Origin of the sequence: Streptomyces sp. NPDC048349 (assembly GCF_040651925.1) — a bacterium.
Classification (GTDB): Bacteria; Actinomycetota; Actinomycetes; order Streptomycetales; family Streptomycetaceae; genus Streptomyces.
This window is the reverse complement of the sequence record NZ_JBEZLA010000012.1, coordinates 88,255-142,412: the sequence shown is the minus strand read 5'-3', so window position 1 is coordinate 142,412 and position 54,158 is coordinate 88,255. Positions and strand designations below refer to the sequence as shown.

The 54,158-nt window shown below is 73.0% G+C and carries 28 protein-coding genes; 16 read left to right on the top strand and 12 right to left on the bottom strand.

The annotated features are described in order from the left end of the window. Positions 1-190 precede the first annotated feature (190 nt). The 3 genes from AB0D44_RS10020 to AB0D44_RS10010 form a co-directional block, all read right to left on the bottom strand. The gene (locus AB0D44_RS10020; protein WP_362587202.1) at positions 191-1,447 is read right to left on the bottom strand and encodes an acyltransferase; all 1,257 of its coding nucleotides are present in this window, start codon (positions 1,445-1,447) and stop codon (positions 191-193) included. A gap of 2 nt (positions 1,448-1,449) precedes the next feature. Continuing rightward, a complete protein-coding gene (locus AB0D44_RS10015) occupies positions 1,450-3,525 on the bottom strand; it encodes a glycosyltransferase (protein WP_362587208.1) in 2,076 nt (691 codons plus the stop codon). 106 nt (positions 3,526-3,631) lie between these two features. Further along, positions 3,632-4,054 carry a hypothetical protein gene (locus AB0D44_RS10010; RefSeq protein WP_362587199.1) on the bottom strand — a complete coding sequence of 141 codons (423 nt, stop codon included), beginning with the start codon at positions 4,052-4,054 and terminating at the stop codon, positions 3,632-3,634. A gap of 465 nt (positions 4,055-4,519) precedes the next feature. Here AB0D44_RS10010 and AB0D44_RS10005 point away from each other — a divergent pair, with 465 nt between their 5' ends. From AB0D44_RS10005 to AB0D44_RS09985, 5 genes are all read left to right on the top strand, one after another. Beyond that, positions 4,520-5,458 carry a glycoside hydrolase family 16 protein gene (locus AB0D44_RS10005; protein ID WP_362587196.1) on the top strand — a complete coding sequence of 313 codons (939 nt, stop codon included), beginning with the start codon at positions 4,520-4,522 and terminating at the stop codon, positions 5,456-5,458. Positions 5,459-5,621: 163 nt separating this feature from the next. Beyond that, positions 5,622-6,839 carry a kelch repeat-containing protein gene (locus AB0D44_RS10000; protein WP_362587193.1) on the top strand — a complete coding sequence of 406 codons (1,218 nt, stop codon included), beginning with the start codon at positions 5,622-5,624 and terminating at the stop codon, positions 6,837-6,839. A gap of 27 nt (positions 6,840-6,866) precedes the next feature. Beyond that, entirely contained in the window at positions 6,867-8,078 is a 1,212-nt protein-coding gene (locus AB0D44_RS09995) for a kelch repeat-containing protein (RefSeq protein WP_362587190.1), read from the top strand. After that, positions 8,075-9,220: a kelch repeat-containing protein gene (locus AB0D44_RS09990; protein WP_362587187.1), complete on the top strand. Its 1,146-nt coding sequence runs from the start codon at positions 8,075-8,077 to the stop codon at positions 9,218-9,220. The genes AB0D44_RS09995 and AB0D44_RS09990 overlap by 4 nt, the downstream gene beginning before the upstream one ends. A gap of 38 nt (positions 9,221-9,258) precedes the next feature. Then, a complete protein-coding gene (locus tag AB0D44_RS09985; protein ID WP_362587184.1) occupies positions 9,259-18,558 on the top strand; it encodes a neuraminidase-like domain-containing protein in 9,300 nt (3,099 codons plus the stop codon). A 58-nt stretch (positions 18,559-18,616) separates the two neighbouring features. Here the strand turns inward: AB0D44_RS09985 and AB0D44_RS09980 are convergent, their stop codons facing one another. The 5 genes from AB0D44_RS09980 to AB0D44_RS09960 all read right to left on the bottom strand — a co-directional run bounded on the left by AB0D44_RS09980 (position 18,617) and on the right by AB0D44_RS09960 (position 31,885). Continuing rightward, positions 18,617-26,281 carry a SpvB/TcaC N-terminal domain-containing protein gene (locus AB0D44_RS09980; RefSeq protein WP_362587181.1) on the bottom strand — a complete coding sequence of 2,555 codons (7,665 nt, stop codon included), beginning with the start codon at positions 26,279-26,281 and terminating at the stop codon, positions 18,617-18,619. Positions 26,282-26,608: 327 nt separating this feature from the next. Next, a complete protein-coding gene (locus AB0D44_RS09975; RefSeq protein WP_362587178.1) occupies positions 26,609-28,363 on the bottom strand; it encodes a tryptophan 7-halogenase in 1,755 nt (584 codons plus the stop codon). Continuing rightward, positions 28,360-30,150: an amino acid adenylation domain-containing protein gene (locus tag AB0D44_RS09970; protein WP_362587175.1), complete on the bottom strand. Its 1,791-nt coding sequence runs from the start codon at positions 30,148-30,150 to the stop codon at positions 28,360-28,362. Before AB0D44_RS09970 ends, AB0D44_RS09975 begins: the two co-directional genes overlap by 4 nt. 199 nt (positions 30,151-30,349) lie before the next feature. Next, a complete protein-coding gene (locus AB0D44_RS09965; RefSeq protein WP_362587172.1) occupies positions 30,350-31,297 on the bottom strand; it encodes a DUF6745 domain-containing protein in 948 nt (315 codons plus the stop codon). Between the two features lie 261 nt (positions 31,298-31,558). Beyond that, positions 31,559-31,885 carry a hypothetical protein gene (locus tag AB0D44_RS09960; RefSeq protein WP_362587169.1) on the bottom strand — a complete coding sequence of 109 codons (327 nt, stop codon included), beginning with the start codon at positions 31,883-31,885 and terminating at the stop codon, positions 31,559-31,561. A gap of 172 nt (positions 31,886-32,057) precedes the next feature. On the opposite strand from AB0D44_RS09960, the gene AB0D44_RS09955 reads away from it, so the two are divergent. From AB0D44_RS09955 to lpdA, 6 genes are read left to right on the top strand one after another with little or no spacing between them, the layout of a single operon-like run. Beyond that, on the top strand, positions 32,058-33,020 hold the full coding sequence (locus AB0D44_RS09955; protein WP_362587166.1) for an STM4015 family protein: 963 nt from the start codon (positions 32,058-32,060) through the stop codon (positions 33,018-33,020). A gap of 10 nt (positions 33,021-33,030) precedes the next feature. Then, positions 33,031-34,212 carry an STM4014 family protein gene (locus AB0D44_RS09950; RefSeq protein ID WP_362587163.1) on the top strand — a complete coding sequence of 394 codons (1,182 nt, stop codon included), beginning with the start codon at positions 33,031-33,033 and terminating at the stop codon, positions 34,210-34,212. A 25-nt stretch (positions 34,213-34,237) separates the two neighbouring features. Continuing rightward, on the top strand, positions 34,238-35,044 hold the full coding sequence (locus AB0D44_RS09945) for an STM4013/SEN3800 family hydrolase (protein WP_362587205.1): 807 nt from the start codon (positions 34,238-34,240) through the stop codon (positions 35,042-35,044). Continuing rightward, complete coding sequence (locus AB0D44_RS09940) at positions 35,041-36,447, top strand: STM4012 family radical SAM protein (RefSeq protein WP_362587159.1); 1,407 nt, start codon at positions 35,041-35,043, stop codon at positions 36,445-36,447. Before AB0D44_RS09945 ends, AB0D44_RS09940 begins: the two co-directional genes overlap by 4 nt. Before the next feature lie 5 nt (positions 36,448-36,452). Further along, entirely contained in the window at positions 36,453-37,412 is a 960-nt protein-coding gene (locus AB0D44_RS09935) for an STM4011 family radical SAM protein (RefSeq protein WP_362587156.1), read from the top strand. Then, positions 37,409-38,812 (top strand): dihydrolipoyl dehydrogenase, encoded by a 1,404-nt coding sequence (lpdA, locus tag AB0D44_RS09930; RefSeq protein WP_362587153.1) that lies wholly within the window; start codon positions 37,409-37,411, stop codon positions 38,810-38,812. The genes AB0D44_RS09935 and lpdA overlap by 4 nt, the downstream gene beginning before the upstream one ends. Positions 38,813-38,838: 26 nt before the next feature. Here the strand turns inward: lpdA and recQ are convergent, their stop codons facing one another. Next, positions 38,839-40,878, bottom strand: a complete 2,040-nt coding sequence (recQ, locus tag AB0D44_RS09925; protein ID WP_362587151.1) for a DNA helicase RecQ — start codon at positions 40,876-40,878, stop codon at positions 38,839-38,841. A 178-nt stretch (positions 40,879-41,056) separates the two neighbouring features. On the opposite strand from recQ, the gene AB0D44_RS09920 reads away from it, so the two are divergent. The 5 genes from AB0D44_RS09920 to AB0D44_RS09900 all read left to right on the top strand — a co-directional run bounded on the left by AB0D44_RS09920 (position 41,057) and on the right by AB0D44_RS09900 (position 51,689). Then, a complete protein-coding gene (locus AB0D44_RS09920; RefSeq protein ID WP_362587148.1) occupies positions 41,057-43,270 on the top strand; it encodes an MMPL family transporter in 2,214 nt (737 codons plus the stop codon). A gap of 78 nt (positions 43,271-43,348) precedes the next feature. Next, on the top strand, positions 43,349-48,082 hold the full coding sequence (locus AB0D44_RS09915) for an aminotransferase class I/II-fold pyridoxal phosphate-dependent enzyme (protein WP_362587145.1): 4,734 nt from the start codon (positions 43,349-43,351) through the stop codon (positions 48,080-48,082). Positions 48,083-48,096: 14 nt separating this feature from the next. Beyond that, entirely contained in the window at positions 48,097-48,807 is a 711-nt protein-coding gene (locus AB0D44_RS09910; RefSeq protein ID WP_362587142.1) for a 4'-phosphopantetheinyl transferase superfamily protein, read from the top strand. Positions 48,808-48,876: 69 nt separating this feature from the next. After that, on the top strand, positions 48,877-51,291 hold the full coding sequence (locus tag AB0D44_RS09905) for a SpoIIE family protein phosphatase (RefSeq protein WP_362587139.1): 2,415 nt from the start codon (positions 48,877-48,879) through the stop codon (positions 51,289-51,291). A gap of 167 nt (positions 51,292-51,458) precedes the next feature. After that, positions 51,459-51,689: a LuxR C-terminal-related transcriptional regulator gene (locus tag AB0D44_RS09900; protein ID WP_362587136.1), complete on the top strand. Its 231-nt coding sequence runs from the start codon at positions 51,459-51,461 to the stop codon at positions 51,687-51,689. Positions 51,690-51,708: 19 nt separating this feature from the next. Here the strand turns inward: AB0D44_RS09900 and AB0D44_RS09895 are convergent, their stop codons facing one another. The 3 genes from AB0D44_RS09895 to AB0D44_RS09885 form a co-directional block, all read right to left on the bottom strand. Next, positions 51,709-52,710 (bottom strand): serine/threonine-protein kinase, encoded by a 1,002-nt coding sequence (locus AB0D44_RS09895; RefSeq protein ID WP_362587133.1) that lies wholly within the window; start codon positions 52,708-52,710, stop codon positions 51,709-51,711. A 127-nt stretch (positions 52,711-52,837) separates the two neighbouring features. Continuing rightward, positions 52,838-53,425 carry a hypothetical protein gene (locus AB0D44_RS09890; protein ID WP_362587130.1) on the bottom strand — a complete coding sequence of 196 codons (588 nt, stop codon included), beginning with the start codon at positions 53,423-53,425 and terminating at the stop codon, positions 52,838-52,840. A 135-nt stretch (positions 53,426-53,560) separates the two neighbouring features. Next, positions 53,561-54,037, bottom strand: a complete 477-nt coding sequence (locus tag AB0D44_RS09885; protein ID WP_362587127.1) for a hypothetical protein — start codon at positions 54,035-54,037, stop codon at positions 53,561-53,563. Positions 54,038-54,158: the final 121 nt, after the last annotated feature.

Below are 54,158 nucleotides of genomic sequence, written 5' to 3'. Positions count from 1 at the left end.
AGTACGTCCAGTACGGGGGCATCCGGCCGGCACGCCGAGAGCACGCACCGGACACCGCTCCTTCACCACGGACCTCCGTCAGACACCCCCTAGCGGCCCCGGCCGTTCCCCCGGGAGTCCGGGCTCGTTCCGGAGGGACGAAGCCGGCGCCTGGAGGGGGTGTTGCTCCCTCCAGGCGGGTGCGCCGCTCTCAATCGGCGGCCCGGCGCCTGCCCCGTCGGCGGCGCGGGTACGGGAAGAGCCGTGGCGAGCGTTTGGCGGCCAGGTCCTCGACCCAGCCGAAGGTCAGCACCAGCAGGCCGAGCAGCGGGATCGCCACCAGGAGCGTGAACCACGGGCTGGCCAGCAGCCACTGGAGGTGCGCGTAGAAGAAGTGGACGCTCCACAGGGGGTCGATCAGCGGGACGGCGACCACCAGCGCGACCTCGTGCCAGAGGTAGACGCTGACGGCGCGTGCGTTGAGCAGGCCGACCAGGCCGTTCCAGCGTTCCAGCGGCCTGGGCCACTGCTCCCAGGACGGGCTGACGTGGAGCAGGAGGGCGACGAAGCCGAGGGACCACAGGGCCTGGGCGATCGGCCAGGACTCGATGTCGGTCGGCTGGGTCGGATCGACCGGCCGGGTCTGCAGGTACCACAGGCCGGCCACCATGATCAGGGGCGCGATGGACGGCAGTACGTACTGCGGGATCTTCTTGAGCAGCCCCTCCCGGTGGGCCATGCCGAGGATCCAGCAGGAGCCGAACACGGCGAAGTCGTTGCCGGTCTCCCAGACCCGGCTGTAGATGAACTCCTGGTCGGCGAAGAACGTGTTCATGACGATCGTCAGGGCGAGGGGCGTGCACAGAGTCGGCACCGGGAACCGTCGCAGTGCCCGCAGCATCAGCGGTGAGAGCAGGACGTACCACAGGTAGGCCCGGAGGTACCAGAGCGGGACCACGATCTGCGCGGCCCAGCTCTGCTCCACGTGCTGGAAGCCGGCCAGCTCGTCCGCGTACGGCGGGGTGCTCAGCGGCAGGATCCAGAAGGCCAGCTTGGACCACCACCAGGTGGGGTGGCCCTCGGAGTCGGGACCCCAGCCGTCGAGGATCTGGAGGGCGATCATGACGGCGCCGAACAGCCACATCGGCGGCAGCAGGCGGCGCAGTCGGCCGCGGATCACGCCGAGGGCGGGACGGCTGAGCGAGCGGGCCATGAGCGAGCCGGCCAGCGCGAACATCACGCCCATCGACGGAAAGACGAGGGGCAGCCAGAACCAGCCGAAGTTGTGGTAGAGCACCACGCGGCCCAGCGCCAGCGCGCGCAGCAGGTCGAAGTAGCGGTCCCGGCCGCCGCTGCGCTTGGCCGGTGCCTCCGGCTCGGGCTCCGGCCCCGGCCCCTGTCGCAGCACGGCGGGGACCCTCAGCTGGACGGTGTCGTGGGTGCGCCCGAGGTCGATGGATGCGGTCACGGTCAGGCCTCCACGGGTACGGCGACCTCGCCGGTGCGCCTGAGCTTCTGCCACCGCAGCCGGCCACCGGTCATCGCCGTGATCGCGGACTGGAGCAGGACGATGTACATCAGCTGCCGGTAGACCAGTTGCTGGATCGGGAGGCTGATCAGATGCCAGGGCTTCTCACGGTCGAGCCGGAAGGCGTACCAGGACAGGGCGGCCTGGAGCAGGATGAAGCCGCCCCAGCTGGTGAGGGTGATCGGGGCGTCCCCGAACAGCACGCCGTACAGCAGGAACAGGTCGACCAGCGGCGCCAGCAGCGGGGCGACCACGCCGAACAGCACGACGAGCGGCAACCCGAGCCGGCCGAAGCGCCCGGCCGGGCCGCGGGAGGTCACCGCGCCGCGGTGCTTCCACATCGCCTGCATGCTGCCGTAGCTCCAGCGGTAGCGCTGGGACCAGAGCTGCTGGAGGCTCGCGGGAGCCTCGGTCCAGGCGCGGGCGTGCTCGGCGTAGACGATCCGCCAGCCGTCGCAGAGCACGGCGATGGTGATGTCGGTGTCCTCGGCGAGGGTGTCGTCGCTCATCCCGCCGACCCGCTGCAGGGCCTCCTTGCGGAAGGCGCCGACCGCGCCGGGGATGGTCGGGATGACGCCCAGCATGTCGTACATCCTGCGGTCCAGGTTGTGGCCGAGGACGTACTCGATGTGCTGCCAGGCGCCGATCAGGCTGTCGCGGTTGCCGACCTTGGCGTTGCCCGCGACCGCGCCGATCGCCGGGTCCGCGAAGGGCTGGACGAGCTCGCGCACGGTGGACGGCTCGAAGACGGTGTCGCCGTCCATCATCACGATGATCTCGTGCGAGGCCGCCGCGATACCGGCGTTGAGCGCGCTGGACTTGCCGCCGTTGGCCTTGCGGATCAGGCGCACGAACGGCAGGGCCATCTCCTCGACGATGTCCGCGGTGCCGTCCGTGGAGCCGTCGTCGATGACGATCACCTCGATCGGATGGTCGCAGGCGGCCAGGGACTCGAGGGTGTTGGCGATGCACTCGCGCTCGTTGTACGCCGGGACCAGTACGGTGACCGGCCCGGTGACGGGCGGCCCCCAGGCGTCCCGCTTCTTGGAGCGGCGGGCGTGGATCGGTGCGAGGACGAGCATCAGCGCGAACCGGCCGAAGTTGAGGAAGCCGACGAGGGCCAGCAGCCCGACCAGTACCGGAAGGGTGAGCACGGCGAACTGGGTGGCCCAGATGTATCCCTTGCCCGCCCACAGCTGGTACCCGTGCACCGGCACGGTGGCGCTGGAGGCGCCGAGCGCGTCGGAGATGGTGGTGAAGCGGTAGCCCTGGGCCTGCAGCTTGTCGATGACCTGCTCGAGCGCGGCGATGGTCTGGGTACGGTCGCCACCCGCGTCGTGCATCAGGATCAGCGCGCCCGCTCCGGGCTTGGACGGCGTCGCCCTCTTGACGATCTCCTCGACTCCGGGACGCTTCCAGTCCTCGGTGTCGCGGTCGATGAACGCGGTGAGGTAGCCGCGCGCGCCGACGTACTTGATCACCGGGTAGTTCCAGTCGTCCATCGCCGTGGCGTCGGAGGAGTACGGCGGGCGGAACAGCGCGCTGTGGATGCCCGCGACTCCGGCCAGCGCGAGCTGCGTCTGCGCCAGCTCCCAGCCGATCCGGCCCCGGGACTGGTACGCCATGTCGGCGTGGGTGAAGGTGTGCACGCCGAGTTCGTGGCCGCCCGCGACGATCTGGCGGATCAGGTCCGGGTGGCGCGTGGTCATGGCGCCGGTCACGAAGAAGTCCGCACGGACGTTGCGGGACGCGAGCACTTCCAGGATCTTCGGAGTCCACTCCGGCGAGGGACCGTCGTCGAAGCTCAGGACCACGGTGTGGTCGGGGATGCGATAGCTCACGGGGCGCTCGTTCCTGGCACCCCGGGCATCGATGATCGGACCGCCCTTGAGCAGGTGGTCCGGCACGGTCGTCTTGTCGACCGAGATCGCGATCCGGGAGTCGTGGAACGCCTCGTTCGTGGCGAGGCCCCGCAGGACGAGGAGCGCGAGCAGACAGGCCAGCAGGGACAGCGGCATGAAGAAGCGCAGCGGCGGCGCGGCCAGTCGGCGCGGCCTGAGCAGGGACTGCCGGCGGCGCTGGTGGCGGGACAATGACACTCCTGGAGATGAGTGGTGCGGGTGATCAGGGGTGCTTGGCCGGTGGGCCCGAAGGCTTTGCCCCGCGCGACGTGGTGGTCGTCGGCTTCGACGTGGTGGCCGCGGGTTTCGATGTGGTGGCCGCGGGTTTCGAGGGTGTGGCCGAGGACTTCGTCCGGGGTGTGGCCGACCGGCCGGCCGTCCCGGGCGAGGACGACGAGGACGCCGCGGGCGACGGGGTGGGCGACAGCGACGGCACGGGCGAGGGCGGCCGCGATGGCTGGGCGGGTATGCCCATCGCCGGGGCGTCCGCCTGCACGCCGATCAGGCTGCTGCCCATGGCGACGGCCAGGACCGCGCCGACCACCGAGACCGGCCAGCCGAGGCCCCGCAGCAGACGGCCGCGCAGACCCGACTGGTCGACGAACACCGGGGCGGGGGCAGGCTCCTCAAAACTTGACTCATACATGTCAGGCTCTGCAGGGAGCGCCGGCCTGTGGTCGGGAGGAGTAATGGTTCGGCGCACCGTGCGAGGCCTTTCAGTGCAGGGCACTAGACCCCGGGAGAGCAGGGCGAACGCTAGTGCACCGGCCTGAATCGAATACGGCTTGATGTATGCATTTGGCTTGATCTGCTCAGGTGTTGTAATCGGATCGAAATGCCAATGGGATGTACCGGCGAGTAAACGAGGCGTGCATCGCGGTCACCTATCGATCACGCGCGCGATACCCTCCGAGTCGGCGGCCCCGGGCTCGATTGCGCCGGAATCGCGACCGCGCACGCGGCGGTGAGAACCGCACGCTCGTTTCGCTAGGATCCCCACTCGTGCGATCAGTCATCTGATCTTCACGCAGTCATCTGATCCCCATGCAGTCATCTGATCCCGTGCACAGGGCGTGTCCAGGTGCCGCCTCTACGCCCCCAAGGAGCCCGTGTGAGCCAGCCCCACCGCACCTCACGTCGCCGCGCGTGGACCGTGCTCACGCTGCCCGCCCTCCTGTGCCTCCTCGCCGCGTGCTCCGGCGGCCCCGGTGACGACGCCGCCGCGCCCGCGCCCACCGCCTCGCCCACCCCCTCCGGGCCGCCGGGAACCCTGTTCGACGACTTCCACTACAGCGGCCCCGACGACCCCTCGCTCACCGCCAACGGCTGGGAGGTCCGCAACGGCGCGGGCAGCCCGGGGATCAAGGACACCTGGTCCAGCACCGGCGCCGGCTTCCCCTCGGACCCGACCGCCCAGGGGGGCAGGGTCCTGCACCTGCAGGCCTCCACCGACGGCACCAAGCAGGGCACCAGGCAGGTCGAGGTGCAGAGCACCGGCGCCGACCTGTTCACGGGGACCTACGCCGCCCGGGTCTACTTCAGCAGCAAGCCCACGAGCGGTCGCAACGGCGACCACGTCGTCCAGACCTTCTTCCCGATCTCACCCTCCGACTCCTCGGCGAACTACAGCGAACTCGACCACGAGTACCTGCCGAACGGGGGCTGGGGTTCGGTGGGTCCGCGACTCGACTCCGTCAGCTGGTACAAGGCCGATCCGCCGGACCGCGTCAGCCACACGCTCAAGGAGCGCCTCGAGGGCTGGCACACCATGATGATCACCGCGATGGACGGAAAGGTCACCTATTCCCTGGACGGAAAGGAGTTGTTCACCAGCTCCGGCAAGTACGTCCCGCGCGAGAAGATGGACATCCATTTCAGCAACTGGTTCATCGACCTCCCCTTCACCGGCGGCCCGCGCACCTGGGACATGAAGGTCAACTGGTTCTATTACAAGGCCGATGAGGCCGTTTCCCCGGCGGACGTACAGAAGACGGTGGACGGCTTCTACAGCGCCGGCACTCACCACGTCAACACCGTGCCCACGTCCTGACTTCGGTCCGGCATTGCGCCGTTGACCCGTCTGCCGGAATCCGAGTCGCGGACGAAAGCCGTGGGGCGGGGTGATCGTTTCTGCCTACTCCGCACGGATGACGTCATGTGTCCGCGCCCAACTCGCCGGGGAGTAACGCCCCGACGAGATGAGGTGCGGCATCGTGAGGGAACGGATGCGCCCGTCGCGGGTCCGCGGATACCCGCCGGGGGCGGGGCGCGCCGCAGCGGCGGGGGGTGCTCCCGGCGTGTGGCGGCCGGCGTCGGACGTGCCGTACGCGGGGTTCTGGGCGCAGCCGGCCGAGGCGGCGGCCGTGCTCGAGAACCACGACGTGGTGATCGCGGGCGGCGAGGACGGGCGGCGGATGCCGACCGCCCGCGCCGCGGTCCTCACCCCCTCGACCGGCGTGTGGAAGTCCATGCCGTCGCTCGCCCAGGCCCGTCGGCTGCACACCGTGACGCGTCTTTCGAACGGGCAGGTGCTGGTGGTCGGCGGCCTCGGGGCAGGACCTGGAGCGCCCCCGGCCGGGCTGGCCTCCGCCGAGCTGTACGACCCGGGCAGTGGGGGCTGGATCCCTGTCGGCGGGCTCGGCGAGGGCAGGTTCTCGCATTCGGCGACGGCCCTGAAGGACGGCCGCGTTCTCGTCGCGGGCGGCTGTACGGCCCGCGACGACCACTCCCTGCGGACGCTGCGCTCCGCCGAGTTGTACGACCCCGACAGCCGGCGGTGGACGCCGGTGCGCGCGCCGATGACGGACGCCCGCTTCGGACACCCCGCGGTGCGGCTCGAGGACGGCAAGGTGCTCCTGGTCGGCGGGGCGCTCGCGGTGGGGCGGGCCAGCTACGCGGCGCTCGGCCACTGCGAGCTGTTCCACCCCTCGGATGCGACATGGACGCCCACCGGCACCCTGGCCAGGGCCCGCAAGGGCCACCAGGCCACCCTGCTCCTCGACGGCGGCGTGCTCGTCACCGGCGGGGACATGCAGGGCTTCCGGGACGATGACTGGACCTACGACCCGTACAGCCAGTGGACCACCGAGCGCTACGACCCGGGTCCGGGCACCTGGAGCGCCGACGCCGACATGCCCTGGGGCCGCAGCCACCACCGGGCGGTGCGGCTGAAGTCGGGCGCCGTGCTCGTGCTCGGGGGCACGGACGACTCCTCGCTCGCCGTCGGCTACCAGAACGCCGTGCTGTACGACCCGGGCGCCCGTGCGTGGTCGGCCGAGTTCCCCATGAACGAGGGCCGCTGGGCTCCGGCCGCGGTGGCCCTGCCCGACGGACGGGTCGTGGTGATGGGCGGTCTCACCCACTCCGGCGCGGCGGCTCCGGTGCCGGGCGAGGACCGGGTCACCGCCACCACGGAGACCTACACGCCCTGACCGGCGCACGGTCCGGAAGGAGTGGAATTGCGCGACCTACTGGCCGGTGGAGCGGGCGCGGTGGCGGATCCGGCACGGCCCGCCACGAGCGTACGGGCCGCCGGCGGCGGGTGGACGGCCTCCGGGGAGCTGCCGATGCCGCTGCTCTACTGGCACGGCCAGTACGAGGGGCCGGTCACCCTCGAGGACGGCCGGGCCCTGGCTGCGGGCGGCGCGGGGCCCCTGCTGCTGTCGCTCGACGGATCCGCCGTCTTCGATCCCGGCCCGGGCACGTGGGCCGCGACGGGCGCCCTGCTCCAGGACCGGCGCATGCACTCCCTCACCGCCCTCCGCGACGGCCGCGCGCTGGCCGCGGGCGGCATTCCGGGACGGCAGGCCTTTCCGCAGCCGACGCTCGACCACGCCGAGGTGTTCGACCCCGGCAGCGGGACCTGGCGGGTCACGGCCGCGATGGCCGAGGCGCGCAACGGGCACTCGGCGACGGTGCTCGGCGACGGGCGGGTGCTCGTGGCGGGCGGTCAGCGTCCCCGTTCGCGCCGGGACATGCTCACCCTCGCCACGGCCGAGGTCTTCGATCCGGTCCATGAGACGTGGGCGGCGACGGGCGCCATGACCGTGGCCCGCTGGGACCATCAGGCGGTCCCACTGCCCGGCGGCCGCGTCCTCGCCGTGGGCGGCATGGTCAGCACCTGGCGGCACGGCGCCTGCCCCGCGCTCGGCCTGTGCGAGGTGTACGACCCGGACAGCGGGACCTGGGAGCCGACCGGCTCGCTGCGCACGGCCCGCGCCGTGCACCAGGCCGTGCCGCTCCCCGACGGCTCCGTGCTCGCGATCGGCGGCGAACCCGGCCGCGCCGCGGACGACGCCCGCTTCCGGCCCTACAGCCTGTCGAGCACGGAGATCTACGACGTCACGACCGGCACGTGGCGCCCGGGTCCTGCCCTGCCCTGGGGCCGCGCCTACCATCGTGCGGTGCCGGCCGGGGACGGAGTGCTGGTGTTCGGCGGTACCGAAAGCGCCTGTCTGGACGTGGGCTTCGCCGGCACTCTGCGCTGGGAGGACGGCGCCCGGCACTGGTCGCCCGCGGGTCCCCTGCTCACCGGCCGCTGGGCGTTCGGGGCGACCGTGCTCGGCGACGGGCGGGTGCTCGCGGCAGGGGGCATCTCCCGTGCGGGCCCGGCCGCTCCCCGGGCCGGCGAGGACGTCCCGGCCGGCGCGGCGGAGGTGTTCACGCCATGAACCGGGGGCAGTGGGCTCATGCCGGCGAGCTGCCGTGGGAGCGGAACCTGTTCGGAGCGGAGAGCTCCGCCGTACGGCTCGCGGACGGCCGCGTCCTGATCGCGGGGGGTGGCGACGACCGGCTCACCGCCCAGGACGGGGCCGCCCTCTTCGACCCGCGCACCGGGGTGTGGACCGGGGCCGCGCCGCTTCGGGAGGCCCGGCGGATGCACTCGACCACGGTCCTCGCCGACGGGCGCGTGCTGGTCGTGGGCGGCTGCGGCGGTCCGGCCCGCCATCCCGTCGTCGCGCTGGACAGCGCCGAGGTGTACGACCCGGTCGGGCGGAGCTGGTCGGACGCGGGGCGGATGGGGCAGGCACGGTGCGGACACTCCGCGACCCTGTTGCGCGACGGCCGGGTGCTCGTGGCCGGAGGCGCCGCGGCCCGCTCCCCCGACAGCGAGCGCGCGCTGGCCTCGGCCGAGGTCTTCGACCCGCAGTCGGGGCGCTGGACCCCGACCGGCCCGATGCTCGACGCCCGTGCCCATCACCCGGCCGCCGCGCTGCCCGACGGCGCGGTGCTCGTCGCGGGCGGCTGGGCTGCGACCCGCCGGGACTGGCGGGGCGGGGCGGGACTCGCGTACTGCGAACGGTACGACCCCGCGACCGGCCGCTGGACGGCCACGGGCGGCTTCGCCGCGGCCCGCACGGGACACCGGCTGACGGCCCTCGCCGACGGCACGGTGCTCGCCACCGGCGGCGGCGACCCCGACGCCGGCACCCAGGGGCGGCCCGACCCGTACAGCCGGGCCACCGCCGAACGCTACGACCCCGCGACCGGCGCCTGGAGCCGGGAGGCGGACATGCCCTGGGGCCGGTCGCTGCACCAGGCCGTGCGCCTGCCGACCGGTGAGGTCCTGGTCGTCGGCGGCACCAACGACACGCTCGGCGAAGCCGGTTACCGCAGCGCCGTCCGCTACGACCCGCGCTTCGGGACCTGGTCGCAGGAACCGGGGACGGAGGTGGGGCGGCTCGACTGCGCCGCGGTCGTCCTCGCCGACGGCCGGGTCCTGGTCGCGGGCGGCACCGTGCGGACCGGACCCGCCACCCCCTCGGGCTCCTACCTCCAACTCACCCGCACCAGTGAGCTGTTCACTGCGTAGTTCCCCCGACCACCTTCACAGCACGGAGGAGTTCCGTCATGACCGAAGCGACCGCCGGACCAACCGGTTCCGCCCCGCCACCCGTGCGGCGCCTGGTCACGGGCACCGTCACCGATGACGGCCGGCCGGCCGCCGCCGGGACCCGCGTCGAGCTCGCCTCACGGCGGCTGCGCTCCGCGAGCGGGCTCGGCGAGACCCGGACGGGGAACGACGGTCGCTACCGGCTGGAGTACGAGCCGCCGGCCGGGCCCGCCGCTCTGGTGGTACGGGTCTCGTCCCCCGACGGCAGGTCGGCCGAGGCCTCCTGCCCGGCGCCCGGCTCCGAGGAGAACCTGGACGTCACCCTGCCCGCCGACCCGCGCAGCGAGTACGCCCGGCTCCTCACGGCGGTGACACCGCTGCTCGACGGGGCCGATCCGGCCGGACTCACCCCCGAGGAGGCGGGGTTCCTCGGTCATGCCGCCGGCTGCGATGCCGCGCACGTCCGCCTCTTCGCCGGGGCCGCCCGGCTCGCGGGCACCACGGGGCAGTCGCCGGAGCTGTTCTACGGCCTGTTGCGCCGAGGGTTTCCGGACGATGTCGGCGAGCTCGCCCTGCGGCGTACGAGTGCCGTACGCGAGGCGCTCGCGGCAGCCGTCGAGCTCCGCCTGATCGACTCGGCGGACGGCGGGGAGGAGTTCCTCGCCGCCCTGCGGGCCCGTCAGCTCGGCTCCGACGGCTGCGACGGTTCCGAGCGCGCGGGGGTCTGCGACGGCACGGACGTCTCCGAGCGTACGGACCTCCCCGAGCGCATCGACGGCTTCGACGGCTCCGCGGACGGGACACCGCCGTCCGCCCTGGCCCGCCTCTTCACCCTCACGATCGCGGACCCGCAGGTGCGCCGGCGGCTGTTCTGCGCCCACCTCGATCACGACGGCCCCCGGCACGCCTCCCACGCATCGCTGCTCGCCGTGGACGCGCCGCCGGACACGACCGCACGGCTGCACCTCGCCCTCGAGTTGAGCCGGGTGGCCGACGGGCACCCCGAGCTGGTGGGCGCGCTCCTGGAGCGCTTCGACAGCGGAGAGCTCACCCATCCGCGCGAGCTCGTCCGGCTCGACGGCCACTGGGAAGGCCTCGTGGCGGAGGCGGGCGGCCCGCCGCACGCCAGTGCCCCGGCGTTCTCCCCCTCCGAGTACGCCGGCGAGCTGCGCTCCCGGGTCGAGCGGACCTACCCGACCGCGTACGTGGCCCATCGGCTCGCCACCGCCCCCGAGCCGGACACCGCTCCCGCCGCCCGCTTCCTCACCGCGAACCCGGACTTCGACCTGCTGAGCACGCCGGTCGACTCCCGCAGCGTCCCCGACGAGGAGGCCCGGCCCGAACTGGCCGCCATCCAGCGGGTGTACCGGGTCGCACCGCGCTTCGAGGCGATGCGGGCGCTGCGGGACCAGGGGTTCTCCTCCTCCTCCGCCATCGCGGGCGTGGCCCGGACCACCTTCGCCGAGCGGATGGCGGGGCACCTCGACGAGGCGGAGGCGCACGCGGTGCACGCGCGGGCGCTGCGGGTGCACGCCGCCGCCGTGAACCTGGTGGCCGACCTGCGCACCGCCGGGCAGTTCGACGTGCCGTGGCTGCCCCCGGTGGAGGCGCACACCGACCTCGTCCCGGACTGGGGGGAGCTGTTCGGCTCCGCCGACCAGTGCTCCTGCAAGGAGTGCCGCACCCTCTACAGTCAGCCCGCCTACCTGGTGGACCTGCTGTACTTCCTCAAGCGGGCACCGAGTGCAGGCTCGATGGGCGAACTGGGCGAGAGTCCGATGGCGGACACGCTGTACGCCCGGCGGCCGGACCTGTGGCACGTGGAACTCAGCTGCGACAACACCAACCTCACGCTTCCGTACATCGACCTCGTCAACGAAGTCCTGGAGAACGCGATCGTCCAGGACCCCGCCACCGCGGACCGGCGGCGGCAGAGCAGCGGCGACCCGGCGCATCTGCGGATCCAGCCGCAGTGGACCAACCACGGCGCCTACAACCGGCTGGCATCCGCCCTGTACCCGTGGTCGCTGCCGTACGACCTCTGGGCCGACCGCGCCCGCAGCTACCTGGGGTTGCTCGGCGTGCGGCGCGAGGAGCTCATGGCCACGCTGCACCCGGCGGGCGCGGACTCCGTCGAGGTGGTCGCGGAGAGCCTGGGCATCACCCTGACCGCCCTGCGGATGATCACGGGCGAGGCCACGGGGCCGGGCCACACCCTGGCCGCGTTCTACGGCAAGCCCTCCGCCCTGCCCCCGGACCAGCTCCTCGATTCCGTCTCGTCCGTGCGGGCCATGCTCGACACGGCCCAACTGGAATATCCGGAGCTGGAGGCGGTGCTCGACACCCGCTTCGTCGATCCGGTCCGCAGCCTGGTGATCGAGCCGACCGACCCCGACCACCCGTGCGACACACGACTGCTGCGGATCAACGGCCTCACCACGGACACCCTCGACCGGCTGCACCGCTTCGAGCGGCTGCGGCGGGTGCTCGGCTGGCCGGCGCACCGGCTCGACCGGGTCATCGCCACGTGCACACCGGGCGAGCTGACCGCCGCGACGCTGTCCTGCGTGGTCGGCGTACGGCGCCTGTCCGAGCGGTTCGGCCTGCCCGTGGAGCGGCTGCTGTGCCTGTTCGGCCCGCTGGACACGCATCCGTACCGCACGGGCGACGACCTTCCGCTGTACGACCGCCTGTTCCTCGACGACACGGTGATCGTCGCTGTTCCGGGCAGCCGCAACCCCTTCACGCTGAACCCGTCCCGCACCGAGGTCGAGAGCGCGGGAGACCTGCGGGCCTATCCGGTGTCGGCGGCCCTGCTCAGTGGCCTGGAGGTCACGGACGCCGAGCTGACCACGCTCGTCACCGGGCCGCGGGCCGTGGTCGCGGACACCCGCCTCACGCTCGCCAACCTGTCCGCCCTGGTGCGGACGGTTACGCTGGCCCGCGCCCTGCGGCTGCCGGTCGCGGACCTGCTGCGGCTCTTCGAGCTGCGCGGCGGCAGTCCGACCCGCCCCGGCGGACGGGCGCCGGACGGCGGCGGGACGGCAGGGGACGGCGAGACGGAGCTGCCGGCCGGCCGGCCCGTACGGCTGCGCCCCTCACCCGTCGAGGACCCCGGCCCCAGGGGGACCTCGGCGGGCGCCGGAGGTGGGCTGGGCGAGCCGCCGGCGGCTGGGGACTCCGCCGCGTCGGTACGCGCCTCGCTCGCGGACACGGCCCGGTTCGCCGACGAGGTGGAGGCGATCGCGGCCGGTGGCCTGGCCGTCGCCGAGGCCGACGCCGTGCTGACCGCGACGACCGGCCCCGAGGGCTCGACCGTGCCGTCCGATGCCGCCCTCGGCTCGACGCTCACCGCTCTGCGCTCGGCCCTGCGGGCCGTGTACGAGCAGACCGCGCAGACCACCGACGACAAGGGCGTGCTGACCGGGCGTCATCTGTCGTTGCTGGGCTGGGACGCCGTCCGGGTGGAGCAGGCGGTGGCGACCTTGCTGGGCACTGTCGTGTACTGCGCCCCGGTCGCCAACGACATCGGCGCCCGGCCGTATCCCCCTGACCTTCCGGTGCGCTTCGAGCCCGGTCCGGACGGACAGGGCATGCTCCGGTTCACCGGCCCGATGACGCTCGCCCAGCGCGACCGGATGTACGACCTCGGCTCCGGCGAGCTGTGGGGGATCATCGTACGGAAGCTGTTCTCGGCCCCCCGGCAGTTCGTGGCCACCCAGATGAACGCCTACCGGATCCCGGTCCACCGGACGCCGCTGACCACCATGCCCGCCGGTCTCGCGCTGCCGCCCGAGCTCGTCGGCAAGGTGTTCCACGACCCGTCGGCCCAGACCTTGTGCTCCCTCGGCCACCGCAGCCAGGACGAGATCGACGCCCTGATCGCGGCGTCGGGCGACGGCGACTTCCAGCGGGCGGTGCACCTGCTGCAGGGCGTGCAGAACGAACCGGTCGGGGGCGACAACGCGTTCCTGGACGCGTCGCACGCCGACACCCTGTTCAACGAGCCGCAGGCACCCGCCGACCGCTTCCGGCACGTCCTGTCGGTCCTCCTGCCGCAGCTGCGCCGACAGCTCAGCGAGACGACGGTGAAGCTCCAGCTCAGCCAGGCGACCGGTCTCGACGCGGCCTGCGCGGACGCCCTGCTCGGGACCTGGCTGCGCGCCCTGTCGGAGCCCGGACCCCTGGTCCTGGACTTCCTCGCGCCCGCGTTCGTCGGCAGCGACCGGGTGGTGGCGGTCACCCGCACGGGCTTCCCCGTGCAGTTCACCGCCCTGTCGCTGCTGTACCGGGTCGCGCTGGCCCTGTCGCGGCTGCGGGTCACGGGCGAGGAGCTGCCGTGGGTGATGGGGTACGCGGCGGGTGCCGGGTGGCTCGATCTCGCAGCGCTTCCGGTGTCCCGCGTCGAGGGCGCGTCGCCGCTGTACCGGCCGTTCGTCCGGCTGCTCGGGCTGCTCGCGCTGCGCGACACCCTCCCGGGCGGCTCGGGCACGCTCGGGGCCGTCCTCGCCGCCGGCCGCGGCCCGGGCGCGTCCGGCGACCGGGTCTTCGACACCCTGAGCGAGCGGACCGGGTGGAACCGGGACGACGTCGAGGTGCTGTGCGCGGCCGGCATGCTGGAGATCACCCTGCCCGGTGAGCTCGGGGACGAGCGGGGCCTCGGCCGGCTGCGCACCGCCGTCTCGCTGCTGCGCCGGCTCGGGGTGTCGGCGGTGCGTGCGGCGGCCTGGATCCCCTCCGAACTGCCGGTGGACATGGTGCAGTCGGTGGTGATGGCCGCGAAGGCACGGTTCTCGCCCGAGGACTGGCTGACCGCCGCCGTCCCGGTGGCCGACGCGCTGCGCGAGCGGCAACGGACCGCACTGGTGTCGTACCTCGTCGCGTACCCGCTGACCACCAGCGTCGGTTTCCCGTTCTGGAAGGACGTCAACGGCCTGTTCGACCACTTCCTGCTCGACGTCGAGATGGGCGGCTGCCGGCTGACCACGCGGATGGCTCAGGCGATCTACACGGTCCAGCTGTTCGTCCAGCGGGTGCTGCTCGGTCTGGAGGTCCGGGTGCAGCCCGGTGACGACGAGACCTGGGAGCAGTGGGAGTGGATGAAGCGCTACCGGCTGTGGGAGGCGAACCAGAAGGTCTTCCTGTACCCGGAGAACTACTTCCAGCCCGATCTGCGGGCCGGCGCGTCCCCGTTCTTCGCCAGTCTGCGCAGCGAGCTGATGCAGAAGGAGGTGGTCGGCGACACCATGGAGGAGGTCTACCGCAATTACGTCGACCGGCTCGACTCGGTGGCCCGGCTCCATCCCTGCGGCATCGTCCACGACCTGTCCTCCGGCGTGGAGGTGGTGCACCTCTTCGCGTGCACCGATTCCGCGCCGCGGATCTTCCACCACCGCCGCTGGATCAAGAACCGGACCACATGGACGCCGTGGGAGAAGATCGAACTCGACCTCGACACCCCGGCCCTCGTACCCTTCGTGTGGAACAAGCGGCTGCACCTGATGTGGCCGACGTTCGTGAAATCGGGTGATCCGCAGGCGATCAAGAGGCTGCCGGACCCGATGGTCAAGGACTCGGCGATCGAGCAGCCGCAGATCTACTGGAAGACGCAGCTCAACTGGACCCAGTACGCGAACGGCGGCTGGCAGCCGAAGCGGATCACCCAGCAGTCGCTCGATACGTTCAGGGGCTGGTGGCCCATGAGTCAGGAAGAGCAGATCGCAGCCGAGGCCGATCCGTTCTTGACCACCGGCCGCTACCGGCTCTACCCGCAGCTCGGGCCGGACGGCGAACTCGTGGTGTGGAGCGTGTACAACCTGCACTCGTCCGTCTTCCCCGACCCGCGCGGAGGAGTGATCTCCGGAGCGTTCCGGTTCGGCCCGCGGCCGGGTTCCGTCACCATCGACCCCACCGTCCTGTGCTACGACGGCACTCCCGAGGCCGCGGCCCGCGGGCAGCTCTTCATCTGGCCGACCGACACGCAGAGCATCAACAACGAGTTCGTCCAGCATCCCGAGCCCCACGCTCCCCCCGGCTACCGGGGCAAGGTCCACCTCCCCGAGCTGTTCCACTTCTACGGCAGTGATCCGGTCCTGGAGAACCCGCTGGGCACCGCACCCTTCCGGCTGCAGCTGCCCGTCTCCTTCGCCTCGCCCCAGGGCTGGCTCTACGACTCGGCGACCTTCACCGACGGGGCACGCAGCTACCACATCGCGCCGGACCTCCACTCCAGTCCCACGCGGCTGCGGTTCACGGCGATGTACCACCCGCACGTCGACCTGTTCCTGGGCCTGCTCAACCGCGACGGCACCCGGGCCCTGCTCGACCGGTCGGTCCAGCTCGAACCGGGCGCGCAGTGGCCGCTGTTCGACTTCCGCTCCTACGCGCCCACACAGCTGGTGTCGCCGGACTACCCGTCCGAGACCGAGGTGGACTTCACACCGGAAGGCACGTACGCCGACTACAACTGGGAGCTGTTCTTCCACATCCCGCTCCTCATGGCGCAGCGGCTGAGTGCCAACCAGCGCTTCGCCGAGGCGCAGCAGTGGTTCCACAAGATCTTCGACCCGACCTCGCGGGCCGGCGGCCGGTCGCCCGCGCGCTACTGGATCACCAAGCCCTTCTACCTGCAGAAGGACTACCAACGGCAGCGGATCGAGGACATCCTCAAGCGCCTCGCAGAGGGTGACGCGGGCGAGCGGCGCCGGGTCGAGGAGTGGCTGGCGGACCCGTTCCAACCGGACGTGGTCGCCAAGTTCCGCACCACCGCCTACCAGAAGGCGGTCGTGATGCGGTACCTCGACAACCTGATCTCCTGGGGCGACCACCTCTTCCGCGAGGGCACCCTGGAATCCCTCAACCTGGCGACCCAGATGTACGTGCTCGCCGCCGAGCTCCTCGGGCCGCGTCCCGTGTCCGTACCCCCGCCGAACGAGCCGGCGCCGCTCAGCTACGCGGAGCTGCGCGCCCGCGACGCGGCAGCGCCGGATCCGGTGACGGCGGCCGAGCACCTGATCCCGGTGGGCGGGACGCAGCCGCCGCCGGCAGGGATCTCGCCCGGTCTGGGCCTCGGCTGGCTGGGCTACTTCCGCATCCCGCCCAACGACAAGCTGCTCGGCTACTGGGACACGGTCGAGGACCGGCTGTACAAGATCCGGCACTGCCAGGACATCGACGGCGTCCGGCGCGCGTTCGAACTGTTCGGCGCCCCGATCGACCCCGCCCTGCTCGTCGGCGCCGTCGCAACGGGGGCCGGCCTGGAATCCGTGGCGGAGGACCTGGGCGGGCCGCTCCCCCACTACCGCTTCACCACCATGGTCGCGAAGGCGAGGGAGTACACCGCCGAGGTCAAGTCCTTCGGCGCGCAGCTGCTCGCGGCGCTGGAGAAGCGGGACGCGGAGGCCCTCGCCCGGCTGCGCTCCAGCCATGAGACCGCGCTGCTCGACGCGGTACGGGACGTGCGGAACGCCCAGGTCACCGAGGCGGCCCACACGCTGGCCGGGCTCCGGCAGGCGCGCGCCGGGGCGAGGAAGAGGCAGGAGTACTACGCGACGCGCGACAAGATGAACGCCGGGGAGAAGACGCACGAGGCCCTCAGCTGGTCGGGCATCGGCACCCAGACCATCGCGGCGGCCGTCGACATGACGGTCAGCGTCATGCGGCTGCTCCCGGAGCTCAAGATCGGCTCGCCGACCACCATCGGCGCGACCTGGGGCGGCACCAACCTCGGCGAGGCACTCAAGGGCCTGTCGGGCTCGCTGTCGCAGATCGCCGGCACCTTCCACTCGGGAGCCTCTCTGGCGGCGACACTCGCCGGCTACGAGCGGCGCTCGGAGGAGTGGGAGTTCCAGAAGGGGCAGGCCGACGGGGAGATCTCGAACTACGACGCCCAGATCGACGCAGCGGTCGTCCGTCACGAGATCGCCCGGCGGGAGCTCGCCAACCACGACCTCCAGGCCGCCCACACCCGGGAGGCGGACCGCTTCCTGCACGACAAGTACACCGGCCAGGAGCTGTACGACTGGATGGTGGGGCAGCTGTCCACCTCCTACTTCCAGGCGTACCAGCTCGCGTACGAGACGGCCAAGCGGGCCGAGCAGGCCATGCGGTACGAGCTGGGCGCCGACGGTCCGCAGCTCGTGCGCTTCGGCCACTGGGACACCCTGCGCAAGGGCCTCCTCGCCGGCGAGCGGCTCGCGAGCGACCTCAACCGGCTCGACGCCGCGTATCTCGCGGCGAACGCCCGGGAGTTCGAGCTGACGAAGGCGGTGTCCCTCGCCCAGCTCGACCCGAACGCCCTGCTGACGCTCAAGGAGACCGGCAGCTGCTACGTATCGCTGCCGGAGGCCCTGTTCGACCTGGACACACCCGGCCACTATCTGCGGCGGATCAAGACGGTGGGCTTCACCGTGCCGTGCGTCGGCGGCCCGTACACCAGCGTGAACCTGACGGCCACCCTCCTGCGGAGCAGTGTGCGCACCGACCCGCGGCTGCCCGGAAACCGCTATGCGAGGCAGACACCGGACGCCCGCTTCCGGGACTACTCCGGGCCGGTCCAGTCGGTCGTGACCAGCACCGGGCAGGACGACAGCGGACTGTTCGAGACGAGTCTGCGCGACGAGCGCTTCCTGCCCTTCGAGGGGGCGGGGGTCATCGGCGAATGGCGGCTCGGTCTGCCGCGGGAGTTCCGGCAGTTCGACTACGAGTCCATCGCCGACGTGGTCATGCACCTGCGGTACACGGCACGGGACGGCGGGGCGGACTTCGCCGACCGGGCCGTGTCCGAGCTCCGCGACGGCCTGAACGGCTGGCTCCACGCGCACGGCGGCAAGGGTCTGCTGCGTGCGTTCAGCGCCCGGCGCGAGCTCGGCGACCAGTGGTACCGGTTCGTGAGCGGGACGAGCCCGGAACTGCGGTTCGCGGTGTCCAAGCGCTGGTTCCCGCGGCTGTTCGGCGACGACGGCATCACGCTCGCCGACCCGCAGATCGTCCTCGTGCTCTCCACGGATCTCGCCGCCGACGGGACCACGCGGTACGTGGACTGCTACGGGGACGGGGCCGGCGACCTGACCGTGACGCTGACCTCCCCCGGCGGCCACTCCGCGCCGGCCCCGCTCACCGCCGACCCGCAGCTGAAGGGCCAGCCGCGGGCGCGCTTCGACGTCGAGGGCCAGGTCGCCGAACACGACGAGGACTGGGTGGTGACCATGCCGCTGCAGGGGCTCGACCCGCGGCTGCGCAAGGACGGGGGGCTGCACCCGGACGCGGTGGTGGACCTGCTGCTGGTGTGGCAGTACGAGGTGACGCGGGTGCCGTGACGGGGCGGTGATGGACGGCGGGCGGGGGCGGCGCCTTTCGGGGCGCCGCCCCCGCGGTCTATTTCCGGGTCACGAGGCGGTTCAGCTCGCTGCCCTTGCGCTGCAGGTCCTTCTTCAGCAGCCGCAACGCCTCGGTGAGCGCCTCCCGGTACTCCGGGGTGCACGAGGCCTTGCCTGCGACGGCGTCCTGGAGCCGCTTGAGCACGGCCTTGTGGTAGTCCTTGCCGTGCGGCCCCTGGTGCCCCTCGACCGCGACGATGTTCTCGGGGCTGTTCAGGGTCAGGTCGGACTGCCCCGGAACGCTCGCGCCGTCGAAGATCTCCTCGAACTGGGGCTTGAACTCCTGGTCCTTGTTCGAGGCGACGTGGTGCTTCTGCGTCTTGTCCTTGATGACCTGGATCTCGCCGCCGGCGTCCAGGTACGTCTGGACGGCGTCGTCATCCAGCTCCTGCCGCTTCTCCTTGTCCCGGCGGCACTGGTCCATCCAGCGGTTCGAAGGCTGGGGAGCCGTTTTGCGCCCTGCGCCGGGACGCTCTGCGGAACCGGGGCCGGTTCGCTTGTCCCCGCCACCGGTCGAGGTCTTGGGCTTCCCCTCCTGCGTGTCCTTCGGGACGGCGGGCACGAACTTCCCGCCCACTTCCCTGCCCTGGATGTACTCGACCTCGGGGTCGGGCTCCGTCCGCGGGGGCCGAACGGCCGGCGTCGCCGGTGGCGGAGCGGGCGGGGGCGGTGGCCCGGGCGGCGTCACGGGTGGCGCGGGCGCCGGGGTGCCGGGCGCGCTGGGCTGCTTCTCACCGAGCATGGACAAGCCGACGCCCAGAGCGACCACCCCGACGAGCAGCGCCGCCAGTACCTTTCCCGGAACGGTCGGGGCCTTCGCGGCAGCGGGCCCGCCCGCCCGGAGTACGGCCGCAGCCGCCCTCGCCGCCGCCGCGAACTTCCCGCCCTCGTCGACCAGCCGCCCGTCCGGATCGTGGTAGCGCACCGGTCCGCACCGCGCGTACGCGTAACGGCACGGGCCGTCCGTCAGGCCTGCGGGGTCGCAGCTCGCCCAACGGCCCAGCCAGGGGGCGTAGTAGCGGGCGCCGAAGTAGGACAGTCCGGTCTCGTCGTCGCGTTCCTTGCCGGTGTGGCGGTAGCGCTTGAGGCCGGTCTCGGCGGCGGTGCGACCGGTCTGGAAGGCGGTCGTCCCGTAGGGGTGGTACTCCTCGTGGCCCACCAGGGCGCCGTTCTCGTCGAGTTCGACGCAGCTGGACTGCTGGTGGTCGGCGAACTCGTAGCGGATGGCGGGCCGGCCGGCGGGGAGCGTGGCCGTCTCGACGAGGGCCACGCGTGCGCCGTCGTCGCCGATGTGCAGCGTCTCGCGGTTCAGGGTCGTGCCGCCCGTGCCGTACTCGCGGTAGAGCTCGAAGCCGCCCAGGTAGCGGCGCTCGTTCTTGAGGGCGCCGGCCGCGGTGACGGTCACCTTGCGGACCCGTTCACCGGCGCAGTCGTAGACGTAGTACGTCGTCTCGGGCGTGCCCTCGTCGACCACCTGCCGGGCGGTGGCGGCCAGTCGGTCGCGGTGGTCCCAGCGCATCAGCGGCAGGTGCGGCATGCGGGTCGTGTTGCCGTGCGCGTCGTGGGCGTACCGGGCTCCGTAGCCGCCCTCCGTCGCGTAGTCGGGCAGACCGCCGGTCTCGCCGGGCAGGCTGGTGGCGAGCAGCCGGTTGCTGTCGAGGGCGTACTGGTGGTGGCGCCGCCACAGGGTGGGGCCCGGGGCCTCGACGTCGGCGCCCTCGTGGTGGGCGAGGTGCATGAGGTTGCCGACCGCGTCGTACCGGTAGCGCTCGACGTAGCCGCGCAGGCCCTGGAGGTCGTTCGGGTGGACGCGGGCGCCGGTGAAGGGGTGGTCCCGGCGGCTGCCGTCGGGCGGGTCGGGCAGGAAGCCGGTCTGGCCGGTGTGCTCGCGGCCGCTCGCGGCGACGAGCCGGTAGAGCGCGTCGTGGGTGTGGTCGCGGGCGGCGGACACGCCGGCGATCGTGGCGAGCGCGGCGTCCTCGATGCGGGTGATGTTGCCGACCGGGTCGTAGGTGTAGCGGAGGTCCTGCACCACGGACGCGTGCGCGAACAGCAGCGAGGCGGTGGTGTCGGGGTCGGCCGGCCGGGTCGTGCGTACTCCGGTGAGGCGGAAGGTGAACGGGTCGTAGGTGTACGCGCTGCGGGCGCCGTTGCCGTAGGCGACGCGGGTGCGCCGGCCGTGGGCGTCGTAGTCGACGTCGGTGACGAACGCGGTGGCCTGCGACGCACCCCGTAGCCGCACCTCCACGCGCTCGGGCAACCCCGCCTCGTTGTAGCCCCACCGCGTGACGCTGCCGTCGGGGGCGGTGGCCTCGACCGGGCGGTCGAGGGCGTCGTACGCGATGCTCGTCGTCAGCTCCGGGCCCGGTTCGAGCCGGGGCTCGGCGGCCTCGGCGATCCGGTCCGGGTCGGTCAGGGAGCCGACCGCGGACCAGTCCGGTGTGCCGGCGTGGTCGCGGGCGAAGCGGCGGGCGGTGGCGAGCGGGTTGCCCTTGAAGTCGTAGCGCTCGCTGGTCGTGACTCCGGCGCCGTCGTAGACGCGGAAGGCCCGGCCGCGCAGGTTCCGGTCCGGGTCGGGGTGCACCTCGCCGTACACCCGGTGCTCGACCAGCACCTCGGGCGCCGCCGGGGACGCGGGGTCGCGCGGGGCTCCGGAGAGGGTCGTGTCACCGGTCGCGGTGACGTACGTGCCGACGGGGCGGCGCAGGGCGTCGTAGGTCGTGCGGGTACGAGATCCCCGGCCGTTCCAGGTGAACAGGGGTCCGTCCGCCGCATCCCGCAGGGCCCAGTGGACTCCGGAGTCCGGGCCGTGCTCGAACAGCGCCCGCCCGGTCAGGTCGTATCCGGGGCTGAACCCGCGCGGCGCCAGGTTCTGCGGGTCGTCTAGGGGGTGCGCGCCGGGCGGCAGGGGCGGGACGGCGTGTTGCAGCACCCGGTTGCCGCGGGGGTCCTGGATCCAGAGGGAATGGCCCTCCACGTCGAGTCGGGTGAAGGTGACGTGCTTCTCGTCGACGCCGTCGGCCCTGTTGTGGGCGATGGTCACGGCGGTATGCCCGAGGCTGTCGAGCAGGGCCAGTCCCGGCGTGCCGGCGTGGGCGGCGGCCTGGCGGGCCGCACGGCGCTCGGCGGGCAGGGCGGAGGTGCTCATCCGCGCGTACCAGCCGTTGCCCGGTTCCAGGACGGTGTCGTTCGGGTCGTGGTCGGTGACGTGCCAGGGCGAGAACTCGACGCGGTGGTGGCTGCCGTCGGGGAAGTCCGTGCGGATCAGCCGCCCGATCGCGTCGTAGAAGTACAGCGGGGTGACGCCGTGCTCGCCCTGCTCCTCGAAGCGGTGGCCGCTCTCGGGCGGACTGAAGTACGGCTCGTAGCGCTTGACCGGGTTCCCCTTGTTGTTGACGACGGTCTTGCCGTCGGCCACCCAGCGCAGCGGGCCGGCCGGCTCCTCGGGTTCGGCCTGGACCTTGGTGACCAGGGCGTTGCCGAGGCCGTCCGCGTAGAGGAAGGCGGCCCGCAGGGGGCTTTCGGCCGACTCGTGGGCGTGTTGTTCGCGGCTCAGCGCGGCCGTGCAGGGCGGGTGCCGGGCCCAGACGGCCTCGCCCTCGTCGAGCTCCTCGCCGAAGTGGAACAGCCACCTCTGGCTCGCGCCGAGGAGCAGCGGGCGGGCGCGCGCCGGGTCGTAGTCGTCGGTGACGAAGAAGGCGGTGAGGGCCGCGGGTTCGGGGTTGAGCGCGGTCGTGTCCAGGCCGGTGAGGTGGTCGCCGGTGCCGTCCTTGCCGCTGCGTGCGATCGCGGCCGGAAGGCCGAGGGCGTCGAAGCGGACCTCGGTGTCGTTGCCGTTGATGTCGCGGATCCTGCGGGGGGCCATGACCCGGTAGTCGTGGGCGAGCACCTCGGTGCGGTTGCCGAGGGGGTCGCTGCTCGCCTTGAGGAAGAGCCCGTACGGGTCGTGTGCGAGGCGGGTGGTGCTGCCGAACGCGTCGGTCCACCGGGCGGGCAGGAAGAACCGCCGCGGTGCGTCGGGGTCGTACTCCGCGCCTCCCGAGCAGCGCCAGTACCGGCCGGCGGCGTCCTCGCCGAGGAGCCGGACGGCGGCCGGTCCCGCGAGGTGGCCGCTGACGGTCCGGTCCGCCGCGGCGGCCTCGACGTCGGGGGCCGCCTTGTCGCCCAGGACCGTCCTCAGCATCGCGTCGGTCCAGGCGAGGGTGTACGTCCCGTACGGCAGGGCGCGGGCGGTCAGGGCGCCCAGGGGCAGCGGCGCGGTGAGCGTCTCGTCGTAGTAGAGCGAGCGGACGAGTTCCAGGAGCCGCTTCTGCGGTGTCGTTCGGTCGGGCAGCCGGTGGTGGTCGAGCTCGGCCACAGGTGTCCCGCCGGTCTGGTACCGCTCGGCGAGCCGGAAGCGGCACAGCCCGGCGAGGGTGATCCATCGCCCGTCGCCGGCCGGTCCGGGGCCGACCCCGGTCAGTTCGTACGTGCGCGTCTCGCAGAGCAGCGGGAGGCGGTGCCGGTCGGGATCGGGCGGGACGGGGCCGGTGGTGCGGCTCTCGGTGTAGACGGCGTGGAGCTCGCCCTGGACGGAGGCGACGAGGGTCTCGGTGCCGGGCGGCAGGAGGGGGTCGGGGAGGGGGGCCGGCCGGCTGCGGGGATAGGCGACGGCGACGGACTGGAGGATGTTTCCGTAGGGGTCGACGGTGACGTTGAGGGTGTGGACGATCCGCGGATCGGGCTCGGGGGCGGATTCCCCTGCACGCAGGTCGAGTTCGTAGTGGTGGGCGACGGTCTCGCTCTCGAAGGTGTGGAAGACGGCGTGCCGCTGGCCGGCGCGGGGCTGGAGGAGGCGGATGCGGTGGGCGTGTGATGTGGCCGCGAGGATGCGGACCGGGGCCCTGGACTGTGCGCCGTCCGCCGCTGCGGTGAGGTCGAGTTCGTACGCCTCCTCGCGCAGGAGGGCTCCGCTGAACGCCCGTACGGCTTCGCGGTGTTCGGCGGGGTCGAGCGGCAAGGCGCCGAGGTCGGGACCCGGCGGCGCGTACTCGTCGGACGCGCGGAAGTATTCCTGCCGGAACGGGTGCAGCAGGTCCCTGCCCTCGACGGGCATCCCGGTGTGGTGCCAGGTGACCGTGCGGACGAGCGGCTGGTGGAGCCGGTGGTCGGCGGTGACGTACGGGCTGTCCGCGTGGGCCGCCGCGAACGTGCCGTAGTCCTCGACGTCGGTCCGCTCCACGCGGGCGAAGCCGCGGAACTCGCGCTCCGTCCCGTCGAAACAGCCGTGGTGATAGCTGTAGCGGCTGGTGAAGGTCGTGCCGCGCCACTTGTCGCGGGCGGTCGTCCGCTCGACGACATGGACGGGGAAGGGCAGTTTCGTCGCCCAGGGCGTGCCCGCCAGCCGGTCGCGCAGGGCGAAGGCGGTGGAGGGCGCGTAGGCGATCTCGGTCTCCGCGCCGAGGTTGTTGCGCACCCGGGTGAGGAGATGGGGCTTCACCCCGCCCATCAGGTCGAGGTAGCGCAGCGGGCGGCGGGTGTCCGCCGGCAGGGGCGACGACCACACCAGGCAGGCCGTGCCGTTGCCCAGCAGGTCGAGGGCGAGGACGTCGGTGAGGGTGTCCGCCGGGGGCAGGGCCGGCAGCGCAACGGGCGGCGCGAAGTCGTTGCCGGACCGGTTGAAGTGGATCCGCGCGCCGTCGGGGTGGAGGTGGAGCAGGTCGGTGGTGCCGGAGCCGTCGACGTCGGCGAGGAGGATGCGCCGCTGGTCGAAGCGGTCGGGGTGGTCGCAGGGGGCGCCGGCCATCACGATCTTCGGACCGAAGCGGCCGTGTCCCAGATTCGGCCAGTAGCAGACCTCGCCGTTGCGGATGCGGACGAGGTCCGCGAGGCCGTCCCCGCTCATGTCGGCCAGGTGGACCGCTTGCCCGGCGTCGGCGAAGACGAGCACGGGGCCGCGCTCCTCGTCCCGGGGGCGGGCCTCGCGCCGCTCGGGCCCGAAGCCGTCCTCGCCCAGCGAGGGGTGCCAGACGAGGGCGTCGTCCTCGGTGACCAGGACGTCGGCGAGTCCGTCGCCGTCGAGGTCGACGAAGCGCAGGTTGGGGTCGTTCCAGTCGCGGACGGGCAGGGAGACGAACGGGGTGAACGGCTCCCACGTCCCGTCGGCGGCCTGCTCCTGGAACCCGGGGTCGGGCCCGGTGAAGCGGACCAGGTCGGGTCGTCCGTCGCCCGCGAGGTCGAGGAACCGGGCCCCGGTGGCGAGGGCGAGCGAGGGGCGGTCCGGGACGGCCTCGGCCGGCGCGAACCGGGCGTGGGGGTACGGGGCTCGGGGGGACGGGGCTCGGGCGGGACGGGTGCCCCGGGTGGCGGCGAGCGGGCTGAGGTTGCGCTTGTAGAACCACCCGCCGCCCTGTTCGGTGAGGATGCCGGGCAGTCCCTCGCCGTCCAGGTCGACCCATTGGTAGTGGTCGCCGTCCAGCCCCGTGGGCAGCCCGTCCAGGCTCTCGTCGTCGAGCTCGCGCAGGGTGTGGTCGACGACCGGCGCCGAGTAGCCGAACTCGACCGGGGGCAGCGAGCGGGAGCGGTAGCCGCCCCTGTCGCGCTGGAAGCCTCGATGGGTGACCGCCGTGAGGGTCGCGTGCACCCCGTACGCGTAGCGGAGGTCCGTCGAACGCACGAGACAGCCGGCGCCGACCTCCGGCTCGTCGGGGAAGTGATGGAACATCAGAAGGCGTCGGCACAGACGGTGGGTCCGCACCTCGAAGCCGGAACGGAAGGACGAGAACGGGTCGGGGCGGGCGGCCCAGGCACCGGCGTCCTGCGGGGTCGGAGCGGCCGGGTCGTGCTCGCCGTAGTCGAGGACGAGCTCGAAGTGCCATGGGCCGGCTCCGGGCAGCGGCCGCAGGCCGGGGGTGGGGGTGGGGTCGGTGCCGGGGGCGGGGTCGGTGCCGGGGGCGAGGGACGACGGCCAGGGTGTCCGGTTGCCGTAGCGGATCCGCTTGAGGTAGCGGTTGGCGGTGCGCTGCCGGTGCCGTTCGTGGCCGGCGGTCGTCTCCACGCCCTCGCCGTCCTCGGCCCGGTATTCGTACGCGATGAGATTGCCCCGGTCGTCGTGGCGCTCGCAGATGAGCCAGCTGAACACGCGCGAGGGGTCGGCCGGGTCGGCGATCCGGGACTCGGGGGTGCGCCCGTACCACGTGGTGACGTCATCGCGGGAGATCGAGCGCCAGAAGACGTCGGTCGGGTCCTGGGTGTGCGTCCAGCGCTCGATGCGGGCGAAGAGGCCCTCGACGCGGGGCCGGTAGCTCCGGACGCGGTAGCGGGCGCCGCCGATGGTGCGGGGCGGCAGCTCGTCGGGCACCCACCGGTCGCCTTCGGGGACCAGGACGGGCACGAGGTCCTCGGCGCCCGACAGGAGGAACACGTCGGAGTCGGCCGCGTCGTCGTACCGGGGCACGCCCTTGTCGGTCTTGCGGGTGACCGCGGGAAGGCCGAGGCCCCAGCCGAGCCCGAAGGGGCCGTTGCCCGCGCCCGAGTCGTAACCGAGCACCAGGTCCGGTCCGAAGCCCGACCGCCCGGGGGTGGCCGCGATCGGCACGGTCATGGCACCGGCGCCGGTCGACGGATGGGCCGCGAACTTCTCGCCGATGCCCTTGATCGCTCCGCCGCCCTTCGGCAGGCTCACGGCGGGCGGGTGATGCGGGGCTGGTGGATGGGCGGGTGCGGCAGGGGTTGCGGCAGCGGGAGCGGGTGCGCTCGTCGTGCCGGGCCCGCCGCCGGCTGCGCTCGTCGCGGATTCGCTGCTGACGGCCACCACAACCCCCACACGATCACCGGCCCAGGTGTACGGAAGCTAATACACCGATCCTTTCTGCCGTATGCGCGACATACACCCCGTTCGAAGCACTCCCCGGTCCCGTGCGCCGAAGTGCGCCGCGCGCGCCCCGCACCACGGTGCGGAGGGCGCAGGGGCATCGCCCCTCCGCCCTCCGCTCTCCGCTTCCTCGGCGTGTTACCGCCCGGCGGCTGCCGAGGGGCGGTAGAGGGCCCGCAGCTCCTCTTCCAGGAGCTTGACCTCGTCCGGCCTCGGGCGGCTCTTGGGCGCGAACAGGCCGTCCTGCTCCCAGCGTTCCGGGTCCAGGCTCAGGGCCGAGACGTTGAGCCAGCCCCGCGAGCGGATCTCCTCGAGGCGCTCGGGAAGGGCGTCCTCGAGGGCGAGGTAGAAGATGACGTGGGCCAGTTCCTCGATGCGCTCCAGACCGTCGCGCACGCTCGTGAGCACCGCGCCGAAGGGGGGTACCTCCTCACCCGGCAGGTTCTGCTCGAAGAGCCGGGCGAGCGTGGGCAGGTCGTCGTAGTAGTCGATGTAGTCGAACGCGAAGACGCCGCGATAGCTGCGCGCCCAGGCCTGGAAGAGGTTCATGACGGTGCCCTGGGTCGCCACCGCGTGCGCGCCGAGCGCGCTGAGCGTGGTGCTCGCCGACTCGTCCAGGAAGGTCTTCCCGTAGAACTGCGGGTCGGAGAAGGCCCATCCGACGTAGTAGTCCCAGATCGTCTTCAGCGACATGATCACGGCGTTGTCGTGGAAGGCGTAGGAGCCCTGGATGTTCATGGTCAGGCCCTCGGCGAGCGAGAGGAACCAGCGGTTGGCGTACCGCACGAAGCCCTCGTCGAAGGACTGCTCCACGTCCCGGCCGACCATCTCGGTCACGAAGCTGTTGGCGTAGCCGATCAGGTTCGACCCCACGGAGTAGTAGGGGTCGGCGAAGACGGCGGCGTCGCCGACGCACGCCCAGCGGTCCTGTGAGAAGACCTGCTGGGAGGAGTGGCTGTAGTTCTTCAGCACGCGGAAGTCGAGGACCGGCAGCTCGCGGATGGCGGGGTCGAAGCCCGGAACGCGCTCCGCGACGAAGTCGACGGCCTTCTCGATCCGGTTGAACTTGGTGACCGGGTGGAGGTCGTCGGACACGACGATGCCGACGCTGGTGTGGTCGGGGGCCAGCGGGATGGCCCACACCCAGCCGCCTTCGAACATGAAGTGGTTGGTGGAGTGCCAGCGCGGTTCGGTGATGCGGTCGTGCCATCCGGAGTGCTCGGCGCCGACCGCCCGGTCGGTGTCCAGCCGGCCTTCGAGCCGGAACCAGACCGAGTTGTGGGGCTTGGGGTACCGCTTGGTGAGGTCGAGCTTGCGCTGCAGCAGCCGGTGCCGGCCCGTGGCATCGACGACCCATCGGCAGGTGACGCCGGTCGTCTGCGCGCCGTCGTCCTCGACGGCCTGGTAGGTCACCCGGTGCGGGGCGCCCCGCTCGCCGAGTTCGATGTCGAGCACCTTGACGCCCTGCGTCAGCTCGGCGCCGGCGTCCGTCACCACCACCCGCAGGTGCTCCTCCAGGGAGCCTCGGTTGAGCTGGTAGGACTTTGCGGGGAGGAAGCGGTTGACACCGAACTCGGCTTCCTCGTGGAGGCCCGAGCCGCCGCCGTAGAAGTACCGGAGCCCCAGCTTCTCCAGGTGCTCTTCCTCCAGGTAGTCGCGCAGGCCGACGACGTCGGAGAAGTAGTACGCCCCCACCTCGACCGAGGACTCGCCGACCTTGAACGCGGACAGCGGGATCGGTGAGCGCTCGCGCTCGCAGACGAGGACGGAGAGCTCGGGCTGCGCGTCCTTCAGCTGCTTGGCCAGGCAGAGCCCGGCCAGGCCACCGCCCGCGATGACCACGTCGTAGTCGACACCGCCGAACACGGAGTCAGTACCGCTGTGCCTGCTCACTTCGTACCCACCTTGTCGTTCTGTCGGTCCTCGATGACGAGGGCGAGGCTGCGGATGGTCCGGTCCGTGTAGGGGTCCGAGACCTCGAGCTGGACCCCGAGCCGCCGCTCCACGCGGGAGAGCAGGTCCATCACGCTGAGGGAGTCCCCGCCGAGGTCCAGGAAGTCGTCGTCCAGACCGATGGGCAGGGGTGCGAACAGCTCCTGCCAGATCTCCAGGAGCACGGCCTCGACTGCCGTCGTCGGCTGCGCGCCGGGCGCGCCCCGGCCGGCGGCGGTCGCGTAGAGGGCCACCAGGGCCGCGTCGTCGACCTTGCCGTTGCCGGTGAGCGGCACGGCGTCGACCGGGATGATCGCCGAGGGGACCATGAACTCCGGCAGGTTCTCCTGTGCCGTGGCGCGCAGCCGATCGACGTCCTGACCGGTGGCCCCCTGGACGAAGGCGATCAGGAGCGGCGTCCCGGAGTCGGTGACGTGGCGCAGCAGGTGGACGTGGCCGACCGCGACGTCCTGCGAGAGGACCTGGGCCACGTGGCCCAACTCGACCCGACGGCCCCGGATCTTCACCTGGCCGTCCCGGCGCTCGATGAATTCGAGGTCGCCGTTCGCGTGTCGGCGGACGATGTCCCCGGTGCGGTAGACGCGCCTCCCGGCGGCCGGGGGCGAGGCCGGCGTGCAGAACCGCTTCGCGGTCAGCTCCGGATCGCCCAGGTAGCCCCGGGCCAGGCCCGCCCCGGCCAGGTGGAGCTCGCCGATTCCGCCCGGTCCCACGGGCGCGCCGTCCTCGTCCAGGACGAACGCCTCGGTGTGCTCGATCGGCTTGCCGATGAGCACGCGCTCGTCGGTGGCCGCGAGGCGGTGGACGGTGGAGCAGACCGCATTCTCGGAGGGGCCGTACTCGTTGTGGAGGTGAACGTCCGGGAGACGCAGGAAATGCTGCTGGGTCAGGCTCGCCGTGAACCATTCGCCGGCGATCGTGACGCACCGCAGGGATGTCACCCGCTGGGCTTCCATGCCTTCCAGGAGGCGTTTGTACAGCATGGGGGTGATCAGGAAATGGGTGACTCCGTGGTGCTCCATCAGACCGGTCAGATAATGCCGGTCGGTGATGCGGTCCCGGCGCGGCAGGAGAAGACGCGCACCGGAGGTGAGCGCGCTGAACGTATCCACCACAGCGCTGTCGAAGGACGGCCTCGGAATGGCCAGGGTCACGTCTTCCGGACCGAAGCCGTAATAGGAATTGCGCCACGTCACCGTGTTGACGATCGCGCGGTGTTCGACGGCCACCCCTTTGGGGGTCCCGGTCGTTCCCGAGGTGTACATGACGTAGGCGAGGTCGGACGGCGTGGCCACCGGCTCGGGGTCGCAGTCCGGTGTGGCGAGGGCGCGGGCCATGACGTCCATGACGAAGAGCTCGCCGTCGAAGAACATCGCGCCGGCGGCCGCTGACGACTCGATCACCATGGCCCGGGGTGCCACGTCCTCGACGATCCGCTGGGTCACGCCGGGCGGGTTGTCCGGGTCCAGGGGGACGTAGGCACCGCCGGCCTTGAGGGCGGCCAGTACGGCGACGATCACGTCCGGCGGATGCCGGACCAGGACCGCCACCCGGTCGTCGGGGCGGACCCCTCCGGCCTCCCGGAGGTGGTGTGCCAGCCTGTTCGCCCGGCGGTTCAGCTCGCCGTAGCTCAAGAATTCACCCTCGAATTCCAGGGCGACATGATCCGGCAGCTTCCTGGCGCATTCCTCGAAGAGGGCCGTCAGGGTCTTCGGATCGTCACGGCTCATCAGCAAAACGCCCCCTGCCGAATTCTGGTTAATTCTCGACCGGAATGAGCCTAGCCACCGCCGATAGAAGGGCCCTCTACGCACGCTCGAGCGCACACGGCCACGCACGGATACGCGCGGATTCACATGGATTCACAGGGATTCCATGGATTCGCAACGTTGCGGACGGCCGTGCGCGCCGGGACGGGGCGCCGGTGCGTCAGGTTTCGCGCACCGGCAGGTACTCCTGGGCGTCGAGGCCGAACGTCCAGGCCACCCCCTGCCGCGCGGTGCGCGTGTCCGGCGGCACCCGCAGCCAGTACGTGCGGCTCGTACCGTCCGGTTCCGGCGTGGAGTTGACCACCTCCACCATCACCACGTCCTCGTCGCCCGTCAGCGGTATCCGCCACAGGACGCCCGCCTCGTCCCGGTGCACCGGCTCGGCGTCCGATTCGGTGAGGTAGCGCTCGTAGCCGTAGTGCTCCAGCATCACCCGGCGCAGCTCCGCGTTGTCCTCCTGCCGGATGCGCTCGGGCGTCAGCGCGTCCAGCCCGGTCAGGACGTCCGCGGGCACGGGCATCCCGCGCCACGCGTACAGCGCGAAGCCGTCCGGGAAGGCGAGGGCGGGCCCGTCCCCGCGGTCCAGGCGGCCCGCCTCGTCCCGGTGCAGCTCCACCGGGCGTTCGCACACCACGGCCAGCCGCTCGTACGGCCACCACCAGCCCGCCGCCCGGGCCACCGCGGCGAGCCCCTCCAGCGCGGTGCCCTCCCCCGTGTCGAACGCGCACAGCCAGGCCCCGTCGTGCTGGCCCAGCACGGCGTCCAGGAGCAGCAGCCGGACCTCCGCCTCCTGCGCGGCGTCCTGCGCCAGTTCCTCGACGAGCCCGGCGCGGATGCGGTCGGCCAGCCGCTCGGTGTTCTCCCACAGCCGGGCGCCCGTCAGGGCCCATCTCCTGGCCCAGCCCCGGGGTCCCAGCCGCTCGTGCAAGCGGGCGCGCTCCGCCGCCCACGGGGCGCTGCGGACCTGCTCGCGCACGCTCCGCCCCCGTGCGCCCGTCCCCCACGGGCCGTCCGGATCGGCCAGCAGGTCCATCGCGGCCCGCGGCGAATCCGCCCACACGATCCGCTCGGGTGCAGGAAGTCCCGCCTCGAGGTAGGCGCCACGCACACCCGCCTCTGCCGCGGCGCGGTCCGCGGGCCCGGTCGCCGGTCGCCGCCACGACGGCCCGCCACGCGTCCACCGTGCGCGCTGCGCCCGCCCCTTCCGGCGCCTCCGCCACTTCCGGCGCTTCCGGTACTTCCGCCGCTTCCGGCGCCTCCCGTACTTCCGCCGCTTCCCGTACGGCCGTCGCTTCCGACACGTCCGTCGCTTCCATGTCCGGCCCCTCCGCCCCGCCCGCCTGCTCCGTCACCGCGTCCCCTCCGCTGCTCAGTCCGCCACGATCCGCACCGAGCCCGGCACGTACTCCCGCTGGCGCACCACCCGGTACCAGCCCTTCGGCAGCGGTATCGCGGCGTGCTCCTCGTGCACCACCCGTCCCCCGTCGGGCAGATGGAGCAGGAGGGGCGCCAACGGCCCCGGCTCCCGCACCAGACGGCCCGGCCCCAGCACGGCGTGCGCGTGCCCGGTCACCTCGCCCAGCGCCAGGACGAGCCGCCCGCGCCCGTCCCGCGGCTCCGAGGGCGCGTCCGCGGCGTGCCCCGGCACCGCCGACTCCGCGAGCGGCACGATGAGCACATCCCCCTGCCGGTACATGCGTGTCCCCTTCCCACGCGCCGCCCGGTGCGCCGCGTCGTGTCCCACGCTAGGGCGGGCCTCTGACAACGGCCCTTCGCCCTCCACCCGCCCTGCCTCGGCCGTTGTCAGCGCCGCTTGCTACAACTTGCAGGCACATCGGACGCAGTAGACGGGCGAGGACGGCGGGAACATGAGCTACGCGAGGCATCTGCGGGAGTCGTACGGACTGCCCGTCTTCGACTTCCCCGGGCCCGACGACGAGAAGGGCACGGACGGGCTGCCCGAGGCGGACGCCGTCGCATGGCGGGTCTCCTGCGACACCTACGACGCGGAGGAGAGCTGGCCCGAGGCGTTCGCCCGGTTCACCGCGGCGGTCGACACGACCCGCGTCCGGGCACTCGTCGTCGGCGCGTGGGAGGAGGCATACGACAGCGGGCCCGAGGGGATCTTCGCCGCGCTCCTGGCCGCCCGCCCGCAGCTGCCCGCCCTGCGGGCCCTGTTCCTGGGGGACATGGAATCGGAGGAGTGCGAGATCTCCTGGATCAACCAGGGCGACGTCGGCCCGCTCCTGGACGGCTTCCCGGATCTGGAGGAGTTCGGGGTCCGCGGCGGCAGCGGCCTCGTCATCCCGCCCTTCACCCAGCAGCGGCTGCGCTCGCTCACCGTGCAGACCGGCGGCATGCCCGCCCGGGCCGTGCGCAACGTCGCCGCCAGCGGCCTGCCCGCCCTGCAGCACCTCGACCTCTGGCTCGGCACGGCGAACTACGGCGGGGACTGCGAACTGTCCGACCTGGAACCCTTCCTGGGCGGCGACCTTCTGCCGAGCCTGCGTCACCTCGGCCTGCGCAACAGCGACATCCAGGACGAGATCGCCACCGCCATGGCCTGCGCCCCCGTCGTCGCCCGGCTGGAGACCCTCGACCTGTCCATGGGCGTCCTCACCGACCAGGGCGGCGCCGCGCTGCTCGGCGGCCAGCCCCTCACCCACCTGGCCGCGCTCGACCTCCACCACAACTACCTCAGCGAGCCACTGAAGCAGCGCTTCCGGGACACCCTGGAGAGCGCCGGCGTGCGGCTGGACCTCCGCCGGGGCCGCGCCGACGAGGACGAGTGGGACGGCCGCGTCTGGCGCTTCGTCGCCGTCGGCGAGTAGCGCGGCGGCCATGACGGAGCACACGCCCCCGCGCTGGGCGGTCGTCGGCAACCCGGAGAACCGCCGCGTCGACCTGTTCACCCGGGCCGTCCGCGACGCCGGGCTGCCCGCGCCCCGCATCGTGCCCTGGACCTCCGTCCTGCGCGAGGGCGGCGCCGTCTTCGCCCCCGACGAGCTCGTACGCCTCGACTCGCCGGGAGAGAACGCCGAGGTGGACCGGGTCCTGCGCGGTCTGGACGACCCCACCCGCGTGGAAGGCGGCGCCCGCTGGTACGCCCGGTTCACCGCAGCCGTGCGGAGCCTCACCGGCGGGATACGCCTCGACGACCCCGACGAGCTGGCCGTCCTCTTCGACAAGCGGACCTGCCACCGCACCCTGGACGACGCCGGGGTGCCCGTACCCCGGTCCCCGACCTCCGGGAGCGGCCCACCGGTGCGCGGCTGGGACGACCTGCGCGCCCTCATGGACGCGCACGGCATGCCCCGCGTGTTCGTGAAACCCGCCCACGGCTCCTCCGCGTCCGGCGTCGTCGCCGTCGAGACGGCCGGCGGGGGCCGCATCCGGGCCACCACCCCGGTCGAGGCGGCCGAGGACGGACGCCTGCACAACTCGCTGCGGGTGCGCCGCCTCACCAGCGAGCGGGAGACCGCCGCGCTGGTCGACGCACTCGCCCCCGACGGACTGCACGTCGAACGCTGGTGGCCCAAGGCCTCCCTCGCAGGCCGCGCGGCCGACCTGCGCGTCGTCGTCGTGGCCGGCCGGGCCACCCACGCCGTGGTCCGCACCAGCCGCTCGCCCATGACCAACCTCCACCTCGGCGGGAGCCGCGGCGACCTGTCCGCCGTCATCGAGGCCGCGGGGCCCCGCTGGGCCGATGCCCTGGAGATCTGCGAAAGGGCGGCTGCCTGCTTCCCCGGCACCCTGTGCGTCGGCGTCGACCTGCTGCCCGGCGTCGGCTGGCGGCGGTTCGCCGTCGCGGAGGTCAACGCCTTCGGCGACCTGCTGCCCGGCCTGACCGGCCTGCCGGGCAGCGGAGCCGAGGGCCTCGACACGTACGCCGCCCAGGTCGCCGCCGCACTGCCGTACGCCCGCAACAGCGCACGCCTGCACCCCGAACCCCCGCACCGCACCCCCCGGCACCCCGCACACCTGCACCACCACCCGAGGAACCACCACCGTGCACCAGCCTGAGACCGGCCCGCCGAACGAGCCCGACATGAACGAGGTCGTCGGCCGCGACGACCTGCTCCTGCTCACCCTCGACACGCTGCGCCACGACGTGGCCGTAGAACTGGCCGCTGCCGGACGCATCCCGCACCTGGCCCGCCACCTGCCCGGCGGCGCCTGGGAGGAGCGGCACGCCCCGGGCAGTTTCACCTACGCCTCCCACCAGGCGATGTTCGCCGGGTTCCTGCCCACCCCGGCCGTACCGGGACCCCATCCGAGGCTGTTCGCCGCGCGCTTCGCCGGCAGCGAGACCACCGCCGGGCGCACCTACGTCTTCGACACCCCCGACCTGGTCTCCGGTCTGGCCGCGGCCGGCTACCGCACCGTGTGCGTGGGCGGCGTCGGCTTCTTCAACAAGCAGGGCGCGCTGGGCGGCGTACTGCCCGCCATGTTCCAGGAGAGCCACTGGGAGCCGGAGTTCGGCGTGGCGTCCCCGACCTCCTTCGAGGCGCAGGTCGAGCGGGCCGAGCAGATCATCGGCTCCCTCCCGGCGGCGCAGCGCCTGTTCCTGTTCCTCAACGCGTCCGCGCTGCACCAGCCCAACTGGTTCCATCTGCCCGGCGCCACCCGGGAGGCGGGGGACAGCCGCGCCACCCACGCCGCCGCCCTGGAGTACATCGACCGCCACATCGGCCGGCTCTTCGCCGCGATGAGCTCGCGCCGCCGCTGCTTCGCCATCGTCTGCTCCGACCACGGCACGACCTACGGCGAGGACGGCTACACCGGCCACCGCCTCGCCCACGAGGCCGTGTGGACCGTGCCGTACGCCCACTTCTTCCTGGAGCCGTCCGCATGACCGCCTCCGCGCCGGCCACCGCCCCCGCTGCCCCTGTCCCTGCCGCCCCCCTGGAGGCGGTCACCGGCCCCCGCGTACGCCCCTACCAGAGCTACGTCTACGCCTACCCGCACAAGACCGCGTACCGTCCGCTGCCCGAGCGGCCCGCCCTGCGCGACCTGTGGCGCGGCGAGGACAAGAGCGCGCTCTCCCTCTACCTCCACATACCGTTCTGCGAGGTCCGCTGCGGCTTCTGCAACCTCTTCACGCGCATCGGCGCGCCCGACGGCCTCACCGGCCGCTACCTCGACGCCCTCGACCGTCAGGCCGCAGCCGTCCGCGAGGCCCTCGACGCCGACGACCGCGGCGGCCCCGCCCGGTTCGCCAACGCCGCGTTCGGCGGCGGCACACCGACCTTCCTCACCGCCGACGAGCTGACCCGGCTCTGCGACATCGCCGAGCGGCGCATGGGCGCGGACCTGCGGGCCGTCCCCCTGTCCGTCGAGACCTCGCCCGCCACAGCGACCGCCGACCGGCTCGCCGTCCTCGCCGAGCGCGGGGCCACCCGCGTCAGCATCGGCGTCCAGAGCTTCGTCGACGCCGAGGCACGGGCCGCCGTGCGCCCCCAGCGCCGCGCCGACGTGGAGGCCGCGCTCGGCCGGATCCGCGCGGCCCGCATCCCGGTCCTGAACATCGACCTCATCTACGGCATCGACGGCCAGAGCCCCGCCACCTGGCGCGCCTCCCTCGACGCCGCTCTCGCCTGGGAGCCCGAGGAGCTGTACCTCTACCCGCTGTACGTCCGCCCGCTCACCGGCCTCGCCCGGCGCACCGCGCACACCGACACCGAGTGGGACGAGCAGCGCCTGGACCTCTACCGGCAGGGCCGCGACCACCTCCTGTCCCACGGCTACGAACAGGTGTCGATGCGCATGTTCCGCCGGACCGGAACCGCCCCGCAGGGACCCGAGGACCACGCCTGCCAGACGGACGGCATGATCGGCCTCGGCTGCGGTGCCCGCTCCTACACCTCCGCCCTGCACTACTCCTTCGACTACGCCGTCGACATGGGCGAGATCCGGACGATCATCGACGGGTACACGGCCACCGAGGACTTCGGCCGCGCCGTCCACGGCAGGCGCGTGGGCGGCGGCGAGGCGCGCCGCCGCCACCTCCTCCAGTCCCTCCTCCAGGCCCGGGGGATGCCGCTCGCCGACTACCGCGAGCGCTTCGGCGCCGACCCGCACGAGGACTTCCCCGCCGAACTCGCCGCCTTCGCCGCCCGCGGATGGCTCGAAGACGCCGGGACGGCGGGCGAGGAGCTGCGCCTGACCCCGGAGGGGCTCGCCCACTCCGACGCCCTGGGCCCGGCGCTGTTCTCACCGGCCGTCCGGGCCGCCATGGCCGCCTACGATCCGAAGTAGCCGCCGTGGACCTCACGATCCTGTACCGCGGCCCGCTCGCCTCCTGCGACTACGACTGCCCGTACTGTCCCTTCGCGAAGCGCCGCGACAGCCCCGACCTGCTGCGCGGCGACCGGGCGGCCCTCGACCGCTTCACCGCGTGGGCGGCGGCGCAGCGGGGCGACCGGCTCTCGATCCTGTTCACCCCCTGGGGGGAGGGCCTGGTCCGCTCCTGGTACCGCCGCGCCCTCGTGGACCTCTCGCACCAGCCGCACGTCGCACGCGTCGCGATCCAGACCAACCTCAGCTGCCGGACCGACTGGCTCGCCGCGGCCGATCCGGCCACCGTGGCCCTGTGGTGCACGTACCATCCCGGCCAGACGCCCTACGAACGCTTCCTGTCGAAGGTCGGGGACCTGGCCGACCGGGGCATCCGCCACAGCGTGGGCATCGTCGGCCTGCCCGAAAACCTGCCCCACGCGCGGCGGCTGCGCGCAGACCTGCCCGAGCACGTCTACCTGTGGGCCAACGCCGCCGAGGGCCACACCTACACCGACGCCGAGGCGGACGAGTGGACCGTCCTGGACCCGCTCTTCCCGTACAGCCGCCGTCCCCACCGGTCGGCCGGACTGCCGTGCCGCACGGGGGAGTCGGTCATCTCGGTGGACGGCGGGGGCACGGTCCGCCGCTGCCACTTCGTCCGCGCCGAGCTCGGCAACCTCTACGACGGCTCCTACCGGGCCGCCCTGTCCCCCCGCCGCTGTCCCCTGGCCGTCTGCGACTGCCACATCGGCTACGTCCACCTGGAGACCCTCCCCCTCTACGACGTCTTCGCCGGCGGCGTCCTCGAGCGCATCCCGCAGGCCTCCCCCACCACGCTCCAGGTCTCGGGGGGCTACGGTCGTACCCATCAACTGCAGCGACGCGCAGGACAGTTGCCGACAGCCCTGTCCGAGGCCGCTCCCAACGCCAAGGAAGTCACATGAGCAAGCACTTCGACGTGGTCGTACTCGGCGCCGGACCCGGCGGCTACGTGGCCGCCGTCCGGGCCGCCCAGCTGGGCAGGCGGGTCGCGGTCGTCGAGGAGAGGTACTGGGGCGGTGTGTGCCTGAACGTGGGCTGCATCCCGACCAAGGCGCTGCTGCGCAACGCCGAACTCGCCCACATCTTCCAGCACGAGGCCAAGACCTTCGGCATCACCGTCGACGGCACGGTCTCCTTCGACTACGGCGAGGCGTTCCGCCGCAGCCGCACGGTCGCGGACGGCCGCGTCAAGGGCGTCCACTACCTGATGAAGAAGAACGGGATCACCGAGTTCGACGGCCGGGGCACCTTCCTCGACGCGCACACCCTCCAGGTCGCCGGGGCGGACGGCAGCGTCGAGACGGTCTCCTTCGACAGCTGCATCATCGCCACCGGAGCCACCCCGCGCCTGCTGCCCGGCACCGCCCGCAGCGAGCGCGTGGTGACGTACGAGGAGCAGATCCTCGCCGAGGACGTGCCGCAGTCGATCGTCATCGCCGGCGCGGGCGCCATCGGCATCGAGTTCGCCTACGTGCTGCACAACTACGGTGTGAAGGTCACCGTCGTCGAGTTCCTGGACCGCATCGCCCCGCTGGAGGACGAGGACGTCTCCAAGGAGCTGGCCAAGCAGTACCGCAAGCTCGGCATCGACGTGCTCACCTCGACCCGCGTCGAGTCGATCGACGAATCCGGCCCCCGGGTCCGGGTCACCGTCACCGGCAAGGACGGCGCGCAGAGGGTCCTGGAGGCCGACAAGGTCCTGCAGGCGATCGGTTTTGCGCCGAACGTCTCGGGCTACGGCCTGGAGAACACCGGCGTCGCCCTCACCGAGCGCGGGGCCATCGAGGTCGACGGCCGCTGCCGGACCTCCGTGCCGCACCTCTACGCGATCGGCGACGTGACCGCGAAGCTGATGCTCGCGCACACCGCCGAGGCCATGGGTGTCGTCGCCGCCGAGACCATCGCGGACGCCGAGACGATGGAGCTCGACTACCCGATGATCCCGCGCGCCACCTACTGCCAGCCGCAGATCGCCAGTTTCGGCTGGACGGAGCAGCAGGCCCGGGACAAGGGGTACGAGGTCAAGGTCGCGAAGTTCCCCTTCAGCGCGAACGGCAAGGCGCACGGCCTCGGCGACTCCACCGGCTTCGTGAAGATCGTCGCCGACGCGAAGTACGGCGAGATCATCGGCGCCCACCTGATCGGACCGGACGTCACCGAGCTGCTGCCCGAGCTGACCCTGGCCCAGCAGTGGGACCTGACGGTCCACGAGGTGGCGCGCAACATCCACGCGCACCCGACGCTGGGCGAGGCCGTGAAGGAAGCGATCCACGGCATTTCCGGACACATGATCAACTTCTAGGGCCGGTCACCGGCCCGCTTCGGCGGCTACTCCCAGTCGTCCCACGGCGGCTCCGTCTCGTCGAAGTCGAAGGGCGGCTCCTCGGCGTGGGGCGCCGCCGCGGCCCGGGCCGCCGGCACGGGCGCCGAGGACGCCGCGGGGGCGGGTACGGGAGCACCGGCGGGCACGGGAGCACCGGCGGGTACGGGAGCACCGGCGGGAGCACCGGCCGTCGCGCCGCAGTCGGCCAGGGTGTCGAGGACGCCCTGGCCGTACTTGGTGAGCTTGGCCTCGCCGACGCCGCCGATCTCGGCCAGCTCCTCCACCGTGGCGGGCAGCCGGGTCGCGATCTCGCGCAGCGTCGCGTCGTGGAAGACGACGTACGCCGGTACGCCCTGCTCCCGCGCGGTTGCCGCCCGCCAGGCGCGCAGGGCCAGGAAGACCGGTTCGGCCGCGGCAGGCAGGTCGACCGGCACCCGGGCACCCTTCCCGGAGCGGGACCCGGACTCCTTGCGGGGCGCGGCCACGACAGCCTTCTCCTTGCGCATCGAGACGCTGCGGCGTCCTGCCAGCACCTCGCCGCTGTCGTCCGTGAGGACGAGCGTGCCGTAGTCGCCCTCCACCGCCAGCAGGCGCAGCGCCAGCAGCTGGCGGACCACCCCGCGCCACTCCGCGGTGCTCAGGTCCGCTCCGACGCCGAACACCGACAGCGCGTCGTGGTCGAACTGGATGACCTTGGCGGTCTTCTTGCCCTGAAGGATGTCGATGATCTGGCCGGCCCCGAACTTCTGGCGCCGCTCCTTCGCCAGCCTCCACACCGTGGACAGCAGTTTCTGCGCGGCGACCGTGCCGTCCCAGGACTCGGCCGGCGTCAGACACGTGTCGCAGTTGCCGCACGGCTCGCCCGACTGGCCGAAGTACTCCAGCAGCCGCGTGCGGCGGCAGTCGACCGTCTCGCACAGCGCGAGCATGGCGTCCAGGTGCATGCCGAGCGACCGGCGGCGGGCCTCGTCGCCCTCGGAGCCGTCGATGAGCTTGCGCTGCTGGACCACGTCCTGCAGGCCGTAGGCCAGCCAGGCGGTGGCCGGCTCGCCGTCGCGCCCGGCGCGGCCGGTCTCCTGGTAGTAGCCCTCGACCGACTTGGGCAGGTCCAGGTGGGCGACGAAACGCACGTCCGGCTTGTCGATGCCCATGCCGAAGGCGATCGTGGCCACCACCACGACCCCGTCCTCCCGCAGGAAGCGCGCCTGGTTCTCGGCGCGCGTGCGGGCGTCCATGCCGGCGTGGTACGCCACGGCGTCGATGCCCTGCTCGACCAGGAAGGCCGCGGTCTTCTCCACCGAGGACCGCGAGAGGCAGTAGACGACCCCTGCGTCCCCGTCGTGCTCGGTGCGGATCAGCTCCAGCAGCTGCTTGAGCGGGTTGTTCTTCGCGACGATGCGGTACTGGATGTTGGGCCGGTCGAAGCTGGCCACGAAGTGCCGCGCGTCATCCAGCCCGAGCCGCGCCACGATCTCGGCGTGGGTGGCCTCGGTGGCCGTCGCGGTCAGCGCGATCCGCGGCACCTTCGGCCACCGCTCGTGCAGCATGGACAGGGCCAGGTAGTCGGGCCGGAAGTCGTGGCCCCACTGGGCCACGCAGTGCGCCTCGTCGATCGCGAAGAGCGAGACCCTGCCCCGGTCGAGCAGCCGCTGCGCGCTCTCGGTGCGCAGCCGCTCGGGGGCCAGGTAGAGCAGGTCCAGCTCGTCCGCGAGGAACGCCTGCTCGACGGCCTGCCGCTCGTACGGGTCCTGCGTCGAGTTGAGGAATCCGGCCCGTACCCCGAGGGCGGTGAGCGCGTTCACCTGGTCCTGCATCAGCGCGATGAGCGGCGAGATCACGACGCCCGTGCCTTCTCTGACGAGCGCGGGGATCTGGTAGCAGAGCGACTTGCCGCCGCCGGTCGGCATCAGCACGAGGGCGTCGCCGCCGCCGACGACCTGCTCGATGATCTCCTGCTGCTCACCGCGGAAGGAGCTGTAACCGAAGACGCGGTGCAGTACCTGCGCTGCGTCGGAGGTGTCGGGGGAAGCGTCCGGAAGGGCCATCCACGAAGCCTAACGGCACGCGCCGACGCCCCCGTCCCGCCCGCCCGAACCTGTGGACAACCTCTTGTCAAGCAACGAATAGCCGGGGCTACGGGGCCCGGCCCTCCCCGGGGCACGGTGGAAGCCGATCGTCCCGCGCCCGAGCGGGATCGGCACGACTCCCGGAACGGAGCCCTCGATGGACCGTCGTGCAGGCGTCCTCGTGACCCGGCGCCCCCTGCTCGTCCTGCTGGCCGCGCTCGCGTTCCTCGTCCTGTCCGTCGTGTTCGGGGCGGAGGCGACCGGCCGGCTCAAGTCGCAGGGGTACGACGACCCGCGGTCCGAGTCCAGCCGCGCCGCCCACATGGCGGCCGAGCACCTGGGGGCGTCCCCCAACCTGGTCCTCGTCGCCCAGGCCCGCGGCGGACACGTCGACGACCCGGCCGCCCGGCGCGAGGGCGAGGCCCTGACCGGGCGCCTCGCCGCGCAGCCGCACGTGAGCGCCGTGACCTCGTACTGGACCGGCGGCGCCGCGGAGCTGCGCAGCCGGGACGGCGGGGCGGCCATGCTGGTCGCCCACCTGGACGGCGAGGGGGAAGAGCTCGGGGCACGGGCCGAGCGGCTGCGCGACGAACTGACCACCCCGGACGGTGCCCCGCAGGGCCTCACGGTGCGGGTCGGCGGTACGGCGCTGGTCGACGCCGAACTCCAGGACATCGCGGAGTCCGACCTGAAGCGGGCCGAGTCCGTCGTCCTGCCGGGAACCCTGATCCTGCTCGTCCTGGTGTTCGGCAGCGTGGTGGCCGCCGCCCTGCCGCTGCTGATCGGGGTCCTGTCCATCGCCGGGACGCTGCTGGTCCTGAGCGTTCTGGGCGCCGTCACCGACGTCTCCGTGTTCGCGCTGAACCTCACCACGGCGCTCGGCCTGGGGCTGGGCATCGACTACGGGCTGCTGATCGTCTCGCGGTTCCGCGAGGAGCTCGCCGCCGGGTTCCGGCCGCGCAACGCGGCCATCCGGACCGTGCGCACCGCGGGCCACACGATCGGCTTCAGCGCCGCGACGGTCTCCGCCGCCCTCGCGACGCTGCTGGTCTTCCCCCCGTACTTCCTGCGCTCCTTCGCCTACGCGGGCATCGCCGTGGTGGCGATCGCCGCGGTGAGCGCCATGACCGTGCTGCCGGCCCTGCTGGCGCTGCTGGGACCGCGGGTGAACGCCTGGTCCGTGCCGTGGCGCCGCCGGGTACGGGACGGCGCGGGGTCGCCCTTCTGGGAGGGGCTGGCACGGATGGTCGTACGGCGCCCGCTGCTCGCGGCGCTGCCGGTGATCGGCCTGCTGGCGGTGCTCGCCGGGCCGTTCGCGCACGCCGGTTTCGCCACCCCCGACGACCGGGCGCTGCCGGTGAGCGCATCCAGCCGGCAGACCGGGGACCTGGTGCGCGGCGCGTTCGACATGAAGGGCTCCAGCGCCCTGACGGTCGTCATGACGGGTGCGGCGTCACCCGCGGAGCGCGAGGAGTACGCCCGGCGGCTGTCCGCGATCCCGCAGGTCGCCCAGGTCTCCCCCGTGGCGGGGCCGGTGGGCAGCGGCCCGGCCCGGCTGTCGGTGGTGCCGCGGGTCGACCCCCAGTCGCGCGCTGCCCAGCAGCTCGTCCACGACATCCGCAGGGCGCCCGCCCCGGCCGGCACCGACGTCCTGGTCGGCGGGCCGAGCGCGGTGCTGGTCGACGCGAAGGCCACGGTGCGCGACCGGCTGCCCCTGGCGCTGTCCGTGATCACCGTCACCACGTTCCTGCTGCTGCTCGGCTTCACGCGCAGCCTGCTGCTGCCGCTGAAGGCCATCGCGCTGAACGCGCTGAGCCTGGCGGCCGTGCTCGGGGCCATGGTGTGGATCTTCCAGTCGGGCCATCTGCACCAGCTGCTCGGCTTCACGCCCGGCCCGCTCAGCACCACCATGCCGGTCCTGCTGTTCTGCATCGTGTTCGGGCTCTCGGTGGACTACGAGGTGTTCGTCCTCGCGCGCATCAAAGAGGCGCACGAGGACGGGCAGGACAACGCCGCCTCGATCGTCTCGGGCATCGCCCACACGGGCGGCATCGTCACGACCGCCGGTGCGCTGCTCGCGTTCACCCTCCTGAGCTTCGGCACCTCGCGCGTCTCCCTCCTGCAGTTCTTCGGAATCGGCGCGGGCCTGGGCGTCCTCCTCGACGCCACGCTCGTGCGGGGCGTCCTGGTACCGGCGCTCATGCGCCTGGCGGGCGACCTGAACTGGTGGGCGCCGCGGCTGCTGCGGCGCAAGGAGCCGCCCCCGACCCCGCGGCCACCCCCGGCCGGCGCCGGGCGGTGCCCCCCGGCGCCGCGGCGCAGCGCCCCGGTCCGCACCGGCCTCTGCGCCCACGCCCCCGCGCGCCGCTGACCACCGGCGCGCAACCGCCACCCCGCACGGCTCGTACCCGCCCCCGCACACCCATCCCACCGACAAGGAAGACCCGTCATGTCTGACATCGCCATCACCGGACTCGGCTGCCGCTTTCCCGGAGCCCCCGACGTGCACGCCTACTGGCAGCTCCTCAAGAGCGGCGAACGGCAGTTCTCCGCCGTCCCGAGGGAACGCTGGAACCACGAGACCTTCCACGAGCCCGGCAACCGGTCGGCCCCCAACGCCGCGTACACCGACCAGGTGGCCTTCCTGGACGACGTGGACCGCTTCGACGCCCTGCACTACGGGGTGCCCCCGGCGCGCGCCCGGGCCATGGACCCGCAGCACCGGCTGGTGCTCGACGTGGCCCGCGAGGCCCTGGACGACGCGGGGCTTGGCCGCGGCGACTTCGACCGGGAGAACACCGGGGTCTTCCTCGGACTGTCGGTGTCGGACTACAAGGACCTCATGGCGGCCCCGATCCGGGCCATCACCCTGGCCGAGGAGTCCCTCGCCGCGGACGACCGGGACGGCCGCGACGCCGTCAGGGAGCGGGCGGCGCAGCTCGGCACCATCCAGAGCTTCACCCTGCCCGGAAGCCTGCTCAACATGGCGTCCGGCACCGTCAGCCGGCAGTTCGACCTCGGCGGCCCCAGCTTCGCCGTCGACGCCGCCTGCTCCGGCTCCCTGGTCGCCCTCGACCAGGCGGTGGCCCAGCTGCGGCAGGGCGCCTGCCGGATCGCCGTCGTCGGCGGGGTGTACCTGAACCTCACCCCCGACAGCCTGGTCGGCTTCTCCCGGCTCCGCGCCCTGTCCGCCAGCGGCGTGTGCCGCCCCTTCGACGAAGGGGCCGACGGCTTCGTGCTCGGCGAGGGCGCCGGCGTCGTCGTCATACGGCCGCTGGCCGACGCCCTCGCCGACGGCGACCGGGTCTACGCGGTGATCAAGGGCATCGGCTCGGCCAACGACGGCGCGTCGCCCGGGCCTCTCGTGCCCACCCCCGAGGGCCAGCTGCGCGCCATGCGCCGGGCCTACGACGACGCGGGGATCGCCCCGTCGGCCGTGGGGTTCATCGAGGCCCACGGCACCGGGACCGCGGTCGGGGACCGCGCCGAGGTCGAGGCGCTGCGCCGGCTGCGCACCGAGTACCCCGACGACGACCCCGCCCTGTGCTACCTCGCCTCGGGCAAGGCCCTCATCGGGCACTCGCTCTCGGCCGCGGGCATCGCCGGCCTGATCAAGACGTCCCTGGTCGTCCACCACGGCACGATCGTGCCGCAGCCGCAGACCACCCCCCACCCGGACCTGAACATCTCCGCCGCGGGCCTGCGCATCGCCGACAGCGCGCGGCCCTGGCCGAGAGGGGGCGGCCCGCGGCGCGCCGCCGTCAGCTCGTTCGGCTTCGGCGGCACCAACGTCCACGTGGTGCTGGAGGAGCAGCCCGCCCCGGCCGTGCGCCGGCCCGCGGTACGCACCGAACCCGCCGGACCCCACCTCGTCCTGCTCTCGGCCGGCAACCGCGAGCTGCTGGACCGGCACATCGGCGAGGTGCTCGACGCCCTGGACCGCACGCCCCGGGTGCCGCTCTCGGCGGTGGCCCACACCCTGGGTGCGCGCCGGACGCTGACGGCCCGGCTCGCGATCGTGGCCGCCGACACGGAGGAGTTCACCCAGCGGCTGCGCCGCGCCCGCCGGCAGCTCGCCGACGGCGCCGGCGGGGACCTGGGCGACGGCGCCGGGGGCGACCTCGGCGACGGGGCCTTCGCCGCCGAGGCCCCCCTGCCCGCCGAGCAGCGCCGCATCGCCTTCCTCTTCCCCGGTCAGGGAAGTCAGCGGCCGGGCATGATGCGGGACCTCTACGAGAGGTTCACCGGCTTCCGGACGGCCGTCGACGCCCTCGGCGCCGTGGCCCGGGCGGACGGCGGCCCCGACCCGGTCGGCCTGCTGTACGGCGGGGCGGTGCCCGGTCACGGCGGCGCCGAGGAGCTCGGGCAGCGGCTCGCCGCCACCGAGGTGTGCCAGCCGCTGCTCGGGACCGTCCAGATCGCCGCCACTCGCCTGCTCGCCGACTGCGGCATCGCTCCCGACCTCGCCCTCGGCCACAGCGTCGGGGAGTTCGCGGCGGCCGCGGCGGCCGGAGCGCTCACCGGCGAGGACACCGTCCGGCTCCTGGTCCGGCGGGGGGAGGCCCTGCGGCAGGCCGGGACGGGCGCCGGGGGCGGGATGCTCGCCGTGCAGAGCGACGAGGAGACCTGCCGCCGGATCGTCGACGGCATCGACGACGTGTGGCCCGCCTGCTTCAACCAGCAGCGCCAGGTCGTGGTCAGCGGCACGGACCGCGGGCTGGCCGCCGTCCGGCGGGCCTGCGCCGACGCGGGGATCGTCACCGCGGCGCTCGACGTGTCCCAGCCCTTCCACTCACCGCTGCTGGCCGGGGCCGAGGAACCGATGCGCGCGGGCCTCGCCCACCACCGGATCGCCGTCCCCGTCCTGCCGTTCGTCTCGTCGGTGAACGCCGCCCTGTGCACCGACCCCGACGAGCTGCGCGAGCTGTGGGTGCGGCACGCGTCCGCGCCGGTCCGGTTCAGCGATGCCGTACGCACCGCCTACGACCAGGGGGCCCGGGTCTTCGTCCAGGTGACCGGCGGCAGTTCGCTGCTCAGCTCGGTCCGCCGCGGCCTGACCGGCCACGGCGACGTGCACGTCGTCCCCGCCACGGGCGCGGCGCCGGACCACGGGCGCGACTTCGTCCTGGCCCTGGCCCGGCTCGCGGTCCTGGGCGCCCCGGTCGACCCGCGCGCCCTCGTTCCCCGGGAGGACCGGCAGCTGCTGGATCTGCCGGTGGCGAAGCTCGACACCCAGTCCTACTGGGTCTCCGGCCGCCGCCCCCCGCAGAAGGACACCTCCGCCGCACCCCTCCCCCACCGGCCCGCACCGTCCGAGGAGACCCCGATGGACCAGCCCGTGAACCACCCCGTGAACGAACTGCTCGAGCTGGCCCGGCAGCAGGTGGCGCTGCTGACCCGCCTCGCCGGGACGCTCCCGGGCCCCGCTGCCCCGGCCCTCACCGTGGGCCCCGTGGCTCCCGCGGCTCCCACTGCCCCCGCGGCCCCCGTGATCTCCCTGGCCCCCGTGGCCCCCGTGGCCCCCGTCGAGCCGCCCGCTCCCGCCCCTCCCGCCGAGCCGCCCGCCGCTCCCGCGCCGGCCGGCGGGGAGCCGTCGCCGACCCGCGGGGAGCCGTCGCCGACCGGCGGCCTCGACGAGGTCACCGGCGCCGTGCTCGCGCACGTGTCCCGGATCAGCGCGTTCCCGGTGGGCCACCTGCGCGAGGACCAGCTCCTGATCGACGAGCTCGGTTTCGACTCGCTGATGCTGACGGACCTGTTCACCTCCCTCACGCGGCAGTGGCCGCAGTGGACGTTCGACGAGCGGGCCGCCGACCGGCCGACCGCAGGGAAGATCGCCGCGATGATCGCAACGGGCTCCGCGGACGCCGTCCCGGCAGCCGTCCCCGCACAGCGCGCCGAGCACGGCGACGAGGCCCCGCACGGTCCGGAGCCGGCCCCCGCCGCCGCTCCGCTCCCCGAGGAGCACACGCGGATCGAATGCTTCCCGGAGGTGACCGCGCACGCCGAGCGCCTCGCCGCGCTCTGCGAAACGGGGCTGACGAACCCGTACTTCCTCGTCCACGAGGGCGCGATGACCGACACGACCCGCATCGACGGCCGCGAGCTCCTCTCCTTCTCCAGCTACAACTACCTGGGCATGGCGACGCACCCCCGGGTGAACGAGGCGGCCAAGGAGGCGGTCGACCGCTACGGGACGTCGGTGTCCGCCAGCCGGCTGCTGTCCGGCAGCCGTCCGCTCCACCTGGAGCTCGACGAGGAACTCGCCGGCCTGCTCGGATGCGAGGCCGCGCTCACCCTGGCCAACGGGCACGCCACCAACGTGACCGTGATCGGCCACCTCGTCGGGCCCGGGGACCTGGTCGTCCACGACTCCCTGGCGCACGACAGCATCCTCCAGGGGTGCAAGCTCTCCGGGGCGACCCGGCGGCCCTTCCCCCACAACGACGCGGCCGCCCTCGACGCCCTCCTCACACAGGTCCGCCACCAGTACCGGCGGGTGCTCGTCGTCATCGAGGGGGTGTACAGCATGGACGGCGACATCGCCGACCTGCCCGCCCTCGTCGAGGTCAAGCGCCGGCACGGCGCGCTGCTGATGATCGACGAGGCGCACAGCATCGGAACGATCGGCGCGACGGGCCGCGGCATCGGCGAGCACTGCGGCATCGACCGCTCGGCGGTGGAACTGTGGTCGGGCACGCTGTCCAAGGCCCTCGCCGGCTGCGGCGGCTACGTGGCCGGGAGCCGCTCCGTCATCGAGTACCTGCGCTACACCGTTCCGGGCTTCGTCTTCAGCGCCGGCATGACCCCGGCCGACGCCGCCGCCTGTCTCACGGCCGTGCGCGTCCTGCGGGACGAGCCGGAGCGCGTGGCCCGGCTCGCCGAGAACGCCACCCTGTTCGTCCGCCTCGCACGCGAAGCGGGCCTCGACATCGGGGACAGCCGCGACACGGCGATCGTCCCGTGCATCGTCGGGGACTCGCTGAAGACCCTGCAGCTCGCGCAGGCCCTGTTCCGGCAGGGCATCAGCGTCAATCCGATCCTCTACCCGGCCGTGCCCGAGGAGATGGCCCGGCTGCGCTTCTTCCTCACCTGTGACCACACGCCCGACCAGATCCGGTACGCCGTCACCGCGCTGGAGCGCGAGCTGCGGCGCCTGGACCCGGTCCCGGCCGCCGCCTGACGGGCCCCGGCGCCATGCACACCGCACGCACCGCACCTGCCGCCTTCCAGCCGATCGCGCCGGACCGCGTCCACCGATGGGGCGGAGCCCGCCTCATCGTGGCCCGGCGCGCCGACCTCCTGCGCGCACCGCTGCTCTCACCGGCGGAGCAGCGGGTGGTCCGGTCGCTGCCGGCCTGGCGGCGGGCCGAGTGGGAGGCCGGCCGCCTGCTCGCCAAGCGCCTGGTCGGCGAACTCGTCGCCGCGCCCGCGCAGGAGGTGGAGATCCTGCCCCGTGACGACGGCAGCCCGTGCGCCGTCGTCGGCGGCAGCCCGGTGCCCGGCGTACACCTCTCCCTCAGCCACACCGTGCGCCACGTCGCCGCGGCCCTCGCTCCGGAACCGGTCGGGGTGGACCTGTGCGAGACCTCCTCGGCCGCCACGGTCCGGCGCGTCGCGGACCATGCCCTGTCCGCCCGTGAGCTCGCCCTCATCGGCACGGACCGGCCCGATGCCCTGGCCGGGGCCTGGGCCCTGAAGGAAGCCGCGGTCAAGGCCGACCGGAGCGGCATCTTCGGGCCCGCTGCGCGCCGCGTCGAGATCCTGGGCCTGCGGCCGCCCCTCCTCGGCGGAGCGCGCCGGGCGATGCTGTGGCGGGCGGGCGACGCGGCCCTGGCGCTCGTCCTGGCGCACCGTGCCGCACCGGCGCGGGAGCACTGCGTTGGTGCTCCCAGCCCCGCCGGATGATGCTTGTCAGTGGAGCCCCTGGCCGTGCAGGTTGCCGCGATACGGCGGCAAGGAACTAGCGAGGGTGAGATGACCGACGCCTCCCATGAGCCGGCCTACACGGCCACGGCCACCCTCAGCGAGGAGGGCGTCGTGACCGAGTGGAGCGAGGATGCCGCTCGGCTGCTCGGCTACGTGCCCTCCGAAGTGCTGGGGCTGCCCGCCGACCGCCTGCTCGCGGACGACGCCGGGGACACGGCGTGGCGGATGCCCCCCGGGCAGGACCGGTGGAGCGGCACGGTGGCGCTGCGGCACCGCGACGGCCGTCGGCTGGAGCTGGGGCTGCTCGCGCACCGCTGGACGTCCACCGGCGGGTCGGCCAAGTGGTTCGTGGTGTCCGCCGTACCCGGCGGGCCCGGCGAGCCCCGCACGTCCTGGGGCGAACCGCTGGAGCAGTGGGCGTTCAGCCAGTCCCCCTGCTTCCTGGCGGTGTTCGACGCGGACCTGCGGCTGGTGCGGGCCAACGCCGGCATGGAGCGCACCCTGTCCCTCACCGAAGCCGAGATGCGGGGGCTGCGCCTGCCGGAGATCGCGCCGGATCCGGTGAGCGACGAGACGGAGCGCAGGATGCGCCTGGTGCTCGAGACCGGTGAGCCCCAGTACGCGCAGGCTTTCGTGCGCCCGACGGGTGCGAGCACGGAGCACGGCTGGGCGACCTCGCTGGCCCCGCTGCGGGACCCGGACGGCCGGGTGCACGGGGTGTGCCTGGCCGCGCACGACCGGACCGGGATCGAGGGTGATCGCCAGCTGATGCTCCTGCCCGACGACGCCGGCGCCCGCATCGGCACCACCATGGACGTCGCCCGCACCACGCAGGAACTCGCCGACGCCGCCGTCCCCCGGTTCGCCGACTTCGCCGTGGTCGACCTGCTGGAGCCGCCGCCGCGCGGCGAGGAGCCGTCCACCGGCCCGGTGGCGGGGCCGGTGACCGTGTCGCGCAGCGCAGCGCGGTCGGTCCTCGAAGGGAGCCCGGAGTCCCGGGTCACGGTGGGCGACACGACGGTGTATCCGCCGCTGTCCCCGCCCGTCGAGTGTCTGGCCGCGGGCCGTGGCGCCGTGTACGCGACGAGCGACCCGGCCATCGCCCGCTGGGCGGCCGAGGATCCCGGGGCCGCCTGGATCGGGGAGTACGGGACCCACTCGATGATGGTGGTGCCGCTGCGGGCCGCCGGCGCCGCGGTCGGTCTGGCCCTCTTCGGCCGCCACCAGCGCGCGGAGCCCTTCCAGCCGGAGGACCTGTGGCTGGCCCAGGAGCTGGCGACCAGGGCGGCCGTCAGCATCCGCAAGGCGCGCCGGTACACCCGGGAGCACACCAGCACCATGACGCTGCAGCGCAGCCTGCTCCCGCGGACGCTGCCCGCCCATCCGGCGCTCGAGACCGCCTCGCGCTACCTGCCCGCCGGGACCGACGCGGGGGTCGGCGGCGACTGGTTCGACGTGATCCCGCTGTCCGGCGCCCGGGTGGCCCTGGTCGTCGGCGATGTCGTCGGCCACGGCATGCGCGCCGCGGCCACCATGGGCCGGCTGCGCACGGCGGTACGGACGCTGGCGGATGTCGACCTGCCCCCCGACGAGCTGCTCACCCACCTCGACGACCTGATCATCCACCTGGCCGCCGACGAGGCCGACCGGGATCCCGCCGGGGAGGCCGCCGGGGGCATCGGCACCACCTGCCTGTACGTGGTCTACGACCCGGTCACCCGGCACTGCACGGTCGCGCGGGCCGGCCACCCGCCGCCGGTCGTGGTCTCCCCGGAGGGCTCCGTCTACCTCCTCGACGTCCCGGCCGGGCCGCCGCTGGGCCTGGGGGGCCTGCCCTTCGAGACCATCGAGGTGGACCTCCCCGAGGGCAGCGTCCTCGCCCTGTACACCGACGGTCTGCTGCAGGCCCGCGACCACGACATCGACGACGCCCTGGACGACATGTTCGGGGCCCTGTCGCTCCCGGCCTCCACGCTGGACACGGTCTGCGACCGCGTGCTGACGGCAATGCTGACCCACCCGCCCGAGGACGACGTCGCCCTGCTCGTGGCGCGGACCCGGGCCCTGCACGCCGACCGGGTCGTCGTGTGGGACCTGTCGCCCGATCCCTCCGTCGTCGCCAGCGCCCGTCGCCACACCACCGACCAGCTGACGGCCTGGGGGCTGGACGAGGCCGCCTTCGTCACCGAGCTCGTGGTCAGCGAACTGGTCACCAACGCCATCCGCTACGGCCAGCCGCCGATCCAGCTCCGGCTGATCCACGAGAACAGCACGCTGATCTGCGAGGTCTCCGACTCCAGCAACACCGCGCCGCACCTGCGGCGCGCCCGGACCTTCGACGAGGGCGGGCGCGGCCTGCTGCTGGTCGCCCAGCTCGCCCAGCGCTGGGGCACGCGGCACGCCCCGATCGGCAAGACCATCTGGGCCGAGCAGTCGCTCGTCGGGTTCGGAGGGCTCGGGTAGTGGGGGTGCGGGCGTGTCGTGTGACACGCCTGTGACAGTCGGCGGACAGCCTCATGAAGGACCGCGAGGAAGCTCTTTATCAGGGACAAACAGCGACATTCGCCAATAAGTCCCCTGCTTCCGAGGGCGTGAGCAGTGATGACCGAACCGATCCGTCGGAGGAAATCATGAGCCTCACCCTCATCGCGCCGCACGCCGAAGCCCCCGCACCCGCGCTGGCCCCGCGTGAGGAGGAAGCCCTCCGGCACATCGCCGCAGGCTGCACCTACCTCCAGACGGCCCGCAACATGGGGCTCTCCAAGCACACGGTCGACGCCTACCTCCGCCGCATCCGCGCCAAGCTGGGCATCAACACCACGGCGGAAATGACCCGGCTGGCCGTCTCCCTGGGGCTGTGAGCCCCCGCCCCCACCGGCCCTAAGGACCTCCGAAGACCGCTCTGGCCCAGGCCGGAGGCTCCGGTGGGGGCACCGGGTTCCGTGAGGTCCCGGGATGCGGGGGATCGACCGGGAAGGACGCAGCAGCGCCGTGGGCGGCACCGTTCCCGGTGGCGGCGCGCAGGGCCGCCACGAATTCCAGGCAGGAGCCGTAACGGTCCTCGGGGACCTTGGCCAGGGCCTTTCCCATCACCTCGTCTGCGGCACGCGCGACATCCGGCCTCCTCTCCGTCAGGAGAGGGGGCTGGTCGTATTGGTGCGCCCACAGCAGCGCCGCGGCGTCGTCGCGCTCGAAGGGCGGCCCTCCGGCGAGGGTTTCGTAGACGACGCAGGCGAGGCTGTAGAGGTCGCACCTGCCGTCCACCGGGCGGCCGGAGATCTGTTCCGGCGCCATGTAGTCGAGGGTGCCGACGAACTCGCCCGTGGTGGTGAACCCGGTGAGCGAGAGCGCCTTCTTCGTCAGGCCGAAGTCCGTGAGGTAGACGTGCTCGGGGTGCTCGCTGTCGGTCCCCGCGGCGACCAGGATGTTGCCGGGCTTGACGTCCCGGTGCACCAGGTCGTGCTCGTGGGCCGCATCCAGGGCGGAGGCCACCTGGGCGGCGATGCGCAGGGCGGTCGCGACGGGCAGCGGGCCGTCCCGGTCCAGCAGTGCGCGCAGGTCCAGGCCGGACACGTACCGCATCGCGATGTACAGGACGCCGTGCGTCTCGCCGGCTTCGAAGATGGGCACGATGTGCGGATGGTCGATCGACGCGGCCACCCGCGATTCGTGGGTGAAGCGGCGCCGGAAGGTCTCGTCGCGGGCCCGCTCCGGGGCGATCAGCTTGAGCGCGACCGTACGGTCCAGGCGCAGGTCCTTGGCGCAGTAGACGACGGCCATTCCGCCGCGGCCGAGCATCCGCTCGACCCGGTAGCCCGCGATCTGCTTCCCGATCAGGGCGGAGGGCCGGCCCGTGTAGCTGCTCAGGTTCGGTGCCGTCATGCCGACCCCGTCCTCGCTCGTCCGTGACCAGCCGTACCAAGAAGTCTATCGATCGATGCACACGCGTGCCCGTCACCCGCCGCGAGGACGGGTGACGGGTCAGGGGCGCTCCCCGGGCCGGCGGGCATCACCAGTCGTCGCCGCCGTTGCCGCCCCGGCCGCCCTGGCCGCTGGTCTGGCACCCGATGCCGACGCAGATGCCGCCGGCGCCACCGTCGCCGCCGCGGCCGCCGTCGCCGCCGGCCGGCGCCGTGCCGCCGTTGCCGCCGTTGCCCCCGTTGACGCTGCCGTTGCACACCCCGGCGCAGACCCCGCCGTTGCCGCCGCCCCGGCCGCTGCCCCCGCCGGCCTGGCCGTTGGCACCGGCGCCGCCGTTGGCGCTGCCGTTGCACAGGCCCGCGCAGACCCCGCCGTTGCCGCCGTTGGTCCCGTTGACCGATCCGTTGCAGTTGCCCGCGCAGACCCGGTCCCCGACGCGGACGCTGCCGTTGCCGATGGTGACCTTGCCGAACGAGCCCCCGCCGAACCGGCCGCCGCCCCCCTGACCGTCACCGGCGCCGTACGCGGGGCTGTGCTGCTGGCCGGCGAAGGTCGCGACGGCCTGGCTCGAGGGGGCCGGCGCGGCCATGGCGGCGGGTGTCATCGCACCGGCACCGAGCAGGGTCGTCGAGACGACGAGACCGAGACGGAACTTCCAAGAGCGTCGCGTGCGCATGGGTTTCTCCCTTGCCGATGAATCGGATTCGAGGAACGGGCCGGCGGATGGTCCGCCGGCCCGTCGTGCCTCAGGTGGAGGCGGGGCCTCAGCTGGAGGCGGGGTCGAGGCGGGGCCTCGGGTCGAGGCACTGCCTCAGGTCGAGGTGAGGTCACTTCCCATCAGGGCGAACCAGTCGCCGTCGACGTACTGCCGCTTCCAGGTGTCGAGCTGCTCCTGCGAGATGTCGTACTTCTTGGCGATCTTCTCCTTCGTCTCGTCCGAGTCGTCGGCCAGCAGGATCAGCACGATGCGCACCTTGTCCACCACCGTCAGTTCCGACTTGGGCTTGTCGGGCAGGTCGTCGAACCCGAGGAGGCAACCCACTCGGCCGGGCTTGCCGGGCTCGCCCGGCTCGCCGGGCCGGCCGCCCTTGCCGCCCTCGCCGCCCTTCCCACCCTTTCCGCCCTCGCCGCCCCCCAGGCAGTGGGCGGGCTGCTCGGACACGGACGCCGAGCCGAAGCCGGTCGGGGCGTGGTGGGCCGACGCCTGCGCAGCGCAGGCCGAACCGGTGACCAGAGCGAAGGAGACCGCGGCCAGGACGAGCGGACGCTGCCAGGAAATCGTGAACATGGGGTTCTCCGTTGGTGTGATCAAGAAGGGTGGGGGTGGGGGGAGGGGGGGGGGGGGGCGGGGGGCGCCCCCCCCCGGGGCGGGGGGGGCGGGGGGTAACAAGGGGCCCCCCCCCCGGCGG

Coding starts and splice junctions, on each gene's coding strand:
- AB0D44_RS09955 (WP_362587166.1), top strand. CDS start 32,058: ATGAGCTACGCGAGGCATCTGCGGGAGTCGTACGGACTGCCCGTCTTC.
- AB0D44_RS09915 (WP_362587145.1), top strand. CDS start 43,349: ATGTCTGACATCGCCATCACCGGACTCGGCTGCCGCTTTCCCGGAGCC.
- AB0D44_RS09950 (WP_362587163.1), top strand. CDS start 33,031: ATGACGGAGCACACGCCCCCGCGCTGGGCGGTCGTCGGCAACCCGGAG.
- AB0D44_RS09985 (WP_362587184.1), top strand. CDS start 9,259: ATGACCGAAGCGACCGCCGGACCAACCGGTTCCGCCCCGCCACCCGTG.
- AB0D44_RS09920 (WP_362587148.1), top strand. CDS start 41,057: ATGGACCGTCGTGCAGGCGTCCTCGTGACCCGGCGCCCCCTGCTCGTC.
- AB0D44_RS10015 (WP_362587208.1), bottom strand. CDS start 3,525: ATGCCGCTGTCCCTGCTGGCCTGTCTGCTCGCGCTCCTCGTCCTGCGG.
- AB0D44_RS09940 (WP_362587159.1), top strand. CDS start 35,041: ATGACCGCCTCCGCGCCGGCCACCGCCCCCGCTGCCCCTGTCCCTGCC.
- AB0D44_RS09885 (WP_362587127.1), bottom strand. CDS start 54,037: ATGTTCACGATTTCCTGGCAGCGTCCGCTCGTCCTGGCCGCGGTCTCC.
- AB0D44_RS09910 (WP_362587142.1), top strand. CDS start 48,097: ATGCACACCGCACGCACCGCACCTGCCGCCTTCCAGCCGATCGCGCCG.
- AB0D44_RS09960 (WP_362587169.1), bottom strand. CDS start 31,885: ATGTACCGGCAGGGGGATGTGCTCATCGTGCCGCTCGCGGAGTCGGCG.
- AB0D44_RS09990 (WP_362587187.1), top strand. CDS start 8,075: ATGAACCGGGGGCAGTGGGCTCATGCCGGCGAGCTGCCGTGGGAGCGG.
- AB0D44_RS09970 (WP_362587175.1), bottom strand. CDS start 30,150: ATGAGCCGTGACGATCCGAAGACCCTGACGGCCCTCTTCGAGGAATGC.
- lpdA (WP_362587153.1), top strand. CDS start 37,409: ATGAGCAAGCACTTCGACGTGGTCGTACTCGGCGCCGGACCCGGCGGC.
- AB0D44_RS09895 (WP_362587133.1), bottom strand. CDS start 52,710: ATGACGGCACCGAACCTGAGCAGCTACACGGGCCGGCCCTCCGCCCTG.
- AB0D44_RS09890 (WP_362587130.1), bottom strand. CDS start 53,425: ATGCGCACGCGACGCTCTTGGAAGTTCCGTCTCGGTCTCGTCGTCTCG.
- recQ (WP_362587151.1), bottom strand. CDS start 40,878: ATGGCCCTTCCGGACGCTTCCCCCGACACCTCCGACGCAGCGCAGGTA.
- AB0D44_RS09945 (WP_362587205.1), top strand. CDS start 34,238: ATGAACGAGGTCGTCGGCCGCGACGACCTGCTCCTGCTCACCCTCGAC.
- AB0D44_RS09905 (WP_362587139.1), top strand. CDS start 48,877: ATGACCGACGCCTCCCATGAGCCGGCCTACACGGCCACGGCCACCCTC.
- AB0D44_RS10010 (WP_362587199.1), bottom strand. CDS start 4,054: ATGTATGAGTCAAGTTTTGAGGAGCCTGCCCCCGCCCCGGTGTTCGTC.
- AB0D44_RS09900 (WP_362587136.1), top strand. CDS start 51,459: ATGAGCCTCACCCTCATCGCGCCGCACGCCGAAGCCCCCGCACCCGCG.